This window comes from Sorangiineae bacterium MSr11954 (genome assembly GCA_037157815.1).
GTDB lineage: Bacteria > Myxococcota_A > Polyangia > Polyangiales > Polyangiaceae > Pendulispora > Pendulispora albinea.
Window position 1 is genome coordinate 12,151,590 of record CP089984.1, and the last position, 56,739, is coordinate 12,208,328.

A 56,739-nucleotide genomic window follows, 5' to 3' on the forward strand; every position below is an offset into this window, starting at 1 on the left:
GTCGCCGAGCTGCCCCGATGCGTTCGCGCCCCAGCAAAGGACCTTCCCCTCCGCCGTTCGCGCGCACACATGGTCGCGGCCCGCCGTGATTTGCGCGGCGTGCAGCGGGGATGGCGCGCGTGGCGCGCTTTCGCCCTGCCGCGGCGAGCTCGGGGTGGCGGATGCCGGACGCGCCCCCGACCGCGATCCGGATCCCGTACGCGATGCGCAATGGATCGCACCGGTGCCAAGCACGACGAGAAGGACCGCATGCAGAGCGCGCATGCGCCAAGGGTACGATATGCACGTATGATGGCCAAAAACCGGGGTTGCGCGGTGCCGCACCCCACGTCGGCGCAAGGCGGTGTCTATCGACCGAAGCGCGCCCACGCCTCGGGCAACGGGCGCTGCAGCAGGCGCTCCGTGCCAGCCCGGTCGAGCACGGCAAATGTGAACTTGCCCGTGTACGACTGGATGTTCTCTTGCACCAGCGAGACCTCGACGGTGATGACCCGCGTCCCCTGCTTGACGATGCGCGCGCGCCCGTCGATCGAGGTGCCGATGCGGATCGGGCGATGAAACTTGGCCTCCATGGTGGCCGTGAACCCAAACTTCCCCAGGAGCCCGATGACCGCCCACGCCGCGATTTCATCGGCGAGCGTGGTGACCAGCCCGCCGTGCATGATCCCGGGCGGCCCTTGGTGGCCCTCGCCCGGCAGGAACGTGGTGGTGACCTCTTCATCGCCGATGCGCGAGAATCGAAGCCGAAAGCCCGTGGGGTGATCGGGGGCGCAGCCAAAACAAGGCTGCGACTCGCCGAAGGTGAAAGGATCGAGCGGCTCGGGATGAAGATGCGGCATGCGCCAAAACGCATACCATTCGTCTTCCTGGCTCGCTAGGCTGCGTCTCCGATGAGATCGGCGTCGCTCTTTTCCCTTGCGAAACTTGGTGAGCGGATCGTGCTCGGTGCAGCGCTCGTGTGCGTGCTCGCCGCGTGCGGATCCAAGCCCGCGTCCTCGGCAGGAGGTGCGGGCGACACGCGCATCGGCCGCTTTGCGGTGTCCGCGCAGTCGTTCAAGGTCGACAAGGTGGGCGGCGCCGATGGCTCGCTCGATCCCAACGGCGTGCCCGACGCCGTGCTGGAGGCGGCGATCGACGGTGCGGCCATCGGTGTGGCGCTCGTCGCACACGATGCGCAAGGAAACGCGGTCGCCCAATGGGATACCCTAACGGGCGCCGACAAGTTGCCATCGGGCGCCGGTCTGTACTCGACGCACGGCGATAGCACCCCCGGCCTGGTGCTGGTGGAGGGTGGACAGCGGCTGAATCACAACGATGGATCCATCTCGCCGCTCTCCGGACACCACGAGGTGACCCTCTACGCCGACGTTCGCGATGTGGAGTCGGCGAAGACCCTGGAGCTCATCCTCCTTACCGCCGACGGCCAAATCGTACGCGGTCCGCGCATTCCGTTTCAGCAGCCCGAGAAGAAGTGACGGCTCCTGTCGCGAGGCGTCCCTCCCGCATGGGGACGAAGCCCCCAGTTTGGAGGAGGAGACCCCCCGCACCCCGGGCTCCCCACACGGGATCTTCGCAGCGAACCGGCACAAAAGAAGGTGCGGCGCAGGTTGGCCCGAAGCATGCTCCACGATAACTTCGGAGACGAATGGACTTGCACCGACGCTTTCGATTTCGCGCCGTTCTTGCGTTGACCGCTGCGGCCGGCCTCTCGGCCTCGTCGCTGCCGTTTTTGGTGAGCGCCTGCACCTCCACGACGGAGGGCTCGAAGACCGATACGGGCATTGGCTCGATCCTCTTCATGAAGCGGGTGCACACGTACGTGGGTGACAAGGGGGCCGTGGAGATCAACGTCTCCGGCGGCAACGGCCAGGTCATCGACTACGATCGTTACGAGCCGGGCGGGAGCCTCAATCTCCTGACCCCGCCGCGGGCCGATGGGAAGCTGGTGAACCTGACGGCCGCCTTCCCCAAGGCCGACTTCAACGGGGTCGATGTGTCGTTCGACGCGCACCAGGCCGTCTTCTCGATGAAGAAGGACCGCGACGACAAGTACCACCTGTACACCGTGCAGCTCGACGACGGCGACAAGCACGAGATCCATCAGCTCACGGCCGGCAACCAGCACGACATCAACCCCATCTACATCGCGGGCGGGCGCATCGCCTTCGTCACCGACCAGATGTACACGGAGATGGGGACGCGCTCCGACGAGTACGAGCACGCGCGGCAGGTCACCCAGCTGGCGACCATCTCGGTCGACGGCGGCGACGCCGACCGGCGCCTCTTCTCGCAGAACCTCTCGCACACCGTCTCGCCGTTCCTGCGCCACGACGGCAAGCTCGGTTACTCGCGCTGGGAGCACCTCGGCGCGGTGAACGACGTCAAGCTCTTCACCGCCAACCCCGACGGCACCAACATGCTCGCCATCGCGGGGGAGCACGGAAAGCCGGCCAACTCGCTCATCAACGTGCGCGAGTACGAGCCCAACGTGATGCTCGGCGTCGCCACCACGCGCAACCGCACCATCCACGCCGGCTCCTTGATCCGCATCGACGCCCGCAACCACGCCGATCCGGTGTGCCTCGACCCCAAGGCCAATCAGACCGGGCACGCCTGCCTCGACGAAGAGCATGTAACCTACACGGTTCTCAGCCCCGACGTCCCCACCCAGAGCACCCCCTCACCCGCGGGGCGCTACCGCGAGCCCACGGTGCTGCCCGACGGGCGCATCCTTGTCTCGTGGGCGGACGGCCCGGTGAACGATCTGTCGGAGCAGTCGCGCACGCCCCCCGATTTCGGCATTTACCTCTTCGACCCTGCGACCCAGAAGAACCAGCTCCTCTACAACGACCGCGCCACGTGGGAGCTCGGCGCGGTGCCCGTGGTCCCTCGCGCGTCGCCCCCGATCATCGGCGACATTTCGAGCCGGCAGGACACCTCGCTCCCGGTGCGCATCGGATCCATCGACGTGGCGCAGACGAGCCTCGACGAGAAGATCACCGGCGGTCAGTTCAAGGACAAGCCCTTGCGCGATGCGCTCCGCGAGGGCGCCGTGAAGGTCCGGGTCATCGAAGGCTACTCGAGCGAGGCGGCGACCGGGGTCACCATGTTCGGCCTCACCATGCACGAGGGCGCCGCGGTGCTCGGTGAAGCCCCCGTGTACCCCGACGGCAGCTGGCTCGCCAACATCCCGCCGTACATTCCGGTGCACCTGCAGCCCATCGACAAGTACGGCATGTCGATCCGCTCGCAAGGGCTCTGGATCCAAGGGGTGCCCGGTGAGGACCGTCGCTGCGTCGGCTGCCATGAGAACCGCACCGGACAAGGTGTTCCGCGGTTCGGGCAGAACCCGACGGCCGCCGAGCAGCACCAGGCCATGAACTTCGTCAAGGGCGTGGCGGATCGCGAGGAGCTGCCCTGGGACAAGAACGACACGGCGGGAAAGTCGTACGTGCAGAAGATCCTGACCGAGAAGTGCGCGGGCTGCCACAATGCGTCGAGCCCCGGGTACAAGACCTACGAGGTGTCGCGCACCGATCCCGCTACGGGGGCCACCACGACGTACAAAATTCCGTACCTGGATCTGAGCGATACCAAAATCGCCGCATATTACGACCGCCAAGTGCGCGAATGGAACGCATCGTACGTATCCATTTTCTACCCGTCGGCCATGGAGATGGGGCGGGTGAAGGTTACCGGAGACGTACCACCGATGTGGGGTGTCCCCGGGAGCGCGCGCGAGTCGAAGCTCATTCAGAAGATCAACGTGAAGGTAGGCGACGAAACGGCGTGGCCCACGCCGCTGCACCCCGAGGACGTCGACAAAACCAAGGCGCTCACCGATGAAGAGCGCCGCATCTTGATCCTGACCATGGACCTCGGCGGGCAATACTTCGCGAGGCAAAACACGGGATTCAAACCCTATTCCGGCGACCCGGTCGCTCCGGGGACGAAGTACTAGCCATGAAGCGAATCATGAAGCCGAAGTTCGTTGCGAGCATCGTGGGCGCCTTCGTGGCATGCGCCGCGCTCTTGAACGGCACCGACGCGCGCAGCGATGCGACCGAGCAAAAGAGCGCGACCTCCGTCTACGGATACATCCCGCCGGACCAGATCGAGTTCCTGTCGACGCCCGAGCGCATCGTCAGCATCGCGTCGTCGTCGGGCTCCCCCGCGGCCATCTGGGAGACCCTCGAGCACGGCGAAAAGGTGGAGTGCCTCGAGTGCATCGCGCCGGTCGCGAAGCTCCTCTACGATGCCAACGCGGAGACGCGCGAGATCGCCGCCTGGTGGCTCCGCCGGCGCATCTTTGGCGTCTTCGGCCCCGGCGAGGTGTACGAGCAAACGCTCAAGACCTTGAAGGGGGACGCAGACCCCAAGCGCCGCGCCTATGCGGCGGAGGCGCTGGGCGAGTTCTTGGCGAAGCCGGGCATCGACGCATGCGGCGCCGCCGTCACGGCCGATCCCGATCCCGCGGTGCGTGTGGCCGCGGCCAATGCGCTGGGACGTCTTCACGACGACGCGGGCGGCGCCCTCACCAAGGCGCTCACCGACGGCGACGCCAACGTGAAGATCGCCGCGCTCGGCTCGGGCGTGCGCATCAACGGGTGGACGGGCGTCGCACACGTGGCACCGCTCACCGGCGACGGCGATCCGCTGGTGCGCCGGCGCGCCGTTCAAGTGCTCGACACCTTGCAGGCCAAGGGGAGCGTGGCCAGCGTGATCGCACTGGCGAAGAGCGATCCGGACCCCGAGGTGCGCCTCTCGGCGTGCCACGCGCTCGGCGTCTTCCACGATCCGTCCGCGCGCCCGGTGCTCGAGCAGATCGCGGCGAGCGATTCGAACTCCTTCGTGCGCGATCAAGCGCGCATCGCGCTCCGCAGGCTGTAATCTAGCGCCGTGCGTGCCGCTCCCTCAGGTTTGTTCGGTTCGTCCGGTTCGTCGAAATCACAACGCTCGCCGCGTCTAGCTGCATTTCTCGCCGCCGCATTGACCGTGGTGTGCGCGGGGCTCGCGCTGCTCCCCGCGGCGTGCTCGAAAGAGGAGCCCGCGGCGTCATCGTACTTCGACCGATCCATCGCGCCGATCCTGACCACGTCGTGCGTGCGCACGAACACGGGCGCGGGGTGCCATGTGGCCACGCCCAAGGGAAATGCGTTCGGCAACCTGGACACGTCCACCTTCGAAGGGGTCGACCGGCGCCGGGATTTGCTCGCCGACTACGGGCCGTACGGGCAGCCGGCGTTTCTCGTCAAGAACATCCCCGACTTTCAAATCGAGGTGCGCTCGTTCGACGGCGCGCGGGCCACGGTCACCACCGACATCAAGCACGCCGGTGGCCCCATCCTCACGCCGACCGCCAGCGCCTATCAGACATTGCGCCGCTGGATTCAAAACGGCGCCACCAAGAACAACGCCGGCGCCGCGCGGGTCCAGACCGCGCGCCTGCCTTGCTCCACCTTCGTGCCGCAGGCGCCCGGTTTCGACCCCGCCATCGAGCCGGCCCGCGCCGACTTTGCCACCTTCCGCGACAAGGTGAACCCCACCATCCGCCGCACCTGCGCGGCCGCGAACTGCCACGGCACCGCCGCCAACGACCTTTACTTGACGTGCGGCGATACCGACCAGCAAATGCGGTGGAACTACTTCGCCGCCGCGCAGTACCTGGCGCAAACCCCGGAGCAGAGCGAGATCGCCCGAAGGCCGCTGGCGCCCTCGCAAGGCGGCGCGTTCCACGAGGGCGGGATCCTCTTCGAGTCGGCCTCCGATCCCGACTACACCGCGCTCCTCGATTGGGCGCGCGAGCACGGGCCGCCCGACTTCGGACCCATCGAGCCGAACTTCGCCTTCTTTGCGCACCGGGTGCAGCCGATGCTCGTGAAGAAGGGGTGCATGATGCTCGCGTGCCACTCCGCGGCGCAGTTTCACGATTATCGGCTCCGCGGCGGCTCCGGCGGCAGCTTCTCCTTCGTGGCCACGCGCCGCAACTACGATTTGTCCCTGGCGCAGCTCTCGCTCGAGAGCGAAGACGTGCGCGCCAGCCGCCTGGTGCGCAAGAACCTCTTTCGCCCCGAGCTCGGGGGCACGCACGGCATCGTGCACCGCGGTGGGGCGCTCTTCGAGGACTTCAGCAACGTCTCGGGCGACGGCGGCGCCCCAGCGGATCTCGCCACCGTGTGCGACGCGACCAATCCGAAATACAACTACGACACCGATCCGCTCGACAAAATACCTGCGTACTGCATGATTCGCGAGTGGCACGCGCGCGAGCGGACGGAGCGCGCGAAGGACGAGCGCAAGTTCATTTCGCTGGAGGGCATCGTCTATGTCCGGCGGCCCATCGCCTCGGGCCCCGACAAGCCGCAGGATTTCGACGAGTACAAGCCGGGCGCCGAGCTCATTTTGGCGAAGGCTACCGTCGAGCGAAACGGCGATGTGAAGCTGGCGGACACGCTCATGCCCAAGGAGATCGCGCTCCACGAAAAGTGCGGTCTCAATAGCGCGACGGCCGACATCCGCAGGCCCGCCGTGTCGTGGGATGGCAAGCGCATCGCCTTTGCGGCGCGCTCGTCGCAGGGCGAGCCGCTGCAAATCTACGAGCTGAACGCCGCCGACGGGAGCGACTGCAAGAAGCACGCGGCGATCAACGCGACGCCCCCGAGCGCCAACGGGCTTCTGATTCACAACTTCGACCCCGCGTACAGCCCGCCGGATGGCACCGGCCGCATGCACCTGGTGTTCGCCTCCACGCGCGGCAACTTGAACGACGGCGCCTACGACTACCGCGGCCCGCAGCGCACCCCGGCCAACCCCGCGAAGCCCAACGCGAACCTCTACGACCTCACGCCCGACGGCGCCATCCGCCAGCTCACGTACAACTTGAACCTCGAGCGGCACCCGACGTTCATGCAGGACGGGCGCATCATCTTCACGGCCGAGAAGCGGGCCCCCGATTTTTACCAGCTCGCGCTACGGCGCATCAACATCGACGGCGGCGACTACCACCCGCTGTTCGCGCAGCGCGGGAGCATCGGCTTTCCCGAGGCCTCGCAGGTGGTGGAGCTCGCGGACAAGAACTTCGCCGCCATCTTCAGCGATCCCAAGGCCGCCCACGGCGGGGGCGCGCTGGGCATCTTCAATCGATCCGTCGGGATCGACTTCACCAGCACCAACCTTGCCGACTACCCCATCGATCCCCAGGTCCTCGATCCGGCGGCGCCTTCGTCGCCCGAGGGCTCCTTCTTCCTTCGCTCGCTGCGTTTCGTGACGAGCGGCAAAGGCGACCCGCGCACCGCGGGCGTTTATCGTTCGCCCGCCATTCTGCCCAACGGAAAAGTGCTCGTGAGCTTTGGCGGCGAGGGCGCCGACCCGGCCGCCTTCGGCGGCGACTACGATCTCTACGTGGTGGATCCCATCCGCGAGATCCGCACGAGGCTCCTCGGCGAGTCGGGGAAGGCCGAAATCGACGCGGTGGCGGTCTTTGGTCGTGCCTCGCGCGGCCTCTTCGCCTCGTCGCTCGACGAGCCCAACGGCTTTACGACCATGTTGCCCGGCCGCGCCGAGGCCGACGTTCACGTGCTCGACATGCCGGTGCTCGCGACCCTCCTCTTCCAGAACACGCCCACCGGCCGGCTCATCGACGATGGCCTTCGCTCCTTCGAAATCTTCGAAGAGCTACCGCCGCCGCTCGATATGGCGAGCTTCGGTGCCGGAGGACCGAACGTCGCCAAGGACGCCTTCGGGCAGGTCTTCGTCAAGCGGCGAAAGCTCGGTGACGTGCCGCTCGCCAGCGACGGCTCGGCGCACTTTCAAGTGCCGGGCGGGCTCCCCATCTTGTTCAAGCTCCCGGCCACCGCCACCTCGCAAGCGCGCAAGTACCCGCAGATCCAGCGCGAGACGATGGTCTTCGGGCCTGGCGAGTACGCGCACCAATCCTTCAAGCGAAACTTCTTCGACGGCCTTTGCGCGGGGTGCCACGGTGCGGTGAGCGGTCGCGCCATCGATGCCGCCGTGCAGCCGGACATCCTGACGCAAGCTTCCGACACGGTCTCGCGCGGCTCGGCGCCGACCAACCTGAACCTGCCGCCCTCGTCGCGCGGCCCGGTCGAAGGACCGTAAAGCGGCGGCGCCTTTGCCGAGCGCCTTAAAGCTCGGCAAAGCGGGCCGACTCGCGACGTTTTCGCTTGGCGCTCGAAGCTCGTGGCGGTTCACTCCGGGCATGCGCAAGGCTCGTCGTGCTCTTCTCGTCATTTCGGCAGGCGTAACGGGGGTAGCCGCCATGATGGCATGTGGTGGCGGGGAGAGCGCGGCTCCTCCTACCGCGCAGCCCACCCCGGCGCCCATCCCGCAGAAGGTCGAGCCGGGGGCGCCGGCCGGGGGTGCGCTGGCCGCCATCGATCCGCAGGCGATCGATACCGGGGTGCAGCCGTGCGACGACTTTTACCAGTTCGCCTGTGGCAGCTGGATCAAGAACACGCCCATCCCCGACGACCAGGCGATGTGGCTGCGCAGCTTCGACGTGATCTTCGAGTCGAACGAGAAGCTCCTGCGCGAGATCCTCGAGCGCGACGCCAAGTCCCCGCCCGAAGGCGAGCCGTACGCCAAGCAGCTCGGCGATTTCTATGCGTCCTGCATGGATGAAAAGGCCATCGAGGGCTCGGGCGACAAGGCGCTCGCGCCCCTCTTCGCCAAGCTCGATGGCGTGAAGGACGCGAACAGCTTCGCGCGCGTCCTCGCCGAGCTCCACGCCACGGGGCAGTCCCCGCTCTTCCGCTTTTCCTCGGGGCAGGACTTCAAGGACGCCACGCAGGTGATCGGGATGCTCGATCAAGGCGGCCTCGGGATGCCCGACCGCGACTACTACGTCAAAGAGGACGCGAAGAGCAAAGAGCTCCGCGACAAATACGAGGCGCACGTGGCCGAGATGCTCCGCCTCGGCGGGGAGAAGCCGGACGCCGCGAAGGCGGGCGCGAAGGTGGTGCTGCGCTTGGAGACGTCGCTGGCCAAGGCGTCGATGACCAATGTGGAGCTGCGCGATCCGCACAAGGTGTACCACCGGCTCGAGCTCGCGGGGCTGAAGAAGCTGGCGCCCGACTTCGGGTGGGATACCTATCTCAAGGGCCTCGGCTTTTCCGGCATCACGGCGCTCAACGTGGCGCAGCCCGACTTTTTCAAGTTGGTGGGCCAGGTCGCCAAAGGTCTTCGGGGCAACGCGATCGCCGATTGGAAGATTTATCTCAGATGGCACGTCCTCCATGCAAACGCGACCCTTCTGCCTACGCGCTTCGTGGACGAAGATTTCAAATTCCACAGCGCGCTCACGGGCGCACCGAAGATCCTCCCCAAGTGGAAGCGGTGCGTGCGCGCGGTCGACGCGTCCATGGGCGAAGCGCTCGCGCAGCCGTTCGTGAAGACGCGGCTCGGCGCGCAGGGTAAGGCGCAGGCGCTCGAGCTGATCGGCGGGATCGAGGACGCCATGAAGAGCAACCTCGAGACCCTCTCGTGGATGGACGATCCAACACGCAAAAAGGCTCTGGAGAAGCTGATGGCGATCAACAACAAGATCGCCTACCCGGACGTCTGGCGCAAATACGATGGGCTCGAGGTGAGCCGCGACTCCTATTTCGACAATTCGTTGCACGCCGATGCGTTCGAGGTGAAGCGGCAGCTCTCGAAGATTGGAAAGCCAGTCGACAAAAAAGAATGGCAAATGACGCCGCCGACGGTAAACGCTTATTACGATCCTTCGTTGAACGAAATGGTGTTCCCTGCGGGCATCCTGACCTATCCCTTCTTCGCATCGAACGCGGTGCCCGCGCTGAACTACGGGGCCATCGGCATGGTCATGGGCCACGAGCTGACCCACGGCTTCGACGACGAAGGCCGGCAATTCGACGCGAAGGGCAACCTCTCCGAGTGGTGGACGCCACAAGTCGGCAAAGAGTTCGAGCGCCGCGCCGCGTGCGTCGTCTCCCAGTTCGACGACTACGTGGCGGTCGACGACCTGCACGTCAACGGCAAGCTGACCCTGGGCGAGAACCTCGCGGATCTCGGCGGGCTGAAGCTCTCGTATGCCGCCTTTCAAAATATGAAGAAGGGCCGCACGATCGCGCACGGCCCTTACGCGTACACGCCGGAGCAGGAGTTCTTTTTGAGCTACGCCCAGAGCTGGTGCGGCAGCATCCGAAAAGAAATGGTGCGCCTGCAGGTGCAGACCAACCCGCACTCCCCCGCGAAATTCCGCGTAAACGGTCCGCTCTCCAACCTACCCGACTTCGCGCGCGCCTTCTCGTGCCGCGAGGGCAGCGCCATGGTGCGTGCGGGGACCAAGCGCTGCGAGGTGTGGTGAGGGAACGAGACGCGGCCCCCGCTGGGCTGGCGCTCGCAAGGTCCGATGGCGTGGCGACGCTGCCGTGGATCGGTTTCCGCCCGCGTGTCGATGGCGCGTGATCCGGCTTACGCCTTCCAAATGACCATATCGTCGCGGTGAACGAGCTCCGCGAGGGGGGCGCGGGCTTCGGGGAGCTCGTCGTGGGATTTGCCGGCGACGAGCACCGCATCTTCGGCGGCGCAGCGGACGAGGGCGCGGCCGATTTCGGCGCCGTCGGGCTCGAGCAAGCGGACGGCATCGCCGGGGCGGAAGTCGCCGCGGATGCCGAGGACGCCGACGGACAGGACGCTCTTGCCGCGGGCGCGCACGGCGACGGCTGCGCCGGGATCGAGGACGATGTCGCCGCGCGGGCGGAGGGTGAAGGCGATCCAGTGCTTTTTGGCGCTGAGGGGGGCGCGGGACGCCACGAAGTGCGTGCCGGTATCTTCGCCTGCCAACACGGACTCGATGATGCCCTCGCGGCGGGCATCGGCCACCACCACGTCGGCGCCGGCGAGGGTGGCGCGGCGGGCGGCCTCGAGCTTGCTCGTCATTCCGCCGGTGCCCACGCCGGCCGGCGATTTGCGGACGAAGCGCATGGCGTCGGCCACGTTGTCCACCACCGGGATGCGGGTGCCCGTGTCGTCGTAGAGGCCGTCGACGTCGGACAGGAGGACGAGCAGATCGGCGTCGGCCAGGGGGGTGACCATGGCGGCGAGTTGGTCGTTGTCGCCGAACTTGATCTCCTCCACGCTCACCGAGTCGTTCTCGTTGAGGATGGGGACCGCGCCCGCCTCGAGGAGCGCGCCCAGCGCGGCCCGCGCGTTGTTGGCGCGCACCCGGTCGGCCAGATCGGCGTGGGTGAGCAGCACTTGGGCCACCGGGATGTTCTTCGCGCCGAACGCCTCCTCGTAGGCGCGCATGAGCAAGCTCTGACCCGCGGCGGCGGCCGCCTGCAGCTTGGCCATCTCCTTGGGACGCGCGCGAAAGCCCAATTTGCGTGTGCCGAGCGCGATGGCGCCGCTCGAGACGAGCAGGATGCTTCGCCCTTCCTGGCGCGCACCGTGGATGGCGCCGGCCAATCGTGCGTAGACCGAGGGATCACCGGCGAGGGTGCTGGAGCCGAGCTTGATGACGACGCGACGGGCTTGCCGCAGGGGTTCGCGTTCAGCCATGGCCGAGGCATTCGTCGAACGCGGCGTCGAGCCGGCGCACGAGCACATCGGGCACGCTGGCCGCGGCGATGATGAGGCCGTCGACGAACTGGGTCACCTCGTCGCGCAGATCTTCCGGCGCTTTGTTGCGGCCGCCGCTCTCGGGCCGCAGCTCCACCCGAAACGCCACGAACACCGAGGCATCGATGGCGCGCCGCACCTTGCGGGCCTCCTCCAAGTCGATGCGGATCGAGCGATCGTTGCGTGCATTCTGCAAATAGCGATGAAAGAGGTGGCCGAGGGCAAACGTCTGCGCGGCCGAGCGCAGCGGCGGCAGGAACCCGAACGGGACGAAGCGCACCAAGAGCTTTTGCGTGGCAAACTTGAACGCCTGCGAGAAGAACCCCCGCGGTCCCTCCGGACCATCGGGCTCGGCGAGCGCCGCGCGCGCCTCCGGGGTGAGCGAGAGCCCGTAGCGGGCGGCCAAGTCTTGCACCAGCGCACCGCGCACGCGCCGCGCGATGGAATCCGGGACCCAGGGCAGGGGAACCGAGCCAATCGCACCACCAATGGCCGTGTAGACACCGATCCGTCCGGCCCCCAGCGGATCCTTCTCCACCAGGCGCACCGGAGCTTCCTTGTCTTTCGTAAGGGGGTCCATACGCCTAGCGTATCACTCACGCCCCTTTCGGCGGAGCTCCTCTTCGAGCTGCCGAATACGCGCCTCCGCCGCCTCGGCGCGAAGCCGCTCGACTTCGACGTGAGCCTTTTCGGTTTCCAGTGCGCTCAGCACCACATTGCCGTTGGCGTCCAAGAGGCGCAGACCACCCTCGGGCAAGTCGGCGACGGGTCGAACGGCCCACGTCAAACGAAGGAGCGTGCAATGCGTGCTTTCGCCTTCGACCCGGCGTTCGACGAGGTCTCCTTCGAGGAGATCCCATACGCGAAGACGCGATCCGGGGGGATCGTCAGGATCGAATCGCACCAGCTCGCGAATGCCCAGCTCGTGGTACCGGACGAGCTTTTCCTCCCAATCGAACTTTTCCGTGGTGGTGGGGCTGATGATCTCGATGGCCAGATCGGGCGGTCCGCCGCGCTCCCAGGTCTTCCATGTGCCCGCGTGCGATTGGGGCACGCCGAGCTTCACGCACACGTCGGGTGCAATGCAACGCTTGGGCGAGCGCGGGTTCCAATAGACGAACTGCTCCGACTGGACCGAGTGCTCGCTGCCGAGTACGAATCGCAGCAGCTCGAAGAGAAAGGAGCGGAGGAGCAGGTGATCGTAACCTTCGGGCATGAGCTCCTCCTCCGGAAAATGCAGGGGGGCCGGCTCGCGCAAGTAGCGGGCCTGGGGCAGATGCGAAAGTCGCGGTACGGCCGACTGGACCATGTCCAGATTCTACGCCCCGCACGGGGTCTCGTCGAGCCAGGCCGATGCAGCGCGCCGCTACGCCGAGCCGCTACGAAAACGCCCGCGCCAGCGGACGCAGCTCGACGATGACCGACCGCGCCTCGTTCGCCAGCTCCAGCAAATCGCGGGTCGTCAGGGAGTCGCCGAGCTCCAATGTCAGCTCGGACCCGAACGCCTCCACCCGGGCGCCTCGGGCCATGGCCAAGCTCGCGAACATGGTGGGATCGCCCGCGAGGTGCACGGCGTAGGTGCGCTCGCGCGCGGCCAGCTCCGACGGCTTGCCTTGCGCGACCACGTGGGCCCCGAGCAGAACGAGCGCCTCGTCGGCCTCGAGGCAGAGCGGCGCATCGAGGGGCGCGCGCGCCGCGAACAACAGCCAAGGGCGCGCGCGAAGGGCGCCCGCCAGGATGGGGCTCAGGGCACGGTGGGCCGCCTCCGGCAGGCCCAAGGTGGGATCTTCCAGCACGATGACCCCTGCGCCGGTGGCCAGGGCGGCGGCGATGACGGTGGCGCGCCGCACGGCGAGGGGTGACGCGTCGAGCGGCAACTCGGCCACCGGCGCGAGCTCCAGCGAGGCGATGGCCTCGTCCACGTGGTTGCGCAGGCGGGAGCCCGAGCCGCCGGCCAGGCGCGCGCTCCACTCGATGTAGCGGCGCGCCGTCCACTTGGGGGGAAGAGGGGGATCTAGGGGGGCGCCGGCCACGCGGCCCGTCTCGAGCGCCGTGCGGCAGGGGATGCCTTGGAGAAAAAGCTCGCCCCGGGCCGGATCGAGCATGCCGCTCGCCGCCTCGAAGAGCGCGCGCGGGGCGCCCAGCACCACGACGTGATGGCCCTGGGTGGCCAGGGAGAGGCCGTCGATCGCCGGAGCCTCGTGCTCGTCGATGCGGACATTTTGCGCTTGGAGAAGCGCCGGCTGGTTCGTCGGCATGTTATTCGCCTACCATAGTCACCCGTGAACACGAAAGTTGCCGCAGGGGTGTTTCTGATCGTCGCCGGAGCGGCGTGCGCGAGCAACGACCAAATCGTGGTCGAGCCCGTGGCCGTCGGCATGACGAATCAGCTGGCTCCTGGCTACGATGACGGAGACACACGCATTTACCAAGTCGGCGTACCCGTTCGTTTGCCCATCAAACCCGGGGGCGAGCAAGGCGGCGCATCGCCTCCCTTTCCGCGGGCGCCATCCATCGTGGCGCGCGATGTGCGAACCGAGATTCGATTCACGATCTCGAACTTGGACGCGGAGAAGCACTCGATCGAGCTCCTCATCGATCCCTGGAACGAGTTCGTCCGGTACAAGCCGGGCATCCAAGTCGTGAACGAGGAGGAGGCGGTCCCCGATTTCAGCGGCTTCGACAAGTTCTTCATCGTCCCCGGGAAATCGCGCGTGTTCGGCATCATCACCCCCGACGATTGCACCGAGCTCGCCATCGATCTGGCCACCGCCCAAGCGATCATCGCCCAGCCCCCCGCGGGCGCCAATGTCAATGGGATGGTCAACCGCCTCTTCAACCTGCAGAACCGCTCGAGCGTCTTCGATCCCCTCATCTCGCCGCACATCCCGGCCGTGATCCCCGCCATGACCGGGTTCGACCTGGGCCTTCGCTCCTACGAGGCCGCCAACGTCGCCGTGGAGGTGATCGTCGACGTCTCCAATGTGGAGGGCGATCACATCGTCCGCTCCGGCGACACGGCGAGCTACATCGCCATGCCGCCCGCGGAGCTCACGCCGCCCAAGGCGAACTGACGCCTCGACCTCTCACGGGCACCGGCACGAGGCGACGCGCTGTTCGCTGGCCGCGAGCGTCTTTTGTGCGTCGGTGCAGCGCGCGTCGGCGTTTCCGGCCAGGCGGCAGATGGCTTCGACCGCCCGCCGCATGGAGGTGAGCGCGCGGCACGGGGTGCTGCAAGGATCCGGCGCGGACTTGTTCGCGTGGTAGCTCTCGGAGGACTTCGACCCGGAGGGCACCGATTCGGAGGACGACTCGGACGGCATCGGCTTGGAGACCGGCGCGCGCGCGGGGGGAACGGACGGCGCCGAGGCGGGCGGTGGCGGCGGGGGTACCGAGGCGGGCGCCGGCGAGGCGGGCGCCGGCGCCGATTGCTCCGCCCGCGGGGTGCCGCCCATGGGCGTGTTGCTCGCGGGCACGTCGCCCGCACCTTGCTGGGCATACGCCATCGGCGATGAATCGAGCTGGGCTTTGGCTCGCGCGATCTGCTCCTGCGCCTCTTCGATCGTCTGGGGCTCGGGCTCGGGGGCCATCGCCGGAGAGCTCTCGGCCGCGCCATGCGCACAGCCCGTGGCGTACGCCGAGAGCAGGACCGCGCAGGAGCAGGACAGCGCGCTGGAAAGGAAGAACGGTTTCAAGGCTTTCAACGAGAGAACGCGACCAAGCATGGGATCTTTCATCGAGGACGACGATTCGTTACGAACGACGCACCCCCGTGGGAGATCCACGACGGCCGTCAGGTCGGTACCACGCATGCTACATCGACCCTAGCGCTCGCTAATCGTAGGAAAGAATCTTATATTCGGGCGCGTCACGCAACTGTCACATGGCCGGCGCGACACCGACTCTGACCATCTGCTACTCGAGGGCGATCCCATGGCCCGTGTTCTTGTCGTCGAAGACGAAGCCGATTTGCGCGATATTCTCGAGTACAATTTGACCCAGGCGGGGCACTCCGTGGAGGTGGTCAGCACCGGCGCCGAAGGCCTACGCTCGGTGCGTGCGGCTCCCCCCGATCTGGTGCTCCTCGATCTGATGCTCCCCGACGTGTCGGGCATCGAGGTTTGCAAGACCTTGAAGAAGAGCCCCGCCTCGGCGGACGTGCGGGTCATCATGGTGACCGCCAAATCCGAAGAGATCGATCGCGTCCTCGGCTTCGAGCTGGGCGCCGACGATTACGTGACCAAGCCGTTCAGCGTGCGCGAGCTCTTGCTGCGGGTGCAAGCCGTCCTGCGGCGAACGGACAGCGCCGTCGTGCCGCACAGCCACTTTGGTGTTCTGCGCATCGATCGTCATGCGCACCGCGTGTGGGTCGGCGAGGAGGAGGTCACGTTGACGGCGCTGGAGTTCAAGCTGCTCGTCGCGCTCTTCGATCGAAAGAATCGCGTGCAGACGCGGTCGGTGCTTCTGAGCGACGTGTGGGGCATCGAGGCGGAGATCATGTCCCGCACCGTCGATACGCATGTGAAACGCTTACGTGAAAAATTGGGGGACGCGGGGCAGTACATCGAGACCGTTCGCGGGGTCGGCTACCGCTTCTCGGAGTTTCCCGAGGCGGAGCGTTGAAGCTAGGGGTTCGCCTCAAGCTCTTCTTTGCGTCCTTCGCCGTCATCGCGATCTCCGTGACGATCGGAGATGCGTACCTCGCGCACGGCATCGATCGGTACCTCACGGCCAACATCGAGCAGGATCTGTTCGTGCGCGCCAAGCTGGTCGCGCTCAAATCGTCGGAGGTGGGCGCGCCCTCGGAGGACGTGGCCACCTGGGATCAGCTCGCCGATCGACTCGGCGCGGCGGCCCAAGCGCGCGTGACCCTCGTCGCCAGCGACGGGCGGGTGCTCGGTGACTCGGAGGTCGATGCCGCCAAAATTGCCACCTTGGAGAACCACGCGGGCCGCGAGGAGATCGACGGCGCGCTCTCCAGCGGCCAAGGAAGCAGCAACCGCCTGAGCGCCACCGTGCGCGAGCGGATGATGTATGTCGCCATCCCCTTCACCTCGCCGGCCGATGGCCGCGTGATGGGCGTGGCGCGGGTGGCCAAACCGCTGCGCGCCGTGGACGATGCCATTGGCGCCGTGCACCGCATCGTCTTCATCGCGGTGCTCATCGCGCTCATGCTGGCGCTGTTCCTCTCGAGCGCCGCGGCCCAGCGCATGTCGGCGGTGGTGCGAAGCTTGACCGAGACGGCCCGGCGCATGAAGTCGGGCGACCTCGATGTGCGCACCCATGTGACGGGCACCGACGAGCTGGCGGAGCTCGGGCGCGCGCTCGATCAGCTGGCCGGCAGCCTGGAAAATACGCTGGCCGAGCTGCGGACCGAGCGCGACTTGCAGCGGCGGATCCTCGAGGGCATGCACGAGGGCGTGCTGGTGCTCGACGCCGAGGCGCGCGTGGTCACCATGAACCACGCGCTGCGCGAGATGCTGCTCTTGCCGGCCGACGCGGTGGGCAAGCTCCTGCTCGAGGTGATCCGGCACGCCGAGCTGCACATGCTCCTCGAAATGGCGCGGGCCGACGGCCAGTCGTCGGGGGAGCTGGAGCTGCCCGGCATCAAGCCGCGGCGGCTCCTCGTGGGCGCCACCGCCCTGCACGACGAGGGCGACGAGGGCATCATCGCCGTCATCGTCGACGTCACGGACGTGCGCCGCCTCGAGTCGCTGCGGCGCGATTTCGTGGCCAACGTCTCCCACGAGCTGCGAACCCCGGTGGCCGCCGTGCGCTCGGCGGCCGAGACCCTGCGCACCTCGGTGGTGAGCGATCCCAACGCGGCCTTGCGGTTCGTCGATATGATCGAGCGCAACGCGCAGCGGCTCCAGAGCTTGATCGAGGACTTGCTCGAGCTGTCGCGCATCGAGTCCAAGGAGTTTCGCCTCAAACGCGAGCGGGTCGACATCGCCGGCGTGTTCAACATCGTGGTCGGCTTGTTCCGTGAGCGCGCCGAGCGCAAACAAATCCGCCTGGACATGCGCATCGTGCCGCCGTCGCCGCAGCTGCAGAGCGATCAGCGCGCGCTCGAGCAAATCCTGTCGAACCTGGTCGAAAACGCCGTCAAATACTGTCCCGCGGGCTCCTCCGTCACCTTGTCGGCCGAGACCAAGGGCGACTTCGTGCGCCTCGCCGTGGAGGACACGGGGCCCGGCATCGACGAGAAGCACCTGCCGCGCCTCTTCGAGCGCTTCTACCGGGTCGACGCGGGCCGCTCGCGCGAGGTGGGCGGCACCGGGCTCGGGCTCTCCATCGTCAAGCACCTGAGCGAAGCGCTCGGCGGCAAGGTGTCCGTGGAGAGCCGCCTCGGGCAGGGCTCGACCTTCATCGTGGTGCTTCGGGCCTAAGGGCCTAAACGAGGGACGCCCGGCGCCGCGACTTCGCGTCCGGCGCCGCGCCGCGACTTCGCGTCTGGCGCCACCCGCTGCTTCGCGTCTGGCGCCGCGCCGCTACTTCGCGTCCGGCGGCGGATGCGTCCGCACATGGCGCACGTCCTCGCCGCGCACCATGAAGATCACCTCTTCGGCGATGTTCGTGGCGTGGTCCGCGACCCGCTCCAAGTACTTCGCCACCTTGATCACGCGGATGGCCGCCGGGATCTCGCCCGGGTTCGTGGCCATGAACTCCGTCATCGAGCCCAAGATCCCGCCGTAAAGGTTGTCGACCACGTCGTCGCGCTGCAGCACTTGCCCGGCGCGCGTGGCCTCGCCCTCGACGAAGGCATCGAGCGCGTCGCGGAGCATCTGCTGCGCTTGATCGGACATCTCTTTGAGCGAGGCCAGCACCTGCTCCTTGGCGATGCCGTTGCCCTCTTTGTGGCCTTCCTTTGCGCGCTCGGAGATGTTCACAGCCTCGTCCCCCACGCGCTCGAGATCCGTCACCAGCTTGAGGGCGGTGGTGAGGAAGCGAAGATCGTAGGCGACCGGCTGCCGCAGGGCGAGGATGCGAAGCACCAGCGCGTCGATCTCCATCTCGTCGCGATCGATGTGGCGGTCGATTTCTTCCACCTCGGCGGCGAGCTTGATCGAGTTCTCCCAGAACGCCTCCAGCGCCAGCCGCAGACTTCGCTCACAACGCGCCCCCATGGCGAGCGTATGCGCCCGGAGCTCACGGAGCTCGGTCTCGAAGTCGCGGCTGGTGTGCGAGCCATGCATGGTCGTGGGGGTTCCGTCGGGTACACTCATCTTCTTCCACCAAAATGCGCGAGACGCGAGGCCAAGAAGTTCGTTAATCCAATGAGCACGATGAGTACGGCCGCGGTGCCCGCGCTGACGTCGGCCCGATCCGGGCTCAATCCGGCGGAGTTCACGTACCAGAGATGGACCGCCAGGGTCTCGCCGCCCCGCATCGGGTCGAGCGAATAGGCGTCGGCCCTGGAAATCGTGGTCCCCGCCGTCATGACCAGCGGGGCGCTCTCCGCAAAAACACGCCCGATCGAGAGGACCAGGGCGCTCAAAATGCCAGGCCAAGCGTAGGGAATCGTGACGCGCAGCGTGGTCTGAACGCGCGTTGCGCCAAGCGCCAAGCTGGCATCTTCCAGCTCACGCGGAACGGAGCGGATGCTCTCCTCCGCCACCCCCACCACCAGCGGAAGATTGAGCAGCGCCAGCACGAAGGCGCCCGCCAAGAGCGAATACCCCGCCCTCATTTCCACCACGAAGACCAAAAATCCAAAGAGCCCGTACACGATGCTCGGCAGCGATGCGAGCGTATCGAGCGCCATGCGCACCACGGCCACGAAGCGTCCGCCCCCGGCGAAGCGCGCCAGGTACACGGCGGCGCCGATGCCAATGGGAAGCGTGATGGCCGTGCTCATGGCCGCCGCGTACAGCGTGTTGAAAATCTCGGGCCCGACCCCGCCCCCGGCGGTGGTGTCGCTGGGCAGCGCGATCAGAAACCGCGGCAAGTGATCGCGGAACAGGAGCGCGCCCAGCACGGCGATGACCACGATGGCCGCGCGCACCTTCGCCTTCGACAAAACGAGCTTGGTGCCCGCCACACGCTGCACCAGGGCGCTGAGCCCCCAGGCGCCGCATGCAAAGATGCTCGCCGCGAAAATGAAGCGAATCGCGTCCTCGCCGCGGATGTCGAGGAGCGGGGAAGGGTACACGGTGAAGCCCGTGACTTTGTGGCCGCCGCGCAGGGTCAAGACCAACAGACCCAAGGCGTACAGGCCGGCGAGGCCGACGGCCCCGGCCGCGAGCCCGCGCTCCAGCACGGTCTCGATCGCTTTATGCCGGCGTCGTGTCTTCTGCATCTCCGCGAGGCTGCTCATGCCTTCCCCGCCTTCCCCAGGCGCCCCACCAGGCGCGAGAGGAGCACCACTCCGGCCGAGAGCACCAAGAGCACCAGCGACATCGAGAACAGGACGTTGCTGCCCGTGGTGTTGGGCGTCGCGTTTTGCATATCCATGACGATTTGCGTGGAGATGGTCGTCGCGGGCGAGAACAGGTTCTCCGGGACGCGCCGGGCGCCGCCCACGACCATTTGCACGGCCATGGTCTCACCGGCCGCGCGCGCAAAGCCGAAGAACACCGCGGTGAAGAGCCCTCGCCCCGCGCTGGGGATCGACACGCGGAACGCGGTCTGCCACGCGGAGGCGCCGAGGGCGGCGCTGGCCTCGCGCAAGGTGCCCGACACGCGGGAGAGCGCGTCGAGCGAGAGGAGAAAGACGGTGGGCGCGATCATGATGCCCAGCAAGAGCGCGCTGGACGCGAGCCCTTCGCCGGTCACCTGCTTCTCCTCGCCGTAGAGGGCGCGGGCCACCCAGTCCATGTGCGGAACCAGATGGACCAGGGCCAGCCAGCCATAGACGACGCTGGGCACCGCCGCGGCGATTTCCATCGTGCGGCGGTAGATCGATCGCGCCGACTTGGGGGCGAGCTCGCTCACCCACACGGCCGCGAGCAGCGCGGGGAGCGCGCCCACCACCGCGGCACCCAAGGCGCTCACGGCGGTGCCGAAGATCAGGGGGAAGCCGCCGAAGGTGCCTGCCTCCGGCTTCCAGATTTCCCCCGTGAGCAGCGCTACGATGCCGACGTCGCCAATGCCTCGCACGCCCGCTCGGGCGATGAAGGCGATGACGGCGACCGTGGCCACCACCACGAACAGGCCGCAGGCGGCGATGAAGCCGCGCAAGACGATTTCGCCCCAGCGCGGACGCGTGGAGCCGCGCAGCCTCACGCCTGCGACGTAAGAAGGTGCTTCGGCGGTGAACACGGTTTTCGACACCACGGACTAATCCTTTTCGCGCGTAACCTTCATTTGCGTGATGGCGATGAAGCCCTTCACGTTGGGCAGCACGTTGTCCTGAAAGGCCGGGGAGACGATGTAGTCGAGGAACGCCTTGGTGCCGCCCGTGGCCTCGCCTTTGGTGTACATGTGCTCGTACGACCAAATCGGATATGCGCCGCTGGTGATGTTGGCCGCGTTCGGCTCGACGGCCCCGCCGTCGCCCTTGAGGGAGAAGGTCTTCAGCTCGTCGTCCTTGAACGAGAGCGCCAGGTAGCTGATGGCGCCCTTGGTTTGCTTGAGTTTCGCGACCAGCGCGCCGGAGTTGTCCTCCGTCTGCGACTCGACGAACTTGTCGCCGCCGAGCACGATGTTGCCGAACACCGTGCGCGTGCCCGAGCCGGCTGCGCGGTTGATGACGACGATCGGCTGCGACTCGCCGCCGACCTCCTTCCAGTTCTTGACGGCGCCCGAGAAGATCTTCGCCAGATCCTGCACGCCGATCGCCGCGATCTTCTCGTTGTACGGGCCCTTGTTGGCCATGGCCGCGAAGCCGACGACCGCCACCTTGTGGTCGACCAGGCCCGCCTTCAAATCGTCGGGCGCGAAGATATCGCTGTTGCCGATGTGAACGGCGCCGGAGTTGACGTCGGCGAGCCCCTTCTTCGAGCCGCCCGCCGACACCTCGACGCTGGCCCCTTTGTGCTCCGTTTCGTACTTCTCCTTGGCGGCGTTCACGAGCGGCTGCAGAGCGCTCGATCCGCTGGCGCGCACGGGTCCCTCTTTCTTCTCCACGGGCGCCGAGTTCGGGGTGGCGGACGAAGGCTCCGCGGGCGCCGGCGCCGGAGGCTGCGACTTGTCGCACCCGGCGAGCAGCGCCATCCCACCCGTGAGAGCGATGGGCAAAAAGGAACCAAGGACGCTCGTTCGAAGCGCCGTCACGATCGAATTCATCAGCCGAATCTCCCTGTGATGTAATCTTCGGTCTCGCGATGGCGAGGCCGAGTGAAGATGGTCGACGTATCGCCGACCTCGACAAGTCGTCCCATGTAGAAGAACCCCGTCTTCTGGGACACGCGCGCCGCCTGCTGCATGTTGTGCGTGACGATCACGATGGTGACGCTGCGGCGCAGATCGGAGACCAGATCCTCCACCTTCGCCGTGGCGATCGGGTCGAGCGCGCTGCAGGGCTCGTCCATCAAGAGAACCTCGGGCTCCACGGCGAGCGCGCGGGCGATGCAAAGCCGTTGCTGTTGGCCGCCCGAGAGGCTCATGCCCGAGTCACTCAGGCGATCTTTCACCTCGTCCCACAAAGCGGCGCGGCGCAGGGCGCGCTCCACGCTCTCGGCGAGGACCCGCGAGTCGCGCTGGCCCGCGATGCGGAGCCCGTACGCGACGTTCTCGAAGATGGATTTGGGAAACGGCGTGGACCTCTGAAACACCATTCCCACGCGACGGCGAACGAGAACGGGATCGACGTCGGGCGCGTAGATGGGCTCGCCGTCGAGCTCCACGCTGCCCCCGACCTTGACCCCCTCCACCGTGTCGTTCATTCGATTGAGCGAGCGAAGGAAGGTGCTCTTTCCGCAACCGCTGGGCCCGATGAGGGCAAGCGACTCGTGCTCGAAGACGTCGATCGTGACTCCCGCGATGGCCTTTTTCGCTCCATAGTGGATGGAGAGGTCGGTCGCGTGCATCTTCACCGATGCAGTCGCGGGCTCGGCCTTGGCCTGGGCTAAAGCGATCATGTGTGCGGCACACTTTGGGTAGATAGGGAGGGGACCGGGTGAACATCGTGTGACGATCACGTGACAACGCACACGACAGCGCACCCTTCTTCACGGCTGACCCTGGAATCGCATGAGACTGAAATTGCCCGTGATTTTTCCCTAACCGGAGTGCACCGAAGACCTCATGCACGAGCTTCGCGAGCTTGTAGAAGTTCGGTTCGATTACGCGGTGTCGTTCACGGAAGGTGTCTTCCAATGTGAGAACCCGCTTCTTCGCTCCACCTTAATTAAAGAAGAGAAGGGGCGGCGTCATCGGGCGTGGGCCGTTATCGACCGGGGGGTGATGGACGCCTGGCCCGATCTGGATCGAGCGCTCACCTCGTACTTCGAGGCGTACCCGGCTGATCTCGAGCAGATCGCGCCGCCGCTCGTGGTGGAGGGCGGCGAGGCGGTCAAGAACGACGAGGCCACCTTTCGCCATATCTTGCGACGGGTACACGAGCTGCGCATCGATCGGCACTCCTACATCCTGGCCATTGGCGGCGGCGCCGTCCTCGACGTGGTGGGCTACGCGGCCGCGGTCGCCCATCGGGGAGTGCGCTTGGTGCGCTTTCCGACCACGGTGCTCGGCCAAGCCGATTCGGGGGTTGGGGTCAAAAATGGAATCAACGCCTTCGGGAAGAAGAATTTCCTCGGCACCTTTGCCCCGCCCTTCGGCGTTCTCTGCGACGTCGATTTTCTAAGGACGCTCTCGGCGCGCGATCGCATCGCCGGCATGTCCGAGGCCATCAAGGTGGCGCTGGTGCGCGACGCCACGTTCTTCGCCTGGCTCCGCGCGCACGCCGGCGCGCTCGGTCAGGGCGATGCGCGCGCCGTCGCCGAGCTGGTGCAGCGCAGCGCCGCGCTCCACCTCCGGCACATCGCGACCTCCGGCGATCCCTTCGAAATGGGGAGCGCGCGGCCCTTGGACTTCGGCCACTGGGCGGCGCACAAGCTGGAGTCCTTGACGTCGCACCGCCTGCGCCACGGTGAAGCGGTGGCGATTGGAATGGCCATCGACACGTTGTACTCGGCGCGCGCAGGGCTTTGCTCGCCCGCGTTGGCCGACGCGGTGCTCGGGTTGCTCGATCACATCGGCTTTCGCTCGTGGGACGACGCGCTCGATCTCCGCGGCCCCGATGGCCGGCCGTGCATCCTGGAAGGGCTCGCCGAGTTTCGCGAGCACTTGGGCGGCGAGCTCACGGTCACCCTCTTGCGCGGCCCCGGTGATGGCATCGAGGTGCACGAAATGTTGGAGTCGGGGATCCTGGCGGCGCTCGACGTGCTGCGCGCGCGGGCGCATGGCCGGCGATCGTTGCGGCCTGCGTCGATCCCGGTGGCCGCGCCATGAAGCTCTCCAGCGCGGGCGCGCCCCATCTGACGTATTGCACGAACATTCACCCGGGCGAGACCTGGGGCGAGATCCGGCAGAACCTCGAGCAGCACGTGCGCGCCGTGAAGCAGCGCGTGATGCCCGATGGGCCCTTTGGCGTCGGGCTCCGGCTCTCGGCGGTGGCCGCCCGTGAGCTCGCGCGGCCGGAGGAGCTCGAGGCGTTTCGCGACTGGCTCGCCCGGGAGCAGCTCTACGTCTTTACGATCAATGGCTTTCCGTACGGGCCATTCCACGGGACGCGGGTCAAAGAGGCCGTCTATTTGCCCGATTGGTTCGACGAGGAGCGTGTGCGCTACACCGAGGAGCTCGGCGGCATTCTGGCCGCGCTCTTGCCCGACGGCATGACGGGCAGCGTCAGCACCGTCCCCGGCGCCTTTCGACCGCGCGTGACCTCGCGGGCCGACGCTGATCGTATGGCGAACAACCTGCTCCGCGTCGCCGCGTCGTTTCACGAGCTGCGCGCGTCGACGGGAAAGCTCGTGCGCCTCGCCGTGGAGCCGGAGCCCTTCTGCTACTTCGAAACGACGGACGAGACGGTGCGCTTCTTCGAGGAGCACCTCCTCGCGCTCGAGGCGCTCGATCGCTACGGGGCCATGACGAGGCTCGCTCCGGGACGCGAGGAAACCTCGCTCCGGCGGCATTTGGGCGTTTGCTTCGATGCGTGCCATATGGCGGTGGAGTTCGAGGACCCCCGCGAAGGCCCGCGCCGCTTCGAGGCGGCGGGGATTGGAATTTACAAAGTTCAACTCAGCGCGGGGCTCGACGCGGAGCTGGCGGACGATGGCGAGGCTGCGCGGTCGCTCGCGCGCTTCATCGATGATGTGTACCTTCACCAGGTCGTCGAGAAGCGCGACGGGGCGGAGATCGTTCGCTATTTGGATTTGCCGGAGGCGCTCGCCACCGTCGCCACCGTTAATCCGCCGGCCGCGCGCCGGCGCCATTTCCGCGTTCACTTTCACGTGCCCATTTTTCGCGAGGCGCTCGGGCCCTTCCGCAACACGCAAGCGTACCTGCGCGAGCTCTTGGCGCTCCAGCGTGAAGAGCCGGTGAGCGATCACCTGGAGGTCGAGACGTACACGTGGGACGTGCTCCCCGCCGAATACCGCACCGAGGGCGTGGCCTCCGCCGTCGCGCGCGAGCTTCAATGGGTGCGGGGCGAGCTCGAAGGTCCCCGAGGCGGCGGTTGAACGCAGCATCGCTTCCACGTTCACCGCGCCTTCGAACGTATTTGCGATTGGGGCGCGTCTCCAACCTTCCCACGGTGTGGACCAACGCGCTCGCGGGCACGGCCTTGGCGTCCTTCCCCGATCGGCCCGCACCCGCGACGGTGGCCGTGCTGGCGCTCGCATGCTCGCTCGCGTACATCGGCGGCATGTTCCTCAACGACGCCTTCGACCGTGCCATCGACGCGCGTGAACGGCCCGATCGACCCATTCCGGCGGGGCTCATTGGCGCGCGCGAGGTCTTCGCCGTAGGGTTCGCGCTCCTGGGCGCGGGCGTTCTCTTGGTGGGCGCGCACACATTATCGGGCGCTCCCATCGCCTCCGCATTGGCTTTGTCGGGCGCCATCGTGCTTTACGACGCATGGCACAAGGGAAATCCCGTAGGCCCGCTCCTCATGGGCACATGCCGCGTCCTCGTTTACGTGACGTGCGCCCTCGCCGTGGCCCCGCGCCTTGGTACCTCGGTGCTCACCGGCGCGGGGCTGCTCCTTTCGTATTTGATCGGCCTGACGTATCTGGCCAAGCACGAAGGCGCCTACCTCGCGGGGCGGATGCCTGCGCTCTCGTTGCGGCGATTCTGGCCGCTGGCCCTCCTCTTCGTTCCCTTCGTGGTGATGCTGCCAACCGCCCTGGCGAGCGCCCCGGTGCTCGCCGTGTACGTGCTCTTTCTTGCGTGGGTCGTCTTTGCGCTGGTGCGCCTACGAAGCGGACGGCCCGGCGCCGTACCGCGCACCGTCGTCCGCCTCATCGCCGGGATCTCCCTCCTCGATGCGCTGCTCATCGCGCCCTGGGCGGGGAGCCTCGCGGGCATCGCCGCATTTGGCTTGACGCTTTGGCTCCAGCGTTATGTCAGCGGCACCTAAAATGCAAAGAGCCGGCGCTATGCGAACAAATGGCGGAGGACGATGTCCTTTACCGACGTGGCGGCGATGGCGCCCTCGGGCAAAAGCGAAGGCTCGGTCGAGAGGAGCACGGGGCCGTGCGCTTCATCGGTCGGGCGGCCGTGGGAGCCTTGGACGAGGGATGTATCGAGGGGGATGACGTCCATGAGCATCCGAAAGCCGAGCATCTTTTGGGCGACCCTCGCCCCCACGCGGAGCGCCGGGAGCTTCAATTTGGGATCGACGAACAACTCCACCGGATCGTAACCGGGTTTGCGGTGGATATCGACGGTGCGCGCGAAGTCGGGCGCCTTGTCGTCATTTTGCCAATAGTAATAGGAGAACCAGGTATCCGCGTTGGCGATGGCCACCAGATCGCCCGAGCGCGGATGATCCAGAAACGCCGCCCGCTTTCCTTCTTCGTCGAGGACGCGCTCCACCCCATCGAGCCCTTCGAGGAGGCGCTTCACCTCCGAGAGGCGCTCCTTTCGACGCACGTACACGTGCGCCACTTGATGGTCGGCCACCGCGAAGGCCTCCGAGCCGCCGGCGTCCAGCTTCTCCAGCCCCAGCTCCTCGCGCACCCGCAAAAGGCCCGCCTCGCGCAGGGCGCGATTGATGTGCACCGCCCCACGCACCTTGGTGATCGCATACTCCGAGAGCACGATGATCCGCGCGCCTTGGCGGCCGAAGTGGTCCATCAAGTCCCCGCACACGCCGTCGATTTGCCGCAGCTCCGAGGCGATGCGCGGATGGTCCGGTCCGAGCTTTTGCAGGCTGTAGTCGAGGTGGGGCAGGTACACGAGGGTGAGCGTCGGCTTGCGTGTAGTATACACGTGCTTGGCGCAGTCCGCGATCCAGCGGCTCGAGCGGAGATCGGCCTTGGGGCCCCAGAAGTGGAAGAGCGGAAAGGCCCCGAGCCGGTCGTTGAGCTCCTCGCGCAGCGCCGCGGGCTCCGTGTAGATGTCCGGGATTTTGCGGCCGTCGGCGGGGTACAGCGGGCGCGGGGTCACCGCGAGGTCGGCCGTGCTGTACATGTTGTACCACCAGAACAGCTTGGCGCAGGTGAACGAGGGATCGCGCTTTTTGGCCGCGTCCCAGATCTTTTCGCTGGCCCCGCCGCCGCGCCCCTCCACGAGATGATTGGATTGGCGCCAAAACCAAACTTCGGCCAGATCACGAAAGTACCAACCGTTGCCCACGCAACCATGGTCGCGCGGCAGGAGCCCGGTGGTGAAGGTCGATTGAACGGAGCAGGTGACGGCGGGGAGCACGGTGGTGAGCGGCCGCACGCCGAAGTCGCGCACCATGCGGGAGAGGTTCGGTGTGGCCTCGCCCAGGAGATTGCGCGAGAGGCCGACGACATTCAGAACGACGGTGGGGTGCATGGTCCGTGTGCGCTCACGGTTCGGGGAGCTCGCCCGTGCGGCGCGGCGCTTGTCCGCGCAGGACGGAGTTTCCCTCCCAGAGCTGGGCTTGATCGATGGCGGCGCGCTCGGCGAGCTCCTCCCGATCGATGCGGCCCGTTTGGCCGAAGAAGGCTACGGGGTTCGACCAGACGATGCGCGCGATCTCCGCCTCGGAGATGCCCACCTCGCGCATGCGGGCGGCCGTCTTGGGCACCTTCAGCGGATCGCTGATGCCCCAGTCGGCGGCGCTGTTGATGAGGATGCGCTCGGCGCCGTACTTTTGGACGAGGGCGGCCATGCGGCCTTCGTCCATTTTGGTCTTGGGGTAGATCGAGTGCCCTGCCCAGCAGCCGGTGTCGAGGACCAGGGGGAGCGTCTCCTCGGTGTTGTGATCGATGAGGACGCGCTCCTCCGGAAAGCGTTGTTCGCGGACCAGGGCCAGGCTCCGCTCGGTGCCGCGTTTTTTGTCGCGGTGCGGAGTGTGAACGAGGACGGGCAGATCGAAGCGCTTCGCGAGCTCGAGCTGCATGGCGAAGTACGTGTCCTCCTCCGGCGTTTGGTCGTCGAATCCAATTTCGCCCACGGCCACCACGCCGTCCTTCTCGAGGTACTTGGGGAGCAGGGCGATCACGTCGGCGGCGACGCGCGGGTTGTTCGCCTCTTTGGGGTTCAGCGCCAGGGTGCAGTAATGGACGATGCCGAACTGGCTCGCGCGAAAGCGCTCCCACCCGATGAGCGACGCAAAGTAGTCCTCGAAGGTGCCCACGTGGTTGCGCGGCTGTCCCAGCCAAAACGCGGGCTCGATGATGGCGCGGATGCCAGCGGCGGCCATGGCCTCGTAGTCGTCGGTGGTCCTCGAGGTCATGTGAATATGCGGATCGAAGAACGTCACGTTTCGCCTCTCGATGGGGTTGGTCCGAGCAACAGCTGGAGATCGTCGGGGATGGCGCGGCCCGCGGCGCGGCGTTCGGAGGCGAAATCGCCCGCCATGCGAACGAGCTCGGGGGTGGTGCGACCGCGAAGGCCCACGATGCGGGCGACGGGGGTGCCCGTGAAGAGCGCCTTGATGACCATTTGGCAGAAGCTCCCCTCCGGAAAATGGTCCGCCGGAAAAGGATTGTCGCAGCAGATGGCACCAAAAACCGTATCCACGCTGCTCCGGCACGACTCCACGGCGAGCGGAACCAGCTCCGCCCCACCGGGCAAAAACGGCAGCGCACGCAACACGGCGGAGCGCTCACGGTTGTCACCGCGCGCATAGCACTCGCGAACCAGGTCCACCATGGCATCGGCCGCCGCGCCAGAAGCCGCCGCACCGGAAGCCGCCGCCGCGCCGGAAGTCACCGCGCCAGAAGCCGCCGCCGCGCCGGAAGTCACCGCGCCAGAAGCCGCCGCCGCGCCGGAAGTCACCGCCGCGCCGGAAGTCACCGCCGCGCCGGAAGTCACCGCGCCGGAAGTCGCCGCGCCGGGCGCCATCGCACCGGAAGCCGCCGCCGCGCCGGAAGTCACCGCGCCGGAAGTCGCCGCGCCGGGCGCCATCGCGCCGGAAGCCGCAACGCCAGAAGCCGCCGCCGCGCCGGGTGCAAGCGATGCGTCGCTCGCAGCGGGACGCAGGTGTGTTGCGATGCGTGCGAGTGCGACCACGCGTGCGAGCTCGTCGGTGCTCCACCCCTCGAGCGACCAGGTGATCCCCGCCGCGTGCAGCGCGCGGCGCTCGGCGTCGTCGAGCAGGAGCGCCTTCTTGCCGAACTTGCGGCTCGCCGATGAAAAGGCCGCCAAAAAGCGCTCTCGGTCGAGCTCGGCGAGGGACTCCAGCGCGCCCGAGGACGAGCGATCCCGGAGCAACTGTTCGAGTTGAAGCTGCTGCGCGCCTGTCTCGCTCATCGAACCGCCGCGGAGTATACGGTATCGACGATGGATCACCCGGCGAAACGGGAGCGGGGCAAGGCCCCGAGTTGGAAGAGTCATCCCGCACGCGCGCACCTTCGAGCGCTCTATGCCGAGGTCGACCGAGCCCTCGCCCCCTATTCGTGCGACGCGAGCACCGAGTGCTGCCGCTTTGGGATCACCGGTCGCGAGCCGTATCCGACCGCCGTCGAGCGCGCCGAGCTTCAACATGCGATCGCGGGGCTCGGCGGTGAGCGCGCGCTCGTGCGGCGCCTCCCCATCGCCGCGGCTGCCGCCGCCGAGCGCGCGTGCCCGCTCCTCTCCGAGACGGGAAAGTGCCGCGTTTACGCGTCGCGTCCCTTTGGCTGCCGCACCTTCTTTTGCGATCGCGTCATCGGCCCCGGAAAGCTGCCCCGCGCCGAAATTCAGCGTATTTCCCGCGATATCGCCGCTCTGTCGGCGGCGACCTTTCCGAGCGATCCGCACGCGCGCCCCCTCACGCACGTCGTGAAGACCCCCGAAAATCGTTGAAACCGCGCTATCCTGCGCACGTGATCGCACCCCTCCGCCCTCGACCCCCTTCGCCCCTCGTCCCGCTCCTCGCGCTCTGCGTGTTGCCGCTCGCCTCGGCGCTCCCGGGTTGCGGCGGGGCCGAGCAGCCCCCCGCGCAGCAACCCGCGCCCGCCTCTCCCGCGCCTGCGCCCGCGCCCGTTGCGAGCGCGCCGCCTCCCCCCGAGGCGAGCGGTCACGCGATCGATCGGACGGCCATCGATCGCTCGGTGAAGCCGGGCACGGACTTCTTCATGCACGCCAACGGCGCGTGGTTCGCCAAGGCGGAGATCCCGGCCGATCGCAACCGCACCGGGGTGTGGCTCCGCATCGCGGAGGAGATCGAAAAGCGCACCCGCGGTCTGCTCGAAGAAGCGGCCCGTCCGGGCGCGGCGCGCAGCCCCGGGGTGCAGCGGGTCGGCGACTTTTATGCGAGCTACCTGGATGAAGCGGGCATCGACGCGCGCGGCGTCGCGCCCCTCGCCCCGGTGCTCCAGAAGATCGCCAAGATCGCCGATGCGCGCGCGCTGGCGACGTACCTCGGCAGCACCCTCCGCGCCGACGTCGATGTGATGAACAGCACCGATCTCCACACCGACAATGTCCTCGGTCTGTGGGTCGAGCAGGACATCAACGAGCCCTCCCGCTACGCGCCGTACCTCGTTCAAGGCGGGCTGGGGATGCCCGATCGCGGCTACTACCTCGACGAATCTCCGCGCATGCAGAAGTACCGCGAGGCCTATGTGCGCCACCTCGCCACCACCTTGCGCCTGGCCGGCATCGCCGACGCCGACGCCAAGGCCGCGCGCGCCTTCGGGCTGGAGAAGAAGATCGCCGCCGCGCACGTCGCGCGCGTCGACTCCAGCGATGTCTCGAAGGGGAACAACCCGTGGGCCCGCGCCGATTTTGCGACCAAGGCGCCGGGGCTGGACTGGAACGCGTATTTCACGGGCGCGGGGCTCGAGCGCCAGACGGCGTTCATCGTTTGGCAGCCGAGCGCGGTGACGGGCCTCGCCAAGCTCGTGAAGAGCGAGCCCGTGGCCGTGTGGAAGGACTACCTCACCGCGCGCGCCGTGGACCCGATGGCGCGCTTCCTTTCGAAGCCCCTCCGCGAGGAGCACTTCGCCTTCTACGAAAAAGAGCTCCGCGGCTCCGAGGCCCTCCCGCCGCGGTGGCGGGCCTCGCTCGACGCGACCAGCGAGATTCTGGGCGAAGCCGTCGGAAAGATGTATGTCGAGCGCTATTTCCCGCCGGAGACGAAGCGCGCCGTCGAAGCCATGGTCGCCAACATCGTCGCGGCGTTTGGACGCCGCATCGACGCGCTCACGTGGATGTCGCCGGCGACCAAGGCCAAGGCGAAGGAGAAGCTCGCGACCTTGAAGGTCGGCGTCGGCTACCCCGACGCCTGGCGCGACGACTCGGGCCTCTCGGTCGTGCGCGGCGACGTTTACGGCAATGTCGAGCGGGCGGAGCTCTTCAAGTACCGCCGCGCGCTCGAAAAGCTGGGCCGCCCCATCGATCGCGGCGAGTGGGCGATGCCCCCGCAGCTCGTCAACGCCGTCAATTTGCCCGTGCGCAACGCGCTGAACTTCCCGGCCGCCATCCTTTCGCCTCCTCTGTTCGATCCGAAGGCGGTGCCCGCCGCCAACTATGGGGCCATCGGGGCCATCATCGGCCACGAGATCAGCCACTCCTTCGACAACGAGGGCGCGAAGTTCGACGCACGCGGCCGCTTCGTCAACTGGTGGACGCCCGAAGATCTCGCCCACTTCGAAGCCTCGGGCGCCGCCCTCGCGGCCCAATTCAGCGCCTACAAACCGTTCCCCGACGCGTCCGTCGACGGCAAGCTCACCCTCGCGGAAAACATCGCCGATCTGGCCGGCCTCTCCGCGGCCTACGACGCCTGGCGCGCCTCCCTCGATGGCGCGCAGGCCCCCACCCAAGACGGCTTCTCGGGCGATCAACTGTTCTTCCTCGCCTTCGCGCAGGGCTGGCAAACCAAGCTGCGCGAGAAGACCTTGCGAAGCCGCCTCACCACCGACGGCCACGCCCCGCCGCAGTACCGCGCCCTCACCGTGCGCAACCTCGACCCCTGGTACACCGCCTTCGACGTCAAGCCGGGCGAGGCGCTCTACCTGGAGCCGAGCGCCAGGGTTCGCGTTTGGTGATCCGCGCCGTCGCTATTGCAACTTGGCGCTCGAGAGCGGAGGGAGCGGCATGGACGGCACGATCGCGTCTTCCTCCGCGATGGGCTTCATGGTGAAGAAGGTGTAGTAAACGGCGTCGCTGACGTGGTTGAGATGCTTTTGCAGATCGTCCACGTACTCGTGAAGGCCGCGCGTGAGGATCTCTTTGGTCTCGGCAAACGCAAGCTCGGCGGTGAGGCGACCGAGCTCGCGTTCGGCGGGGTTCGTCCAGGTGCCGATGGGCGCGCCCGTGATGGCGTGAAGGGAGCGCTCGGCTTTGTTGAGGCAGTAGCGCACGGAGCGCGGGAACTTGGAGTCGAGCATCAAGAAGCCGACGACCTTGGCGGGGGAGATGGAGCCATGGCTCTTTCGGTACATCTCGAAGGCGCTGGCCGAGCGCAGAAGGGCCGCCCATTGGAGCTCGTCGATGGTGGTGCCCACGTCCACCGGCTTCGGCAGCAAAATGAAGTACTTCACGTCGAGGATGCGCGACGTTTTGTCGGCGCGCTCGAGGAGCCGGCCCAGGCGGCCGAAGTGCCAGGCCTCGTTGTGGCTCATGGTGAGGTAGGTGATGCCCACGAACAGGTGCGCGGCCTGTTTGACGGCCGAGTAGAACTCGTACGGGGTGTCCAGCGCGGCATCTCCGCGGCCGGCGTCCATCACCATCAGGTAGGCGCGGTTGACTTGCTCCCACACGTCCGACGAGATGATCTCGCGCACCGAACGTGCGTTCTCGCGCGCCTTGGCCAGGCACGTGATGATCGAGTTGGGGTTGTCGCGATCGAAGGTGAGAAAACGAAGCACGTTGTCGCGGGTGGCTTCGCCATAGCGCTCCTTGAAGGGCTCCGTGTCGCCGCTGGTGCGGACGAGCGGCTCCCATTGCGCGTCGAGGTCGGAGAAGTCGAGCGCCAGGTTCAAATTCACGTCGATGAACCGCGCCACGTTCTCCATGCGCTCGATGTAGCGGTTCATCCAATAAATGGCGTCGGCGACCCGGCTGAGCATCAGTCTTTCCCGTTCGCTTCCGTTTGCGATCCCGACTGCGACTGCGACTGCGTCTGCGTTGGCCCGCCATCTTCGGCGATCACCCAGGTGTCCTTGCTGCCGCCGCCTTGCGACGAGTTCACCACGCACGAGCCTTTGCGCAGCGCCACCCGCGTCAGGCCGCCCGGCAGAACGAAGATGTCCTCCCCATACAGCACGTACGGCCGCAGATCCACGTGCCGGCCCTCGATGCGTTCGTCCACGATGGTAGGCACGCGCGACAACCCGAGCATCGGCTGGGCGATGTACTCGCGCGGATTCTTCTGAATGCGCAATTTGAACTCCTCGCGCTCGGCCGCCGAGGCTTGCGGCCCGATGAGCATCCCGTAGCCCCCCGACTCATTGGCCGCCTTGACCACGAAATCGGCGATGTTGGCGAGGACGTGCTGCCGATCGCGCGCGTCTTCGCAGCGGTAGGTGGGCACATTGGGCAGGATGGCCTGCTCGCCCAGGTAGTACTCGATCATGCGCGGCACATAGGTGTAGATGACTTTGTCGTCGGCCACGCCGGTGCCGGGGGCGTTGGCCAGGGCCACCTTGCCGCTTCGGAAGACGTCCATGAGCCCGCGCACGCCCAGCATCGAGTCCGCGCGGAACGTGTTGGGATCGAGGAAGGTGTCGTCGATGCGGCGGTAAATCACGTCGACCCGCTGAAAGCCTTTGGTCGTGCGCATGTGCACGCGACCATCGAATACGACCAAGTCGCGGCCTTCGACCAGCTCCACGCCCATTTGCTGCGCGAGGAAGGAGTGCTCGAAGTACGCGGAGTTGTACACACCAGGGGTGAGGACCACCACCGTGGGGGAGGCCACGTGGCTCAAATGCTGGAGCGTCTCCAGGAGCTTTCCGGGGTAGACGTCGACCGGACGGACCCGCGATTGATTGAACACCTGCGGGAAGGTCCGCTTCATCACCTGGCGGTTCTCGAGCACGTACGAGACGCCGGAGGGACAGCGCAGATTGTCTTCCAGCACGTAAAATTGCCCGTCGCGGTCGCGCACCAGATCGGTCCCCACCACGTGGCAATAGATCCCGCGCGGCGGCTTGACGTCGCGGCACGCGGGGAGGAACCCGGCCGCCGACGCGACCAGCGATTGCGGCACCACGCCTTCCTTTACAATCTTCTGCGGACCATAAATGTCGGTGAGAAAAAGGTTCAGCGCGATCACGCGCTGTTTGAGCCCTCGTTCAATCGTGGTCCATGTGGACGCCGGCATGACCCGGGGAATGATGTCGAACGGAAAAATCTTCTCCGTACCGGCATCGCTTCCGTACACATTGAAGGTAATGCCGCGCGTCAAAAGCGCCCGTTCGGCCGCTACCTGACGCGCCCGCAATTCCTCCGCCGAGAGCGACTCCAGCTTCCGGGCGAGCACCGCGGTTTCGGGCCTGGGCCGGTCCCCCGCCTCGAACATTTCATCGTAAAAGTCGCCCGCATCATAGTTGTCGAAGCGCACTCGATACCGGAGCATACTCCGGTTTTATTTCGGGGAGGTTTCCTCGCGCGGGCGGTTCGAGCGAAACCGTATCGTTCATGAGATAACGGGTCACGAGATCGCACGTGGCGTCGATGCGGCGTGACAGCTCTGCTTTATCTTTGTGATGGACCATGCGATCGGTGAGCGATTGTACGGCAACGACCACGACGTAGGCGGCCGCGTCGAGGTCACGGATGCGGATCTCGTCCTTTCGCTGCTCCAGGTAGGTGCGCACCACCGGGATGGTGCGCACCTCGATGTCGCTCAAAATCTCGCCCAGCTTCCCGATGCGCGGGATCTGCTCGACCAGAATCTGGTGCACCACGGGATCGATGACGTGGGCCTCCACCACGGCTTGGATGACCTCGCGGACCGCGGTCGGAATGTCCTGGGCGTTGGCGCGCGCGATCCGGTCGAAGGTCACGTTCATCAGGCGCTGGTGGTAGCGATCGACCAGGGCCACCAAGAGCGCCTCCTTGTTCGGAAAGTATTGGTAGAGCGAGCCGACGCTGACCCCCGCCGCCGCGGCCACCCGATTGGTGCTGGCGCGGTCGTAACCGACCTTGGTCAAAACGCGAACAGTCGCCTCCAAGATGGCGTCGACGGTGGCCTGCGAACGAGCTTGAGATGGCTTTTTTCTCGGTTCAACGGCGGGTCGCTTGGGCACGGGTAGCCCCCTTCGGGATGCGAGTAGAAAATGTGAGTGTGCGCTCACATATTCGTATCATGATGAATCCGATCGCCGCCGTCAAAGGGCTCCACGCATTCGTGAGCGTGGTCCGGAACACCAAACGCCTGGAGCCCGTCTTTGCCTTGGCGGACTCGCTCGAAAACGACAAATTCCTCGTGCCCGTCATCGAGGACTTGAAGCGCACCGAGGAGGGCGCCACCGCGCTCGCGACCTTGCGGCGCTTGCCCCCTTGGGATCTCCCGGCCCTCGCATCCTATCCGGAAGGGAGCCTGGGCAAGAGCTTCTACGATCATTTGCGCACCGCGAAGATCGATCCGTCCGCGCTGCCGACCTTACCGGCGAGCGATCCGCGCGCCTATGTCCGCGCGCACCTGTACGAGACGCACGATCTCTGGCACGCGCTCACCGGCTTCGATGTCGACGAGGCAGGCGAGCTCGGGCTCCAGGCCTTCTACCTCGCCCAATTCCGCTCTCCGCTCGCCCTGGCCATTTTGGCGGCCGGCTTTCTGAACACCGCCCTCTACGCCATGGAGGACCGCGTGCGCCGGATGGATGCCATCTCGGTGGGCTGGGGCATGGGCCGCTTCGCCAAACCCATCTTCGGCATCGACTGGGAGTCGCTGTTGGCGGAGCCCATCTCCGAGGTGCGCAAGCGTTACCGTGTGATGCCGGTGATCGCGGCGCTCGAGGGCGCAAAAGGCCACCGAGCGCCGCTTCATTCCGCGCGCGATGCGGCGTCGCTCGCGTGATGGCTCGGTGAGCCGGTTGGTTACGGCGCCGGGTCGAACACGAAGGTGTTCTTGCCCTCGGCGACCAAGGTGATCCCGCAGCTCCCCCACGGGAAGAAGTCTCCGCCCTCCACGCTGTCGCCTTTGGCGGCCGAGGACTCGTACACGATGGCCCCCGACAAAAGGCTCGCCAAGGTGCCCGTTCCCTTGCGCACGCGCATCGACTCGTGCGCGGCCGTCACCAGCAAGGTGCCGTCGTGCGAGACCGAGGCCACCGAGATGCACCCCGCGTCTTTCAGCTCCCCCACCTTGGCGAGGGTGGTGGTGCTGCCCGGGCGCGGCGCGTCCAGCACATAGACCTGCGCCGGGTTGCTCTTTTTGCGCACGATGTGGAGCTTCCCCGTCACCGGCGGAAAGAGAAAGATGGCCTCGGCGTTGTTCGTGGGGCCGCAGGTGCCGCTCACCGAATCGGGGAACGTATAGTTGTATTTTGCAATGACTTCGGCGTCGGCGGTGCCGTCGGGCTCCGGCTCGCCGATCTCGTAAATGAGCTTGGCGCCGGTGTCGAGGATGTAAAGGACGCTCTTGCCGTTCTTTTCGCCGTACACCACGTCCTCCCAATCGCGGTTGCTGGCGCCCTGCCCGACCACGGGGTGCTCCTTGACGGTGAAGACGCCATTGGCGTTCGCGCGAATCGCATAAAGGCTCGCGGGCCTCCCGGAATCGCGAATCACCCAGCCCCACCCCGGGTGCGCTTTGCTGGACGCGAGCCCCGAGGCCTCCGACAGCTCCGGAATGCCAGCCGTGGTCTCGACGCCGGCGCTCCATTTTCCGCTGCAGGCCGCGCTCGCGGAGGCGGGGGCCTCCGCACCATCCATGGCCGCGACGTCGCGATCCTCGGGACCCGTGTCCATGGTGGAGGAGCATCCGGCGATCAGCGCGGCGGCGCCGAATGCAAGTTGAATACATTTCATCGTGACCTCCCGAATGAAGAATAACGTATTCGTCTTTAGCTTCCATGCGCGACGCTGTCGCGTGAAATCGCCTTGAGCAGAAGTTGCGCAATGTCGAGCAATCGTTGCTCGATTGCCAATTAGCGCTACTTCGAAAAAATCGCGCGCCGCTTCGCCGAACGATCGCCGCTTCGTTCAAGCGAAGATTGCTTCGCTCGAACGAATACCGCTTCGCCCGAGCGAATATTGCTTCGTTCGAGCGAACATCGTCGCGCTGGAGAATAAATGGCGAGCCGTGCGGTCGCTCCGAGCCGCCTCGTCTTTCGGACCCTGGCTTCTTGTCCTACGGTGCGACACGCGATGCACCAAACGACACGATTTCGACGAGCCTGTACCAACTGGCAGTGTGCGGCCATGGCGAAGCTGGAAGCGGATTTCAACCGCTCCTCCGATACGCACCTGCTGAAGGTAGACCTGCCGCACTTCCATGGGGTGCAGCTTTACTTGAAGGACGAATCGACCCACATCACGGGGAGCCTCAAACACCGTCTGGCGCGATCGCTCTTTCTTTATGGGATCGCCAATGGCTGGATCAAAGAAGGCACCACGGTGGTGGAGGCCTCCTCGGGCAGCACCGCCATTTCGGAGGCTTACTTTGCGCGGCTGCTCGAGCTGCCGTTCGTGGCCGTGATGCCGCGGAGCACGTCGCCCGAGAAGGTCGCGCTGATCGAGTCGTACGGCGCGCGCTGTCATTTCGTGGAGGCGGCGAGCCAGATGCACGACGCGGCCGTGCAGCTCGCGCGCGCCTCGGGCGGGCACTTCATGGATCAGTTCACCTTCGCCGAGCGCGCCACCGATTGGCGCGGCAACAACAACATCGCCGAATCGATCTTCAGCCAGCTCGCGCGCGAGCCGCACCCCGTGCCGCGCTTCATCGTCTGCGGCGCCGGAACGGGTGGGACCTCGGCCACCATCGGTCGCTACATCCGGTATCGCTCGTTCCACACCGAGCTGTGCGTGGTGGATCCCGAGCACTCGGCCTATTTCGATTATTACAAGACCGACGATCCCGAGGTGTTCGTCGCGCAGGGATCCGGGGTGGAGGGGATCGGCCGGCCTCGCACGGAGCCCTCGTTCTTGCCGAAGATCGTGGATCGGATGCTCAAGATTCCGGATGCGGCGTCCTACGCCACCGTGCACTTTCTGCGCGGCATCCTGCACCGCGCGCTCGGGGCATCGACGGGCACCAACGTCTGGGGTGCGCTCGAGTTGATGGCGGAAATGCACGCCGCCGGCGAAACGGGCTCGATCGTGACCCTCATCTGCGATGGCGGGGAGCGTTATTTGCAAACCTATTTCGACGAGGGCTGGCTGGCCCGAAACAAGATCGACCTTGGCCCCTATCGCCAGCGCCTGCAGCGCTTTTATGATGCAGGGGAATGGCAACCTTTGGCCGAACAAGCAAGCCGGAACGCGCCCTGAGAGGTCGCACCGCGCTCTTTCTGATGGGGCTCCTCGCGCTGCTCGCGGGCGGCGCGGGTTATATGATCCGTCAGCGCGCGGGGCTCTCGTTTCATCAAGAGGGCAAACGGCCGCGGCGCTTCGAGGTCATCCGGGCCATGGTGCCGATGCGCGACGGGGTGAAGCTGGAGACGGTGATCTTCGTCCCCAAGGAGAAGCGCGAGCCGCTGCCGTTCCTCTTTCAGCGCACGCCCTATGGCATCCCGCAGAGCGACGACGACGAGCCGGGTGCCCTGGGGCATGGCAAGGACGAGCTCATCGCCGATGGCTACATTTGGGTGCAGCAAAACCTGCGCGGGCGCTTCAAGTCCGAGGGCACCTTCGAGATGCTGCGCCCGCCGCGCGAGGACCGAAACGATCCCCGCGCCACCGACGAGACCACCGACGCGTACGACACCATCGAATGGCTCCTCCACAACGTCCCGGGCCACAATGGTCGGGTCGGGATGTATGGCGGGTCCTACGATGGTTGGACGCAGGTGATGGCGCTGCTGGAGCCGCACCCGGCCCTGCGCGCCGTGCACGAGGCGGCGTCGCCCTCGGATATGTTCCTCAACGACGACGACCATCACAATGGCGCGTTTCGTTTTGGGTATTCGTTCGAGTTCGTGGCCATGATGGAGTCGTCGAAGAACGAGCTCTTCCACTTCGAGTTCGACCGGCGCGACACGTACGACTTTTTCTTGGACCTGGGCGCGCTCTCCCACGTCGACGAGCGCTATTTTCACGGGCAGAAGCCCACCTGGACCAACTATGTCGAGCACCCCAACCGCGACGCGTTCTGGAAGCGCATGGCCGTGGGCACCCACCTGGAGCGAACCACCGTCCCCAACTTCAACATCGCCGGCTTTTGGGATCAGGAGGACTTCGTCGGCCCGCTCGATATCTATGCGCGCCTGGAGAAGAACGACAGCGCGCATATCAATTACGTGATGGTGGGGCCCTGGAACCACGGCAGCTGGGGAGACGGCGGCCGCAAGCTGGGGGCCATCGACTTTGGTCGGGACACCAGCGTCGACTACCGCGCGGCGCGCCGGCAATGGTTTGCCCACTGGCTGCACGACGGGCCGCTCGATCTGGCCGAGGCCACCGTGTTCGAGAGCGGCTCGAACCAATGGAAGAAGTTCGATCGCTTTCCGCCCGAGTCGGGGATCACCTCGCGCAAGCTGTATTTGCGGGCCGGCGGCAAGCTCTCGTTCGACGCTCCGGCGGAGGGCGAGGCCGAGGGGTTCGATACGTACGTCTCCGATCCGGCGAACCCGGTCCCGTACCGCCACCGCCCCATTGGGGCGACCTTCTCGGATCCCGAGCACCCCTGGCGGACGTGGCTCCTCGAAGATCAGCGCTTCGTCGATCACCGCCCGGACGTCCTTACCTGGCAGACCGACGTGCTCGATCGCGACATCGTGGTCAACGGCGATATCGTGGCCGAGCTCTTTGCGTCGACGTCGGGCACCGACAGCGACTGGGTGGTGAAGCTGATCGACGTCTACCCCGAGGACGCCTCGTGGGCGAAGAACGCGGACGCGGGCACCCCCGATATGCGCGGCTACCAATTCATGATCGCCAACGACGTGTTTCGCGGGCGCTACCGCAAGGACTTCGAGCACCCCGAGCCCATCCCCGCCGATACGGTCGTCCCCTACACGATCGATCTGCACCCCCACGCGCACGCCTTTTTGCGCGGCCATCGGATCATGGTGCAGGTGCAGAGCAGCTTGTTTCCGCTCATCGATCGCAACCCGCAAAAGTACGTGGACAACATCTACAAGGCGCAGGACTCCGACTTCACGAAGGCGACCCAACGCGTCTTTCGCTCGCGCGGTGCGCCTTCGTGCATCGTCTTACCGCTGGCCGAGTGAGGCTACGCGGCTAGGCGGCTACGCGACGGAGGTTACGCGGTGGTGTGACAGACCGCTTCGATGTTGTTCCCGTCGAGGTCGAGCACGAACGCGCCGAAATAGTTCGGGTGGTAGTGCGCGCGCACGCCCGGCGGGCCATGATCGGCGGCGCCGGCGGCGAGGGCGGCCTTGTAGAAGGCATCGACGGCCGCGCGGTTGGGGGCTAGGAAGGCCACGTGAACGGGGCCGTTCGGGGTGCCGGCGCCGATCCAAAACTCGGGTTTGCCGCGCGGGCCGAAGCCGGCGCCCACGTATTCGACGCCCATCTCGGGGCCGATTTCTTTGACGAGCTCGTACTCGAGCGGGGCGAGGACCGCCTTGTAGAAGGCCTTGGCCTTGGGAAAATCGCGCACGCGTAGACCGACATGATCGAGCATGGGGGCTCCTTTCTCGTTTTCGCCAAGATTAGGGAAGAATTCACCACCCGCACAGGCGGACGTGGACGGCCGAGCGGATCACGCGACCGATCGCGGCAGGGCGCGGTCCCCGCGGAAACTCTGGCGGTAGTCGCTCGGGGAGACGCCGACGGCCTTGACGAAGTGTTGCCGCAGCGAGAGCGCCGAGCCGAAGCCGCACTCGTCCGCGATGCGCGCGATGGACGACCCCGTCGACTCGAGCAGCCGCTGCGCCAGGAGCACGCGCTGGTGCACCAGCCACTGCAGCGGCGTTTCGCCCGTCGTCTCCAGGAACCGGCGCGCAAAGGTGCGCTCGGACATGCCCGCGCGCCGCGCCAGATCCTTGACCCGCAGCGGCTCGCGCAGGTGCGCGAGCGCAAAGTCCCGCAGCCGTGAGAGGCGGTCGGTCTGCGCATCGTCGTCCAAGATGCGGCGGTCGATGAACTGCGCTTGCCCGCCCGCGCGAAACGGCGCCGTGACCAAGGAGCGCGCCACCGTGTTGGCGACCCCGGCCCCGTGCGCGAGCCGCACCAGGTGCAAGCAAAGGTCGACGCCGGCCGCGGTCCCCGCCGAGGTCCATACGCCGTCCTCCACGAACAGGGCCTCCGGCTCGACCGCGACCGCGGGGTAGCGCGCCGCCAGCGCGGGCGCGAGCCGCCAGTGGGTGGTGGCTCTCCGGCCATCGAGCAATCCGGCCGCGGCGAGCACGAAGGCGCCCGAGCACAGCGAGGCGATGGTGGCGCCGCGCGCGCGCGCCTTCCGCAGCGCGGCCAGCACGGCGGGCGGCGGATCGCGATCGGGGGTCAACGAGCCCAGGACGAGGATCAAATCGCAGCGGGCGAGCCCCGCCAAGGTGTGGGTGGGCTGGCAGCGAAGGCCGCTGTCGAGCTGCACCGCGCGCCCGTGGGGGGCGCAGAGGCGCAGCTCGAACTCCGGCACCCCGAGATCGGTGCGGTCGTCTCCCCAGATTTCGTGCGCGACCGCGAAATCGAAGGTGCGCACCCCGTCGTAGACGATGAGCCCCACGCGCTTCATTGGCAGAAATCTATCCTAGATTGGCGATTCTGCCACTTTTGCCGCGGGCGGCCCCGGCCCATGCTCTCGGTCATGATTCACCTCGACCGAAAAGCCGCCCTCGTGGTCGTCGACGTTCAAATGGGATTCAACGACCTCGCCTATTGGGGCAAACGCAACAACCCCGCCTGCGAGGCCAACATCGGCGCGCTGCTCGATGCGTGGGAGGCCACCAAGCGCCCCATCGTCCTGGTGCGCCACGACTCGGTGAGCCCCGAGTCGCCGCTTCGGCCCGGGCACCCCGGCAATCGATTCAAGCCGGAGGTGGAGGGCCGCAGGCACGATTTGCTCGTCTCCAAGGTCGTTCACTCGTCCTTTCACGGCACGCCCGATCTGCACGCGTGGTTGAAAGGCGAGCGGATCACCCAAGTCGTCGTCGCCGGCATCACGACCAACATGTGCTGCGAGACGACCTCGCGCGTCGCGAGCGATCTCGGTTACGACCTCCTCTTCGCGGTCGACGCCACCCACGCGTTCGACCTCAAAGCGCCGGACGGCACGGTGGTCACCGCGGACGAGCTCACGCGCGCGACCATGGCCACCTTGCACGCCGACTTCGGCCGGATCGCGAAGACCGCCGATCTCGTGGCCGAAGCCTACGCGTACGCCGGCGCGACCTCGGCATAGCGCGCGTTCCACTCGGGCAGCGCCGCGTGGTCGAGCTGCGCCTCGAGGCGATCGAGGTACGCGTGCGAGCCGGGGATGTAACCTTGCGCGTCGCGGACGCGGAGCCCGCGATGGAGGTAACGGAGGATGGTCGCGTCGCCGTCGGCGGTGAGCTCGTAGCGCATCACCGTCTCGCCGATGATCTTTTGGAACCAGGTGAACTCGAACACGCGAGGCGGCTCCCAAACGGTGACCGTTCCCGTGCCCGCGCGGATCTCGGGCGGCGCGGGCGGACCATCGGCCGTCATCTCGACGGCGCCGCCAACCTTCGGGTCGATGCGCGAGGGGCCGAACCACGCGGCCCGCTCGGCGGGATCGGTGATCGCCGTCCACACGTCTTGAATGGGATGGGCGATGCGGCGCTCGAAGGCGAGGGTAGCCCGTTCGCCGTCGATGATCACTTCGCCCGTGCGCTTTTGGTCCTTCATGATTTCCTCTTTTTCTTCGTTGCGAGGTGCTCTTCGAGAGCATCCAAGTGCCAGTTCCAGAGCTTCCGGTACTGGTCGAGCCAATGGTCGACTTCCGCGAGCGCCTCCGCGCGCAACGTGTAAACGCGTCGCTGCGCATCGGTTCGGACATCGACCAGTCCGACCTCGCGAAGGACGCGCAGGTGCTTCGACACGCCCGGTTGGCTCAGGGCAGGCAGCGCATCGACCAACTCGCCCGCGGTGCGTCCGCCGTGCACGAGGATGTCGAGGAGCGCCCGCCTGCTTGGTTCGGCTATCGCCGCAAAGACGTCCATGGACCGTTTATTACGATCCGTTTATATAACCGTCAAGGAAATCAGCGAGCGATCAATTTCCGGCGTCGGCCCCCGCGTCGGGACGGCCGCGGCCGGTGATTTTGTCCCCGGCCCGCTGCAGCCCTTGCCCGGCCTTCTCGAGGCCGATTCCGATGCCCTCGCCCGCTTTCTCGACCCCGGTTCGGATCCCTTTGCCGGCCTTCTCCGCGCCGGTTTCGATGCCGGATTTGGTCCTCTCGGCGCCGTCGCGCACGTCCTCCTTGACGGCCTCCTGCGTTTTGGCGCGACAGCCGGTGACCGCGGCGGCCGCGGAGAGCGTGAGGGCCGAGAAAACCACGGCAGACAGCAGGCGCGATCGCAGGGTATGCCGCGATGCCCGCGAAAAAGGCCGCGGCGCAGCGGGCCTAAGCAGGAACGAGTTTCGGCAACGTGTCGTCATTTGTAGCTCCGTCATCGGTTTGCGGCACAAACATAGGGCGGCTCGGTTCCATGTCCGAGCCGATTGCTCTATATCGCCCCCATGGCTGAATCCGCGCTCTCGAAGAACACCGATCGCCCTTTTTGGATCGTGAACGCGGTGGTGTCGATCCTCGCGCTCTCGCTGCTCACGTACCTCTTGCTGATTCGCCAGACGTCGCCCGGTGACTCCGCCGCGCTCGCCTTCATGCCGGCCGTGAACGCTACCTTCAACGCCATCGCCGCCGTGCTCTTGGTGCTGGCGGTCGTCGCCATCAAGAAGAAGCAGGTGACGCGTCACCAGGCCCTCATGCTATCGGCCTTCGCGTCGAGCAGCCTCTTTCTCGTGGGCTACTTGGCCTACCACTACGTGCACGGCGACACCAAGTACCCGGGCGAGGGCGGCGCGCGGGTGGTCTACCTGCTCATCCTCGCCTCGCACGTGATCCTATCGATCCCCGTGCTCCCCATGTGCCTGGCCGCGTTCTATTACGCGTTTCAGCGAAACTTCGTGACGCACAAGAAGATCACGAAGCTTCTCTTTCCCATTTGGCTCTACGTCTCCATCACCGGCGTGGTGGTGTTTGCGATGCTGCGGAGCGCCTACGGCTGATCGCCGTCGTCCTCGATGGGGACGCAGAGGCTGCGCTTGTTGATCCCCAGGACCACGTTGGTCGTGAACCTCCGGACGTTGGGGTTGTCGGTCATGAGGCGGGTCATGAAGTCATCGTACGCCTGCACGCTGGGGGCGGTGACGATCAGGACGAAGTCGGCCGTGCCGGTGACGTAATAGGTCTGCTGCACCCACTCTTCGGAGGTGAGCCACTGCCGCAAGCGCGCCAGATGCTCGAGCCGTTCGCGTTCGACCTCCAGGGCCACCACGAAGAACGTGGGGTTGCCCACCGTGGTGGGGTCGACCAGGGCCATGTGCCCCACGATGAACCCATCCGCCTCGAGCCGTTTCAGGCGCCGCTGGATGGCCGAGGCGGAGAGGCCGATGCGCTCGGCCAGGGCCTCGGCCGTCAAATGGTCGTCCTGCTGGACGAGGCGCAGGAGCTTGCGATCAAAGGAGTCGAGCGCGCGCCGTTGCATTTTTTCCCCGCTGGACCATGCCGATACGCCGAAATTACCCGGTCTCTGGTCCAGGTTTGCAAAGAAACGGCCGAGGCGTGGCCCAATAATCTCCGCACCAAGCTCCTCGGCGCAAGCGACGTCATCGCTGGGGCGGGGATTATTTGCGAACGGATCGGAGAGAACCCATGATCGATCATCTCGAGCTTTCGACGCGCAATATCGACGCGAGTGTACGTTTTTACGGGGACGTGCTGGGGCCCCTCGGCTACGAGCAGAAGGTCACCGGTCCGGCCAAAGGCTTTGGCGACGGCAAGTCCCTCGATGTGTTCCTCGTGGCCGGCGAGCCGTCCACCAATGTCCACTTTGCATTCGGCGCCCCGAGCCGGGCGGTCGTCGACAAGGTCTACGAGGTGGCCCGCGCGCTGGGGCACGCGCTCGACCGGGCGCCCGCGCTCGCGCCGCACATTCACCCGAACTACTACGCGGGCTACTTGCGCGATCCCGATGGGCGCCTGGTGGAGTTCGTGTGCCACGAGGCGGAGTGACCTGCGCCGAGGCGGAGTGACCTGCGCCGAGGCGAGGTGGTGTGCCGAGGCGAGGTGGCCAAAAAGGCGCTAGCGGGTCGTGCGCTCCGATAGGCGAACGGACCGCAGCTTCTGCGCCTCGGTGAGCCAGCTTTGAACGCGGAGATCGTGCGGGCGTGGATCGGTCAGCTCGCGCGGGATGGTGCCATCGGCGATGGCCTGTTCGAGCTCTTCTTGGCTGCTGGTGCCGATGGTGGCCAGGGCGCCTTGGTCGAGGGTGAGGGCGGGGGGCTCCGGCGCGGGCTCGGCCGGCTTTTTGTAGCGCTTTGGGTCGAAGACGTCGGTGAGCGCGTTGGCTGCTTTGGAGCGGGTGGTGAGGCCCGGCAGACCCCAGCGCGCCGCGAGGGTGGCCAGCACCGACGTATGGTCGTAGGCGGCGGTGCTCAAATAGCCCTTCTTCACGGTGGGCCCGGCGATGATGGCAGGGATGCGGAACCCGAACTGGCGAAATTCCGCGTTGTCGTCGGGCGCCGCCGGGGGTGGAACGTGGTCCCAGAAGCCGCCGTGCTCGTCGTAAATGATGATCAAGAGGGAGCGCGACCACTGCGGGCTCGCGGCCAGGGCCTTGTAAATGCTCGATACGAAGGCCTGCCCGAGGCGGATATCGTGCGCCGGGTGATCGTCGGAGACGGACCAATCCGGATCGATGTACGAGAGGTTCGGCAGCTTTCCTGCTTTGGCGTCGGCGAAGAAGGCATCCATCTCGACGACCGGGTTGACGCCCTCGCGCACCTTGGTCGGAAACCCACCGGCGAAGAAGGCCGATTTGCCGGCATAGTAGTTCTTGGCCGTCTTTCCTGCCGCCTTCATCTGCTCCCAGATGGTCGTGGGGGCATTCGCCTCGATGGGCGTGTTGTTCTTCTTGCCCGACGAGGTGCCGGCGTGCAGGTAAAAGCGATTGGGCCAGGTCGGGCCCATCACCGAAGCGAACCAGTGATCGCAGATGGTGAAGTTGTCGGCCAGCCAATGGTAGAAAGGTATCTGGCTGCGATCGTAATACGCCATCACCTGATTTTGATTCGCGCCCTTGTGGGCGATGACGAATTGATCGTTTTTGCCATCGTTCCACTGCGTATGGCTGGCGGCGAAGCTGTGCGGCGGATCGGCCAGGGTGAACGTATCCGCCTTGTAGATGCCGACCTTCGGACCGCTCGGCGCGGGGTTCGATTCGGTGCCGGTGGTGCCGGCGACGGCCGCGCGGTTCACGTAGGTGGGATCGCGCTTCAAAGCCCCGAAGTAGTGGTCGAACGAGCGGTTCTCCATCATCACCACCACGATGGTGTCGATCTCCTGAAGCATGGCGAGACCGCTGGGCTCCGGCGGGGCCGGAGGCGGTTCCGAAACCCCGCCGCCGCCGTCGGGCGGATTCCCCTGGGGCGGAGGTTGGGTCGGGCTCTCCTCGTCGCCCGAGCTACAGCCGATTCCAACGGCTCCTGCGCCCAGAATTCGAAGCACTTGCCGACGCGAGATCCCTTCCATGCATCACCCTCGTAAGAATCGAGAAAGTCGAGAACCGTGGAAAACCGAGAGAGCGCTGGCATGGTAAACGTATATGCATGAGCGCCCTGTGACGTGTTCGTAAAGCCCTAGGGCCAGCGTATTCCGGTTTGGGATTATCTCATACATCGTACACGAGACGTACGGTCGATTGGGGCGTTGAATTCCTCGTCGCGTTGGGGGTGCAACGGATGAGCGGCGAGTTATGATCCAGTGATGCGCGAGAGCTCCGAAGAAATCGTCGTCGCGCTCGACGTGCCGCGCAATCGCTTACCGCCCACCACGAAATTTCGGAGCACGTGGATCGTGGCGTCGCAGAACGCGCTGCGCAATTGCGGTTACTTCGATCGCTATCTTTCACTCCTTCCGGAGGCGCACCGCCAAGCGCTGACCACGACCGTCGTCGGCGGATGGCTCCCGATCGAGGTGGCGCTCGCGCACTACCTGGCGTGCGATCGCATGGGGCTCGACACCGACGCCATCGCGCAAATCGGCGAGATCCTTACGCGTCATTTGAACAACACGTTTTTGTCGATCGCGGGGCGCTTTGCAAAACAAGTGGGCGCCACCCCCTGGGTGCCTCTTTCGTATTCGCGCCGCATCTGGGATCGCATGTGCATCGGGGGAGCCATCGTCGTCTACAAAGAGGGGCCAAAGGAAGCACGGGTCGAGGTGCTGGAGTGCGCCCTCGCCGCCATTCCTTACTTCCGCGCCGGCCTTCGCGACATCGGCATGGGCGTGGGCAAATTGTTCTGCGACGTCCTGTATGTCAAAGAGCTCCCGAGGCGCAGCCCGACGACCATCGTCTACCGCGCCTCGTGGGTTTAGGGCCCCAGCGCGGCAGCGAAAGCGGGAATCACCTCGAGCGGCTTCGCATGGCCGCGGACGGTATCATTCGGGTTGCGGTGGGGATCCCGGAAGTGGGATGAGCGTCCCACGGAAGCGGTCACGACATGCGCTTCCGGTCGGCTGACACCTGTCCGGACATCTGTCCGCGCGGCGGTGATCCTCGATGAAAAGCTTTGTAAAGAGGGGAGGATGGCGCGCTCCGCTTCGTGGCACGTGCGTTGCTCAGGTTTGGCCTGCGTGGGCACCACGTGAACGGAACGTGGCACGACGTGAGCCACCAACCATCGACACGAGACGTTGAAATTTATCAACGGGCTTCGGCGAAAAGGACTTCATCATGAAACTCTCGATTCAGCGTTTGGTCCCCGTCATCCTCCCCATGGCGATCCTGGCCGGCATCACCGAGATTCACGCGCGGAACAAAGCTGCGAGCGCCCCCGCATCGATTTCCATGGTGGAGGTGGAGGGCATGGATCGCGACACGCCGCTCGTGCCGCGCAATCGCCCGGAGCTGGCCATCTACTCGGCACGCATCGACGGTGAGGCACAGACCAAGGTGTTCGCGCAAGGTCCCGACGGCAAACCGCGCCTGGTCTACACCGATCCCGAATCCGGGCAGCTGGTGAGCGTCAGCGCCGATGGCACACATGGCATTTTCCGCCGCTTCCTTGCGCCAGGCCAGATCGTCGATATCGCCGTCGACTTCCAGAAGCGTCAGTCGTGAGCGCACGAAGGGCCGGCCGCCTCGGCCTCGCCGTCCGACCCTTCGTGCCCTATGCGTCACGCTACTTTGCTTCTGCGAGCGCCCGTTCGATGACCTTACGAAACTTGGGATACGGTTCTGCCCCGGCAATGTAATAGCCGTTGATGAAGAACCCCGGTGTGCTGTTGATCCCCGCGTCGGTGACCACCTTGATGTCGGCGTCGATCTCGGGCAGATGGGTTTGATTGTCCAGCGCCAGCTTGAACTTGGCCATGTCGAGCCCGATCTGCTGCGCATATTTTTCGAGCGCGTCGCGCTTCATTCCATTTTCCGTGCGTTGGTTCTCGAAGAGCAGCGCGTGCATCTTCCAGAAGCCCTCGGAGCCCTTCTGTTTGAAGGCCTCCTGGGCAGCTTGTGCCGCGATGCCCGCGTCCTCGTGCATGGTCAGCGGAAAATGGCGCCATGTGGCCTTCACCCGATCCCCATACGTTTTCATGACCTCTTTCATGGTGTCCTCGGCCCGCCTGCAATAGGGACATTGAAAGTCGCTCACCTCGACGATGGTGACCTTGGCGTTGGGGTTCCCTTTCACGGGAGCGTGGCTGGGCGCCGGTAGGGCCTTCTTCTCGAGCTCGGGGGCTCCTTTCCCGTTTTGCGTGAGGGCCTCGTAGAGATCGGTCTGCTTGGTGCCTTTGGCGAGCAGGCCTTTGGCCTTGGTGATCTCGTCGTCGATGATGGCCGCGAACTTCTCGTAAGGCTCCGCGCCCACGATCTTGCGTCCGTTGATGAAGAACTGCGGGGTGCTCGTGGCCTGGAAATCGTCGGCCATGTCCTGATCGGCCTCGATGGCGTTCTTGTAACGATGATCCTTGATGGCGCTCTTCACCTTCTCCGGGGCGAGCCCGAGCTCCTTGGCGATGCGGTCGAAATCGGCTTCCTCCAGCTTGGGCGCCGAGTCGAACAATTTGTGGTGCGCATCCCAAAAGCCCTTGTCGCCTTTTTGGGCGCGCGCCTCGAAGGCCAATTGGGCGGCGGGTTCCGCGCGGGGGTGCGTGGGGATGGGCTGGTTTTTCCAAACGACGCGAACTTTGTCGCCGTACGTCTCGCGCACCTTGTCGAGGATGGCCTCGCCGCGTTTGCAGAACGGACACTGAAAATCCGAGAACTCCACGATGGTGACCAGCGCTTGGTTGGAGCCTGAAACCGGGCTCTTGCCGACCGGCACCTTCCATACGGTCTTCGCGTCCTCCGTGTCGGGCTTGTCGTCGTCCGTGGGGGCGGGCGCGGGCGCGGCGAGCTTGTTCTCCTTGGACATGCGCACGTAAATCTCGCTTCGGGGCACGCCGGCGGCGATCTTCGCCTGGGCTTTTCCGAGCTCTTGGTCGATCACGGCTTTGAACGTGTCGAAGGGCTGCGCGCCGGAGATGGCGACGCCGTTGATGAAGAACCCCGGCGTGGCCGTGACATGGATTTGCTGGGCGAGCGCGTCGTCTTGGTCGACCTTGGCGGCCCATTGGTGGGAGGCGAGGCCCGCGCGGAACGTTTTCAGATCGGCGACGCCGGCTTGCTGCGCCCAGCGTTCGTAGCTCTCGGGCGAGAGGGCGGTTTGGTTCTGGAACGCGAGATCGTGAAACTTCCAAAACGCATCGTGGCCTTTGAGGCGAAAGACGCCCTCGGCCGCTTCCGCCGCGGGCTTGGCGTTGCGGTGGAAGGCGAGCGGTAGGTTCTTCCAGACGATGCGGACCTTCTCGGGGCCGTACGCGCGCTTCACTTGGTCGATCGTCGGCTCGACCCGCGAACAATACGGGCACTGAAAATCCGAGAATTGAACGATGGTGACCGGGGCCGAGCGCGCGCCCCACGTGGGATCGTGGCTATCGACTGGAATGGGGGAGTCGGAGTCGCTCCAGGTGCCGCTGGGCTCCGTGCTGGCGCTCGCGCCGCCGCTGCGGAGTCGGTGCGCGTCGTAGCCCCACATGAGGGCGGCGCCGGAGAGGGCGCAAAGGACGAAACCGATGACGGCCACGCCGTTGGGTATCCCAGATGGGTGCGCGGGCAAATCTGCTTTGGGTGCTTCTTTGGATACGATGGACATGAGGAATCCTCCGTGCTCGAGCCGGCGGCTCGCACGAATGCCGAAACGAAGTTGAAAAGACGCGTGGTGGGGCGTCGCCCGAAGCGCGGGCGCGCGCCATGGCCGTGCGCCAACGCGAGATGCGGGTGCGCGGGCCTGCGGGGACCGTCGATGCCGGTGCCTCGAGCCAACCTCGAGGCAAGCCGCGATCAGACGGTGCGCGGCGGTCTTTCCAACAGATGGCGCACGCCCGGGGAGCCGCGCTCCTGGGGCGAACCGCGAAGCACGATGCCCCGCAAAGGACTGCGCATCACGCGCGCGCGGGCCGTGAGCGTCGCCTCCGGGATGGCGTGGGCTGCGGACGGGTCCGGCGTACGGCCCTGCTCGTAGGCATGGAGCCCGAGCAGCCGCAAATTCCCGTCGTCTGCGTCGCCCACATCGATGGACGCCAGGGGAATATCCAAGGTGGGCGCCGGGCCGAAGGTGGTGGCGCCGCGCACGTCACACCGCGGTGCCGAGCGGCCCGCGCTACCCGAGTTGCTTCGGGCGCAATCCGTTCCGGCTTGACCCTGCGATACCTGGAAAGCCTGGAACGCCTGGAATGGGGCGTACGCACCATCCGACGAGCCAGATGAGCCGGGCGCGACGGACGAAACCGATGCCAAAACTGAAGCCGGAGCCGAAACCAGAGAAACCGGAGGCAAAACACGAGGCGACGACAGCTGTGCCGCCCATCCGGGCGACGTCACCAGCCATGCTGCCATGGCCACGATGATCGCTGCGACGCACTTGAACCTCGGATGCATCCGTCTGGGTAATCTGCACGGCGGGCGCGCCGCACGCAAGTCCTTCGTCTTTGGTGTCAAGATGATCGCATCGATCACCTCGCGATGATCGCGCGGATCATGCGCGAGCAGGCCCCTCGTTTCAACAACGATGATCGCCGTCTTTATTGCGGCGGCATGCGCGCTGCACCCGCAGCGCAACCATGATGACCATCATCGTTACGAAAAAGCGCTCCCGAACCCCGATTTTCTCGACCTTGCTCGCCCTCGCCGGTGTCCTCGCGAGCCACCCCGCGCGGGCGGCCAACGAGACCGTGAGCGTATGGCTGACGACCACCGACGATGGGCGCGGCGTGCACGTCGTGCGCGGTTTGCAGCCGCAAGCCAATGTCGCGTTCTCGGCCGGCACGGGCGGGAGCGGACAAAACGTGACGGTCGACGAGAACGTTCGCTACCAACGGTTCATCGGGGGCGGCGCCTCGTTCACGGATACGGCGGCGTGGCTGATGAACGGCAGCGGAGCGCTCAGCGCCGCCGCCCGCGAGACGGTGATGCAGAACCTGTTCAACCCGACCACCGGCATCGGCGTTGGCTTCTTGCGCAACCCCATGGGCGCCTCCGATCTGGCCCGCTACAATTATTCGTACGACGATCTGCCGGCCGGGCAGACCGATCCGAGCCTCGCCCGGTTCTCGATCGACCACGATCTGGCCGACGTGCTCCCGCTGACCAAGAGGGCGCGCGCGATCAACCCCAACGTGACCATCATGGCCTCGCCGTGGAGCTCACCGGCCTGGATGAAGGACAACGGCGATTTCACCCGCCAGGGGTGGCTCAAGGCCGAATACTACGGGACGTACGCGCAATACTTCGTCAAATACCTCCAGGCGTACCGCGCGCAAGGCGTGAACGTGGACTACGTGTCGGTGCAGAACGAGCCGACGTGCTGCGGTCCGAATACCAATTATGGATCGATGAACTGGAACGGCGCGGGGCTCTTGAACTTCACCAAGAACCATCTTTTGCCCGCGCTCCACGCCAACGGCTCGACGACCAAGGTGCTGGCCCTCGACTACAATTGGGGCAACTACGACGATTTGGGCTCCACCGTCCTGGCCGATGCCCAGGTGCGCGCCGATTCCCTCTTTGGCGGCATCGCCTGGCACGGCTATGGCGGCGACGTGAGGCTGCAAACGACCATTCACAATCAGTACCCGAACGTCGACGCCTTCGACACGGAGCACTCCGGCGGGACGTGGATAAGCCATCAACAGCAGGAGGACATGCGCAACATCATCGACTACACCCGCAACTGGGGCCGCACCGTCACCAAGTGGAGCTTGGCGGTGGACCAGAACATGGGACCGCACTCGGGAGGCTGCGGCACCTGTACGGGCTTGATCACCGTGCACAACGGCGATGCCCGCCACGGCCAAGTCGATTATACGATCGAATATTATACGATGGGCCACCTGACGAAGTTCGTGAAGCCCGGCGCCGAGCGCATCGACACCAACGACAACGCCTCGGTCCGCAATGTGGCTTGGCGCAACCCCGATGGCTCCAAGGTGCTGATCGCCTACAACGACACGGGCAGCGCGCAGACCTTGCGCGTCAACTGGGGCGGACAGTCCTTTGCGTACACGTTGCCGGTCGCCACCTCCGCCACGTTCACATGGACCGGCACCCCCGGCGGCGGTGGCGGCGCCACCGGGCCCATCACCGGGCTCGCAGGCAAGTGCGTCGACATTGCAGGCGGCAATGGCGCCAATGGAACGGCGGTGCAGCTCTACGACTGCAACGGGACGGTCGCGCAGCGATGGACGGTGGGCACCGATGGCACCGTTCGAGCGCTCGGCAAATGCTTGGACGTAACGTCGGCATCCACGGCGGATGGGGCCAAGGTGCAGCTCTACGACTGCAACGGCACCGGCGCGCAGCAGTGGCAGGTGACGGCGGGGCGCGATCTGGTGAACGTCCCCGCCAACAAGTGCCTCGATGTGACCGACAACGACCCGGCAAACGGCGCGCGGTTGCAAATCTGGAGTTGCACCGGGGCTGCAAATCAAAAGTGGACGGTGCCCGCGAATTGAGCTTAGCGTACCGCGTGTGAGCTCGAAATTACCGCGCAGGATGCCCCGGACCCTTTCTCGAGGAATCGTGGTGTCGCTCGCGGCGTGCGGTGTGGTGGCGTGCGTCTGTGTCGACGGGAGCACCCCGAAGGTGGAGGAAAAGACCGTGTCGTCGATGGAGGGCGCCCTCGAGCTTTCGTCTGGCTGGCAACTTCAGGACGTGGCCAAGGTCGCGGACTCCGGCGAGGCGATCTCGCAGGTAGGGTACGTGCCCTCGGGTTGGTACCGAGCGACCGTACCCGGCACCGTGCTCACCAGCTTGGTGAACGAAGGGGTTTATCCCGAGCCCCTCTACGGCGAGAACAATCGACCGAATAAAATCCCCGAGAGCCTCTGTCGTACCTCGTATTGGTACCGCGCCCGGTTCGATGTGCCGCGGGTGGCGGCGGGCCGGCATCTCTGGCTGAACTTCGAGGGCATCAACTACACGGCCGACGTGTGGGTGAATGGCCATGCCGTGGGCACCATCCGCGGCGCCTTCGCGCGCGGCCTCTTCGACGTGACGGCCTTCGTGGTGCCGGGCGAGCCGGCGGCGGTGGCCGTCAAGATGAACCCACCGCCGCACCCGGGGGATCCGGAGGAGCACACCATCGCCCAAGGAATGGGGCTGAACGGCGGCGTTCTGGCCCAAGATGGGCCCACGTTTTTGTGCACCATCGGCTGGGATTGGCTCCCCGGGATCCGCGATCGCGATATGGGCATTTGGCGGAAGGTCACCCTGTCGGCCACGGGGCCCGTCAAAATCGAAGACCCCGCCGTCACCTCGGATCTCCCGCTCCCGCGCACGGACGAAGCCGATCTCACCGTCGAGGCCACCTTGCGCAACGTGACCGGCGCGCCGCAAACGGGCGTGTTGCGCGGCGCGCTCGAAGGTGGTGCACCCTTCGAGCAAACGGTGACCCTGGCGCCGAACGAGGTGCGGACCATCAAGCTCACCTCGCAGACGGTCCCCGCGCTGCACGTGCTCCACCCGCGCCTTTGGTGGCCCAACGGTTATGGGCCGCAAAACTTGAATACGTTGCATTTGCGCTTCGATGCGCGTCCGTTCCCTCTCGCAGACGCGGCCTCCGGAGGCGCGGCGGCGCGGGAGGAGGCGCCCTCCGATGTGCGCGACGTGATCTTCGGCATTCGCGAGATCAGCTACCACGTGACCGGCACGGAGAACCTGACCTTGTCCGTCAATGGGGTGAAGGTGATCGCCAAAGGCGGCAATTGGGGCATGGACGAGGCGATGAAGCGCATCCCGCGCGATCGCCTCGAGGCGCAGATCCGCATGCACCAGCAGGCGCACTATACGATGATCCGCAATTGGGTCGGGCAGAGCACCAGCGAAGACTTTTACGAGCTTTGCGACAAATACGGGCTCTTGCTCTGGGACGAGTTCTTTCAACCCAACCCCAGCGACGGGCCGAACCCCAGCGACATCGGTTTGTATTTAGCCAACGTGCGCGAGAAGGTGCTGCGATTCCGCAACCACCCCTCGATCGCGCTCTGGTGCGGCCGCAACGAGGGCGATCCGGCGCCCGCGGAGCTCGATCGGGGCGTTCAGCGCATCATGTCCGAGCTCGATCCCCAGAGGCTCTACCAGCGAAACTCCGCCGACGGGCGCGGCGTTCGATCCGGGGGGCCCTATTCATGGCGCGAGCCGCGCAAGTTTTATCAATTTCCGCAGGACGAAGCGTTCAAGACGGAGATCGGCAGCGTGTCGATTCCGACCTTGGAGTCGGTGCAGGCGATGATGCCGGAGAAGGATTGGAACACCATCAACGACGATTGGGCCGAGCACGATCTGGCGCGCGGCGCCCAGCAGGGACGCGACGATCCGCGCATGTACGCCGACGTGCTCGGAAAGCGTTATGGGCAGTGGGCGAACCTGGGGGAGTTCGTGCGCCGCGCGCAGCTGATGAACTACGAAGCGTACCGCGCCATGTACGAGGGGCGATTTGCCAAGTTGTTCAAGCCCACGACGGGCGTGATCACGTGGATGAGCAACCCCGCGCAACCGAGCTTCGTATGGCAGCTCTACAGCCACGATCTGGAGCCGCACGCCTCTTTGTTCGCCGTGCAAAAGGCCTGTGAGCCGGTTCATATTCAAATGAACCAAAGCGACTTTCACGTCATGGTCATCAACGATGGCACGCAGGCTCGTCCGGATCTTCGCGCGGAGATGCGCGTGTTCAACCTCGACGGCACATTGAAATCCACGCGCCGCGCGAACGTGACCGCGCCGCCGGCCGCGGCCACCGACGTGGGGGCCATGGTGTGGCCCTCCGGTCTCTCCGCCGTTCACTTCGTCAAGCTGGAGCTGCGCGACGGAGAAGGGCGGCTGGTGTCCGATAATTTCTATTGGCGCGCCCGTCCCGAGCGCCCGGACGATTTTACGGCGCTCACGACCCTTCCCACCGTGGCGGTGGGGGTGACGATGACGCGTCGCGAGGACGGGGACAAGGTTCTCCTCGATGCGACGGTGTCGAACCCGACCTCCACCATCGCGCTCGCGACGCATTTGCAGCTGCGCAAGCGGGGCACCATGGCGCGCGTGCTGCCCGTTCATTATAGCGACAATTACATCACCTTGCTCCCCGGGGAGTCGCGGACCATCACCGTGGAGGCGGCCTCGAAGGATCTCGGGGACGAGGAGCCCTGGATCGCCGTGGATGGGTGGAACGTGGTGCGGCGCCCCTGGATCGAGTGAGTCGAGCGCTCAGTTCGGCAGCGCGATTTGGAAGTAGAGGGCGCGTTTGGAGCCGCATTGAACGCACACCACGCGCGCCACCCGGAGGCGCGCGCCGCCATGTTCTTCGGCCGTGTGCTCCTCGACGCGAACCGTGGCGCCGCACGCGACGCAGGGCAAGGAGCGCGCGTGCGTTTCGACCACGGAGGCCGAGGGGACGAGGATGGCCCGCTCCGGCGTGCCGCCGTTTTCGAGGGAGGCGAGCTTCCACTTTTGCGCGACGAGCTTGGCGGCGCTGCGCTCCAGGGACCTTCGTGCGGCTCTTGGTCGTTTGCTCACCGACCGCATTCTACGTTGGGGCGCGGGAAAGCGTGATCCTCTTTGCCAACGGTGCTTGAATGGCAGCCCGAGGTGCGCGGTCTGCCGCGCCCGACTTTCACGCCGAGGTCGATATGTCCCATGCCGTGAGCCACTCCATCGTACCGGAAAGCACGCTCCGCACCTCCGAGGTGGAGGCCTTTGCCCGCGACGGTTTCCTGATCAA

Annotated in this window: 54 protein-coding genes (2 of these 54 running past the window's edge); 25 read left to right on the forward strand and 29 right to left on the reverse strand. The window is 66.1% G+C overall.

What is annotated here, in order from left to right:
- Positions 1-264: the 5' end (the start) of a hypothetical protein gene (locus LZC94_48175; protein WXB15583.1), read on the reverse strand. The gene continues 933 nt to the left of window position 1, outside the view; the window shows 264 of its 1,197 coding nt (coding positions 1-264); it begins with the start codon at positions 262-264; the stop codon falls past the left edge of the window.
- A gap of 83 nt (positions 265-347) precedes the next feature.
- Complete coding sequence (locus LZC94_48180; protein WXB15584.1) at positions 348-839, reverse strand: PaaI family thioesterase; 492 nt, start codon at positions 837-839, stop codon at positions 348-350.
- A gap of 51 nt (positions 840-890) precedes the next feature.
- Here LZC94_48180 and LZC94_48185 point away from each other — a divergent pair, with 51 nt between their 5' ends.
- The 5 genes from LZC94_48185 (at position 891) to LZC94_48205 (ending at position 10,348) form a co-directional block, all read left to right on the forward strand.
- Positions 891-1,475, forward strand: a complete 585-nt coding sequence (locus LZC94_48185) for a hypothetical protein (GenBank protein WXB15585.1) — start codon at positions 891-893, stop codon at positions 1,473-1,475.
- A 170-nt stretch (positions 1,476-1,645) separates the two neighbouring features.
- On the forward strand, positions 1,646-3,961 hold the full coding sequence (locus LZC94_48190) for a hypothetical protein (GenBank protein WXB15586.1): 2,316 nt from the start codon (positions 1,646-1,648) through the stop codon (positions 3,959-3,961).
- 2 nt (positions 3,962-3,963) lie between these two features.
- Positions 3,964-4,890 (forward strand): HEAT repeat domain-containing protein, encoded by a 927-nt coding sequence (locus LZC94_48195; GenBank protein WXB15587.1) that lies wholly within the window; start codon positions 3,964-3,966, stop codon positions 4,888-4,890.
- A gap of 99 nt (positions 4,891-4,989) precedes the next feature.
- Positions 4,990-8,118: a hypothetical protein gene (locus LZC94_48200; protein ID WXB15588.1), complete on the forward strand. Its 3,129-nt coding sequence runs from the start codon at positions 4,990-4,992 to the stop codon at positions 8,116-8,118.
- A 160-nt stretch (positions 8,119-8,278) separates the two neighbouring features.
- Entirely contained in the window at positions 8,279-10,348 is a 2,070-nt protein-coding gene (locus LZC94_48205; GenBank protein ID WXB15589.1) for a M13 family metallopeptidase, read from the forward strand.
- 107 nt (positions 10,349-10,455) lie between these two features.
- Here the strand turns inward: LZC94_48205 and proB are convergent, their stop codons facing one another.
- The 4 genes from proB to LZC94_48225 all read right to left on the reverse strand — a co-directional run bounded on the left by proB (position 10,456) and on the right by LZC94_48225 (position 13,862).
- On the reverse strand, positions 10,456-11,544 hold the full coding sequence (proB, locus tag LZC94_48210; protein ID WXB15590.1) for a glutamate 5-kinase: 1,089 nt from the start codon (positions 11,542-11,544) through the stop codon (positions 10,456-10,458).
- Positions 11,537-12,184 (reverse strand): hypothetical protein, encoded by a 648-nt coding sequence (locus LZC94_48215; protein WXB15591.1) that lies wholly within the window; start codon positions 12,182-12,184, stop codon positions 11,537-11,539. Before LZC94_48215 ends, proB begins: the two co-directional genes overlap by 8 nt.
- A gap of 12 nt (positions 12,185-12,196) precedes the next feature.
- Entirely contained in the window at positions 12,197-12,913 is a 717-nt protein-coding gene (locus LZC94_48220; protein WXB15592.1) for a Uma2 family endonuclease, read from the reverse strand.
- A 70-nt stretch (positions 12,914-12,983) separates the two neighbouring features.
- Positions 12,984-13,862 (reverse strand): hypothetical protein, encoded by an 879-nt coding sequence (locus LZC94_48225; GenBank protein WXB15593.1) that lies wholly within the window; start codon positions 13,860-13,862, stop codon positions 12,984-12,986.
- Positions 13,863-13,886: 24 nt separating this feature from the next.
- Between LZC94_48225 and LZC94_48230 the strand changes: the two genes are divergently transcribed.
- The gene (locus LZC94_48230; GenBank protein ID WXB15594.1) at positions 13,887-14,678 is read left to right on the forward strand and encodes a hypothetical protein; all 792 of its coding nucleotides are present in this window, start codon (positions 13,887-13,889) and stop codon (positions 14,676-14,678) included.
- Between the two features lie 12 nt (positions 14,679-14,690).
- On the opposite strand, the gene LZC94_48235 is transcribed toward LZC94_48230, so the two are convergent.
- Positions 14,691-15,329, reverse strand: a complete 639-nt coding sequence (locus tag LZC94_48235; GenBank protein ID WXB15595.1) for a hypothetical protein — start codon at positions 15,327-15,329, stop codon at positions 14,691-14,693.
- Positions 15,330-15,537: 208 nt separating this feature from the next.
- Here LZC94_48235 and LZC94_48240 point away from each other — a divergent pair, with 208 nt between their 5' ends.
- Both LZC94_48240 and LZC94_48245 read left to right on the forward strand, forming a co-directional pair.
- On the forward strand, positions 15,538-16,227 hold the full coding sequence (locus LZC94_48240) for a response regulator transcription factor (protein ID WXB15596.1): 690 nt from the start codon (positions 15,538-15,540) through the stop codon (positions 16,225-16,227).
- Positions 16,224-17,993, forward strand: a complete 1,770-nt coding sequence (locus tag LZC94_48245) for an ATP-binding protein (GenBank protein ID WXB15597.1) — start codon at positions 16,224-16,226, stop codon at positions 17,991-17,993. The genes LZC94_48240 and LZC94_48245 overlap by 4 nt, the downstream gene beginning before the upstream one ends.
- A gap of 102 nt (positions 17,994-18,095) precedes the next feature.
- Here the strand turns inward: LZC94_48245 and phoU are convergent, their stop codons facing one another.
- From phoU to pstB, 5 genes are read right to left on the reverse strand one after another with little or no spacing between them, the layout of a single operon-like run.
- A complete protein-coding gene (phoU, locus tag LZC94_48250; protein ID WXB15598.1) occupies positions 18,096-18,830 on the reverse strand; it encodes a phosphate signaling complex protein PhoU in 735 nt (244 codons plus the stop codon).
- The gene (gene pstA, locus LZC94_48255) at positions 18,827-19,921 is read right to left on the reverse strand and encodes a phosphate ABC transporter permease PstA (protein WXB15599.1); all 1,095 of its coding nucleotides are present in this window, start codon (positions 19,919-19,921) and stop codon (positions 18,827-18,829) included. The genes phoU and pstA overlap by 4 nt, the downstream gene beginning before the upstream one ends.
- Positions 19,918-20,880, reverse strand: a complete 963-nt coding sequence (gene pstC, locus LZC94_48260) for a phosphate ABC transporter permease subunit PstC (GenBank protein ID WXB15600.1) — start codon at positions 20,878-20,880, stop codon at positions 19,918-19,920. Before pstC ends, pstA begins: the two co-directional genes overlap by 4 nt.
- A 3-nt stretch (positions 20,881-20,883) precedes the next feature.
- Positions 20,884-21,831 carry a phosphate ABC transporter substrate-binding protein gene (locus LZC94_48265; protein ID WXB15601.1) on the reverse strand — a complete coding sequence of 316 codons (948 nt, stop codon included), beginning with the start codon at positions 21,829-21,831 and terminating at the stop codon, positions 20,884-20,886.
- Entirely contained in the window at positions 21,831-22,574 is a 744-nt protein-coding gene (gene pstB, locus LZC94_48270) for a phosphate ABC transporter ATP-binding protein PstB (GenBank protein ID WXB20335.1), read from the reverse strand. The genes LZC94_48265 and pstB overlap by 1 nt, the downstream gene beginning before the upstream one ends.
- A 217-nt stretch (positions 22,575-22,791) precedes the next feature.
- Between pstB and LZC94_48275 the strand changes: the two genes are divergently transcribed.
- From LZC94_48275 to LZC94_48285, 3 genes are read left to right on the forward strand one after another with little or no spacing between them, the layout of a single operon-like run.
- On the forward strand, positions 22,792-23,997 hold the full coding sequence (locus LZC94_48275; GenBank protein ID WXB15602.1) for a 3-dehydroquinate synthase: 1,206 nt from the start codon (positions 22,792-22,794) through the stop codon (positions 23,995-23,997).
- Positions 23,994-25,226: a metabolite traffic protein EboE gene (gene eboE, locus LZC94_48280; GenBank protein ID WXB15603.1), complete on the forward strand. Its 1,233-nt coding sequence runs from the start codon at positions 23,994-23,996 to the stop codon at positions 25,224-25,226. Before LZC94_48275 ends, eboE begins: the two co-directional genes overlap by 4 nt.
- The gene (locus tag LZC94_48285) at positions 25,223-26,125 is read left to right on the forward strand and encodes a UbiA family prenyltransferase (protein ID WXB15604.1); all 903 of its coding nucleotides are present in this window, start codon (positions 25,223-25,225) and stop codon (positions 26,123-26,125) included. Before eboE ends, LZC94_48285 begins: the two co-directional genes overlap by 4 nt.
- Before the next feature lie 17 nt (positions 26,126-26,142).
- Here LZC94_48285 and LZC94_48290 read toward each other — a convergent pair whose 3' ends face one another.
- The 3 genes from LZC94_48290 to LZC94_48300 are packed head-to-tail and all read right to left on the reverse strand — an operon-like array spanning position 26,143 to position 28,836.
- Positions 26,143-27,531, reverse strand: coding sequence for an alkaline phosphatase family protein (locus LZC94_48290; GenBank protein ID WXB15605.1), 1,389 nt, complete (start codon positions 27,529-27,531; stop codon positions 26,143-26,145).
- A gap of 13 nt (positions 27,532-27,544) precedes the next feature.
- On the reverse strand, positions 27,545-28,417 hold the full coding sequence (locus LZC94_48295; protein WXB15606.1) for a TatD family hydrolase: 873 nt from the start codon (positions 28,415-28,417) through the stop codon (positions 27,545-27,547).
- Positions 28,418-28,440: 23 nt separating this feature from the next.
- Entirely contained in the window at positions 28,441-28,836 is a 396-nt protein-coding gene (locus LZC94_48300) for an EboA domain-containing protein (GenBank protein ID WXB15607.1), read from the reverse strand.
- Between LZC94_48300 and LZC94_48305 the strand changes: the two genes are divergently transcribed.
- Genes LZC94_48305 through LZC94_48315 form a run of 3 tightly spaced genes read left to right on the forward strand, consistent with a single transcriptional unit; the run spans position 28,835 to position 32,156 of the window.
- The gene (locus tag LZC94_48305) at positions 28,835-29,410 is read left to right on the forward strand and encodes a hypothetical protein (protein WXB15608.1); all 576 of its coding nucleotides are present in this window, start codon (positions 28,835-28,837) and stop codon (positions 29,408-29,410) included. The genes LZC94_48300 and LZC94_48305 overlap by 2 nt on opposite strands.
- A gap of 56 nt (positions 29,411-29,466) precedes the next feature.
- Positions 29,467-29,970, forward strand: coding sequence for a YkgJ family cysteine cluster protein (locus LZC94_48310; protein WXB15609.1), 504 nt, complete (start codon positions 29,467-29,469; stop codon positions 29,968-29,970).
- 20 nt (positions 29,971-29,990) lie between these two features.
- The gene (locus LZC94_48315; protein WXB15610.1) at positions 29,991-32,156 is read left to right on the forward strand and encodes a M13 family metallopeptidase; all 2,166 of its coding nucleotides are present in this window, start codon (positions 29,991-29,993) and stop codon (positions 32,154-32,156) included.
- 12 nt (positions 32,157-32,168) lie between these two features.
- Here LZC94_48315 and LZC94_48320 read toward each other — a convergent pair whose 3' ends face one another.
- The 3 genes from LZC94_48320 to LZC94_48330 are packed head-to-tail and all read right to left on the reverse strand — an operon-like array spanning position 32,169 to position 35,363.
- Entirely contained in the window at positions 32,169-33,179 is a 1,011-nt protein-coding gene (locus LZC94_48320) for an alpha-E domain-containing protein (protein ID WXB15611.1), read from the reverse strand.
- Positions 33,179-34,690, reverse strand: a complete 1,512-nt coding sequence (locus tag LZC94_48325; protein WXB15612.1) for a circularly permuted type 2 ATP-grasp protein — start codon at positions 34,688-34,690, stop codon at positions 33,179-33,181. The genes LZC94_48320 and LZC94_48325 overlap by 1 nt, the downstream gene beginning before the upstream one ends.
- Positions 34,656-35,363: a TetR/AcrR family transcriptional regulator gene (locus LZC94_48330; GenBank protein ID WXB15613.1), complete on the reverse strand. Its 708-nt coding sequence runs from the start codon at positions 35,361-35,363 to the stop codon at positions 34,656-34,658. Before LZC94_48330 ends, LZC94_48325 begins: the two co-directional genes overlap by 35 nt.
- Positions 35,364-35,422: 59 nt before the next feature.
- Between LZC94_48330 and LZC94_48335 the strand changes: the two genes are divergently transcribed.
- Positions 35,423-36,136: a Coq4 family protein gene (locus LZC94_48335; GenBank protein ID WXB15614.1), complete on the forward strand. Its 714-nt coding sequence runs from the start codon at positions 35,423-35,425 to the stop codon at positions 36,134-36,136.
- A 20-nt stretch (positions 36,137-36,156) separates the two neighbouring features.
- Here LZC94_48335 and LZC94_48340 read toward each other — a convergent pair whose 3' ends face one another.
- Complete coding sequence (locus LZC94_48340; protein WXB15615.1) at positions 36,157-37,089, reverse strand: hypothetical protein; 933 nt, start codon at positions 37,087-37,089, stop codon at positions 36,157-36,159.
- Positions 37,090-37,428: 339 nt separating this feature from the next.
- On the opposite strand from LZC94_48340, the gene LZC94_48345 reads away from it, so the two are divergent.
- Both LZC94_48345 and LZC94_48350 read left to right on the forward strand, forming a co-directional pair.
- Positions 37,429-38,550, forward strand: a complete 1,122-nt coding sequence (locus tag LZC94_48345; protein ID WXB15616.1) for a PLP-dependent cysteine synthase family protein — start codon at positions 37,429-37,431, stop codon at positions 38,548-38,550.
- A 23-nt stretch (positions 38,551-38,573) separates the two neighbouring features.
- Complete coding sequence (locus LZC94_48350; GenBank protein ID WXB15617.1) at positions 38,574-40,451, forward strand: CocE/NonD family hydrolase; 1,878 nt, start codon at positions 38,574-38,576, stop codon at positions 40,449-40,451.
- A 32-nt stretch (positions 40,452-40,483) separates the two neighbouring features.
- Here LZC94_48350 and LZC94_48355 read toward each other — a convergent pair whose 3' ends face one another.
- Both LZC94_48355 and LZC94_48360 read right to left on the reverse strand, forming a co-directional pair.
- On the reverse strand, positions 40,484-40,867 hold the full coding sequence (locus LZC94_48355) for a VOC family protein (GenBank protein WXB15618.1): 384 nt from the start codon (positions 40,865-40,867) through the stop codon (positions 40,484-40,486).
- A 78-nt stretch (positions 40,868-40,945) separates the two neighbouring features.
- On the reverse strand, positions 40,946-41,920 hold the full coding sequence (locus LZC94_48360) for a helix-turn-helix domain-containing protein (GenBank protein WXB15619.1): 975 nt from the start codon (positions 41,918-41,920) through the stop codon (positions 40,946-40,948).
- A gap of 72 nt (positions 41,921-41,992) precedes the next feature.
- Here LZC94_48360 and LZC94_48365 point away from each other — a divergent pair, with 72 nt between their 5' ends.
- A complete protein-coding gene (locus LZC94_48365) occupies positions 41,993-42,586 on the forward strand; it encodes a cysteine hydrolase (GenBank protein WXB15620.1) in 594 nt (197 codons plus the stop codon).
- Here the strand turns inward: LZC94_48365 and LZC94_48370 are convergent.
- Genes LZC94_48370 through LZC94_48380 form a run of 3 tightly spaced genes read right to left on the reverse strand, consistent with a single transcriptional unit; the run spans position 42,556 to position 43,704 of the window.
- Positions 42,556-43,053, reverse strand: coding sequence for an SRPBCC family protein (locus LZC94_48370; GenBank protein WXB15621.1), 498 nt, complete (start codon positions 43,051-43,053; stop codon positions 42,556-42,558). The genes LZC94_48365 and LZC94_48370 overlap by 31 nt on opposite strands.
- Complete coding sequence (locus LZC94_48375) at positions 43,050-43,367, reverse strand: metalloregulator ArsR/SmtB family transcription factor (GenBank protein WXB15622.1); 318 nt, start codon at positions 43,365-43,367, stop codon at positions 43,050-43,052. Before LZC94_48375 ends, LZC94_48370 begins: the two co-directional genes overlap by 4 nt.
- 52 nt (positions 43,368-43,419) lie before the next feature.
- Positions 43,420-43,704, reverse strand: a complete 285-nt coding sequence (locus LZC94_48380; GenBank protein ID WXB15623.1) for a hypothetical protein — start codon at positions 43,702-43,704, stop codon at positions 43,420-43,422.
- 174 nt (positions 43,705-43,878) lie between these two features.
- Between LZC94_48380 and LZC94_48385 the strand changes: the two genes are divergently transcribed.
- On the forward strand, positions 43,879-44,436 hold the full coding sequence (locus LZC94_48385; GenBank protein ID WXB20336.1) for a DUF420 domain-containing protein: 558 nt from the start codon (positions 43,879-43,881) through the stop codon (positions 44,434-44,436).
- On the opposite strand, the gene LZC94_48390 is transcribed toward LZC94_48385, so the two are convergent.
- Positions 44,427-44,915, reverse strand: a complete 489-nt coding sequence (locus tag LZC94_48390) for an Lrp/AsnC family transcriptional regulator (protein ID WXB15624.1) — start codon at positions 44,913-44,915, stop codon at positions 44,427-44,429. The genes LZC94_48385 and LZC94_48390 overlap by 10 nt on opposite strands.
- A 167-nt stretch (positions 44,916-45,082) precedes the next feature.
- Between LZC94_48390 and LZC94_48395 the strand changes: the two genes are divergently transcribed.
- Positions 45,083-45,442 (forward strand): VOC family protein, encoded by a 360-nt coding sequence (locus LZC94_48395; protein ID WXB15625.1) that lies wholly within the window; start codon positions 45,083-45,085, stop codon positions 45,440-45,442.
- Positions 45,443-45,511: 69 nt separating this feature from the next.
- On the opposite strand, the gene LZC94_48400 is transcribed toward LZC94_48395, so the two are convergent.
- Positions 45,512-46,936 carry an alkaline phosphatase family protein gene (locus LZC94_48400; protein ID WXB15626.1) on the reverse strand — a complete coding sequence of 475 codons (1,425 nt, stop codon included), beginning with the start codon at positions 46,934-46,936 and terminating at the stop codon, positions 45,512-45,514.
- 258 nt (positions 46,937-47,194) lie between these two features.
- On the opposite strand from LZC94_48400, the gene LZC94_48405 reads away from it, so the two are divergent.
- Both LZC94_48405 and LZC94_48410 read left to right on the forward strand, forming a co-directional pair.
- Complete coding sequence (locus LZC94_48405) at positions 47,195-47,806, forward strand: hypothetical protein (GenBank protein ID WXB15627.1); 612 nt, start codon at positions 47,195-47,197, stop codon at positions 47,804-47,806.
- Between the two features lie 358 nt (positions 47,807-48,164).
- Positions 48,165-48,551 carry a hypothetical protein gene (locus tag LZC94_48410; protein WXB15628.1) on the forward strand — a complete coding sequence of 129 codons (387 nt, stop codon included), beginning with the start codon at positions 48,165-48,167 and terminating at the stop codon, positions 48,549-48,551.
- Between the two features lie 61 nt (positions 48,552-48,612).
- Here the strand turns inward: LZC94_48410 and LZC94_48415 are convergent, their stop codons facing one another.
- Together LZC94_48415 and LZC94_48420 are read right to left on the reverse strand one after the other, a co-directional pair.
- Positions 48,613-50,625 carry a thioredoxin domain-containing protein gene (locus LZC94_48415; protein WXB15629.1) on the reverse strand — a complete coding sequence of 671 codons (2,013 nt, stop codon included), beginning with the start codon at positions 50,623-50,625 and terminating at the stop codon, positions 48,613-48,615.
- 188 nt (positions 50,626-50,813) lie between these two features.
- Positions 50,814-51,104: a hypothetical protein gene (locus LZC94_48420; GenBank protein ID WXB15630.1), complete on the reverse strand. Its 291-nt coding sequence runs from the start codon at positions 51,102-51,104 to the stop codon at positions 50,814-50,816.
- A gap of 488 nt (positions 51,105-51,592) precedes the next feature.
- On the opposite strand from LZC94_48420, the gene LZC94_48425 reads away from it, so the two are divergent.
- A complete protein-coding gene (locus LZC94_48425) occupies positions 51,593-53,482 on the forward strand; it encodes a ricin-type beta-trefoil lectin domain protein (GenBank protein ID WXB15631.1) in 1,890 nt (629 codons plus the stop codon).
- Positions 53,483-53,549: 67 nt separating this feature from the next.
- Positions 53,550-56,216 carry a hypothetical protein gene (locus tag LZC94_48430; GenBank protein ID WXB15632.1) on the forward strand — a complete coding sequence of 889 codons (2,667 nt, stop codon included), beginning with the start codon at positions 53,550-53,552 and terminating at the stop codon, positions 56,214-56,216.
- A 9-nt stretch (positions 56,217-56,225) separates the two neighbouring features.
- Here the strand turns inward: LZC94_48430 and LZC94_48435 are convergent, their stop codons facing one another.
- Positions 56,226-56,534, reverse strand: a complete 309-nt coding sequence (locus LZC94_48435; protein WXB15633.1) for a hypothetical protein — start codon at positions 56,532-56,534, stop codon at positions 56,226-56,228.
- 59 nt (positions 56,535-56,593) lie between these two features.
- On the opposite strand from LZC94_48435, the gene LZC94_48440 reads away from it, so the two are divergent.
- Positions 56,594-56,739, forward strand: the 5' portion of a protein-coding gene (locus LZC94_48440; protein WXB15634.1) for a phytanoyl-CoA dioxygenase family protein. Its footprint extends 772 nt past the window's final position; the window shows 146 of its 918 coding nt (coding positions 1-146); it begins with the start codon at positions 56,594-56,596; the stop codon falls past the right edge of the window.

Coding starts and splice junctions, on each gene's coding strand:
- LZC94_48180 (WXB15584.1), bottom strand. CDS start 839: ATGCCGCATCTTCATCCCGAGCCGCTCGATCCTTTCACCTTCGGCGAG.
- LZC94_48185 (WXB15585.1), top strand. CDS start 891: ATGAGATCGGCGTCGCTCTTTTCCCTTGCGAAACTTGGTGAGCGGATC.
- LZC94_48190 (WXB15586.1), top strand. CDS start 1,646: ATGGACTTGCACCGACGCTTTCGATTTCGCGCCGTTCTTGCGTTGACC.
- LZC94_48195 (WXB15587.1), top strand. CDS start 3,964: ATGAAGCGAATCATGAAGCCGAAGTTCGTTGCGAGCATCGTGGGCGCC.
- LZC94_48205 (WXB15589.1), top strand. CDS start 8,279: ATGATGGCATGTGGTGGCGGGGAGAGCGCGGCTCCTCCTACCGCGCAG.
- proB (WXB15590.1), bottom strand. CDS start 11,544: ATGGCTGAACGCGAACCCCTGCGGCAAGCCCGTCGCGTCGTCATCAAG.
- LZC94_48215 (WXB15591.1), bottom strand. CDS start 12,184: ATGGACCCCCTTACGAAAGACAAGGAAGCTCCGGTGCGCCTGGTGGAG.
- LZC94_48220 (WXB15592.1), bottom strand. CDS start 12,913: ATGGTCCAGTCGGCCGTACCGCGACTTTCGCATCTGCCCCAGGCCCGC.
- LZC94_48225 (WXB15593.1), bottom strand. CDS start 13,862: ATGCCGACGAACCAGCCGGCGCTTCTCCAAGCGCAAAATGTCCGCATC.
- LZC94_48235 (WXB15595.1), bottom strand. CDS start 15,329: ATGCTTGGTCGCGTTCTCTCGTTGAAAGCCTTGAAACCGTTCTTCCTT.
- LZC94_48240 (WXB15596.1), top strand. CDS start 15,538: ATGGCCCGTGTTCTTGTCGTCGAAGACGAAGCCGATTTGCGCGATATT.
- phoU (WXB15598.1), bottom strand. CDS start 18,830: ATGAGTGTACCCGACGGAACCCCCACGACCATGCATGGCTCGCACACC.
- pstA (WXB15599.1), bottom strand. CDS start 19,921: ATGAGCAGCCTCGCGGAGATGCAGAAGACACGACGCCGGCATAAAGCG.
- LZC94_48265 (WXB15601.1), bottom strand. CDS start 21,831: ATGAATTCGATCGTGACGGCGCTTCGAACGAGCGTCCTTGGTTCCTTT.
- pstB (WXB20335.1), bottom strand. CDS start 22,574: ATGCACGCGACCGACCTCTCCATCCACTATGGAGCGAAAAAGGCCATC.
- LZC94_48275 (WXB15602.1), top strand. CDS start 22,792: ATGCACGAGCTTCGCGAGCTTGTAGAAGTTCGGTTCGATTACGCGGTG.
- eboE (WXB15603.1), top strand. CDS start 23,994: ATGAAGCTCTCCAGCGCGGGCGCGCCCCATCTGACGTATTGCACGAAC.
- LZC94_48290 (WXB15605.1), bottom strand. CDS start 27,531: ATGCACCCCACCGTCGTTCTGAATGTCGTCGGCCTCTCGCGCAATCTC.
- LZC94_48295 (WXB15606.1), bottom strand. CDS start 28,417: ATGACCTCGAGGACCACCGACGACTACGAGGCCATGGCCGCCGCTGGC.
- LZC94_48305 (WXB15608.1), top strand. CDS start 28,835: ATGGCATCGGCCGCCGCGCCAGAAGCCGCCGCACCGGAAGCCGCCGCC.
- LZC94_48300 (WXB15607.1), bottom strand. CDS start 28,836: ATGGTGGACCTGGTTCGCGAGTGCTATGCGCGCGGTGACAACCGTGAG.
- LZC94_48310 (WXB15609.1), top strand. CDS start 29,467: ATGGATCACCCGGCGAAACGGGAGCGGGGCAAGGCCCCGAGTTGGAAG.
- LZC94_48320 (WXB15611.1), bottom strand. CDS start 33,179: ATGCTCAGCCGGGTCGCCGACGCCATTTATTGGATGAACCGCTACATC.
- LZC94_48325 (WXB15612.1), bottom strand. CDS start 34,690: ATGCTCCGGTATCGAGTGCGCTTCGACAACTATGATGCGGGCGACTTT.
- LZC94_48335 (WXB15614.1), top strand. CDS start 35,423: ATGATGAATCCGATCGCCGCCGTCAAAGGGCTCCACGCATTCGTGAGC.
- LZC94_48340 (WXB15615.1), bottom strand. CDS start 37,089: ATGAAATGTATTCAACTTGCATTCGGCGCCGCCGCGCTGATCGCCGGA.
- LZC94_48345 (WXB15616.1), top strand. CDS start 37,429: ATGCACCAAACGACACGATTTCGACGAGCCTGTACCAACTGGCAGTGT.
- LZC94_48350 (WXB15617.1), top strand. CDS start 38,574: ATGGGGCTCCTCGCGCTGCTCGCGGGCGGCGCGGGTTATATGATCCGT.
- LZC94_48355 (WXB15618.1), bottom strand. CDS start 40,867: ATGCTCGATCATGTCGGTCTACGCGTGCGCGATTTTCCCAAGGCCAAG.
- LZC94_48360 (WXB15619.1), bottom strand. CDS start 41,920: ATGAAGCGCGTGGGGCTCATCGTCTACGACGGGGTGCGCACCTTCGAT.
- LZC94_48365 (WXB15620.1), top strand. CDS start 41,993: ATGATTCACCTCGACCGAAAAGCCGCCCTCGTGGTCGTCGACGTTCAA.
- LZC94_48370 (WXB15621.1), bottom strand. CDS start 43,053: ATGAAGGACCAAAAGCGCACGGGCGAAGTGATCATCGACGGCGAACGG.
- LZC94_48375 (WXB15622.1), bottom strand. CDS start 43,367: ATGGACGTCTTTGCGGCGATAGCCGAACCAAGCAGGCGGGCGCTCCTC.
- LZC94_48390 (WXB15624.1), bottom strand. CDS start 44,915: ATGCAACGGCGCGCGCTCGACTCCTTTGATCGCAAGCTCCTGCGCCTC.
- LZC94_48395 (WXB15625.1), top strand. CDS start 45,083: ATGATCGATCATCTCGAGCTTTCGACGCGCAATATCGACGCGAGTGTA.
- LZC94_48405 (WXB15627.1), top strand. CDS start 47,195: ATGCGCGAGAGCTCCGAAGAAATCGTCGTCGCGCTCGACGTGCCGCGC.
- LZC94_48410 (WXB15628.1), top strand. CDS start 48,165: ATGAAACTCTCGATTCAGCGTTTGGTCCCCGTCATCCTCCCCATGGCG.
- LZC94_48415 (WXB15629.1), bottom strand. CDS start 50,625: ATGTCCATCGTATCCAAAGAAGCACCCAAAGCAGATTTGCCCGCGCAC.
- LZC94_48425 (WXB15631.1), top strand. CDS start 51,593: ATGATGACCATCATCGTTACGAAAAAGCGCTCCCGAACCCCGATTTTC.